The sequence below is a fragment of the Ruminiclostridium sufflavum DSM 19573 genome (genome assembly GCF_003208175.1).
Lineage (GTDB): Bacteria > Bacillota > Clostridia > Acetivibrionales > DSM-1351 > Ruminiclostridium > Ruminiclostridium sufflavum.
Map to the genome: position 1 here is coordinate 1 of NZ_QKMR01000015.1, position 57,671 is coordinate 57,671.

Sequence of the window (57,671 nt, forward strand, 5' to 3'; positions counted from 1 at the left end):
TGTAGACCCCCGACCTAACACCCACAGCCACCTCTGGCTTGCTTTTGCCATAACGATACATTTACATTTTACCGTTGTCGATATAGCGAGTGCATTCAGTCGACTTCACCGAGCTTTTGACCCTGCAATTACTATCTTGCAACGCCAATCGGAGTATCAGGGTAGGCGTTTCGGGGCGTTACTCCATCATTCCACCTATCGAAGTTACAGTTAGACAAATTACTTTGTCCAGCCATTTTAACACTACACGGTCTAACGCCTATAGGGCTTAATCCTATAGGATAGTGGTTGCTGACTAACAAGTCGCGCCGTAATTTTTATTGCAGATGAAAAAAGTGCGTATACACTTGCGGACACCGATACATATTTGTCCGTAAAGGATCAGCTTAAGTTGCAGGTCGTACTTGATACGGCAGAGGATTTAAACAGCAGATATACGGTTATAGAAGTGAATCCAGACAAGGTTAAAGGTGTTAATAAGGCTGCTGCGGACAGGCTAGCCGGATGGTTTACATCACAAAGAGCTCATAAATTGATTAACGAGTATGTTGGATAAAAGGGAAAAATTAAAACAATGAAAATTTTAAAATGTGATGAATTTTTTCGTGGACTCTATCATATTAATATGAGATATCTTTAACAATTTAAAAGGTGAGGTAAAACATGGCTGGTAATTCTATAAGTAATAAAACAACAGAAAAGCAATATATTAATAAAGAGCATGATGTTTTAAATATAAAGGATTCATTTAAAGCTTCCGAATACATAGACAATTATATGGGAGACATTAGTGATTTTGTGTCACAGGACTCCAAATTAAAAAATAAGTACAATAGGTATCTTGATAAGGCACGTTTTCAATGCGACAGTTTTTATAATAAATATAATAAAGCAAAGCAATTATGTTCCATATATACAAAAGTATCTATTGTAACCTCAGTCTTACTTTTAACGATGATAATGCCAAGTTCATTCAATTCGCTTCTAGGGAAAAGTGGAGATTTATTCTTTTTGGATTCGGTAATTTATAATATAATTAAAATAGCAGTTGTAATAATATTTTCTATAGTATCAAATCTAAATCTTTTTACCAGACCAGGAAATGTTAAGGATATTATGAGAAGAAAGCTGATACAGCTTAATTCACTAATGGAAAACACCAGTAATGAATTGATACTGTTATCTAGGGATGCTGATGAGGCAAAAATACTCCTGATAATTGACAATGCCTTTAAAAAACTCAATGACATTGGCTATGACGGAATAGATAATGATGTTGGATAATAAATAGTCAAGTACGGCATATCTGAAAGCCTTACCATGCCCTCTCGATGATATGTTTATATCCGCCGCGAAGGCATGGCAAGCTTTTAAGCTGATTTTGAACGCAGCAGGGTTACATGGCCTCGTGAAAGGTGCGGGAGATAACTTCCAGCTGCTGCTCGCGTGTCAGCTTGATAAAATGTACCGCATAGCCGGAAACTCTTACAGTGAGCGAATTATATTTTAACGGTTCGGCTATGGCAGCTTCAAGAGTAGCCTTATCAAGGACATTGACATTTATATGGTGGCCGTTGCTCATCATGTAGCCGTCAATTATGGCTGCCAGATTTTTTGTTTTTGTATCCTCATCCTTGCCGAGGGCAGCAGGTATAATTGAAGCTGTTAGTGAAATGCCGTCACGGCAGCTGCTATACGGTATTTTTGCCACTGAATTTAAAAGTGCCAATATACCGGACTTGTCCCTGTGATGCATGGGATTTGCTCCGGGAGCAAAAGGCTCGCCTTTTTTTCTGCCATCAGGGGTAGAGCCTGTCTTTTTACCGTATACGACATTTGAGGTAATAGTTAATACAGACAGGGTATGTGTAGCGTTACGGTATGTCGGGTGTATCTTTAAACTTTTGTAAAAGCTTTCAACAACCTCTTTTGCAATAATATCCACTCTGTCATCATTATTTCCGAACTGTGGGTATGGAAGCTCAGTCTCAAAATCAGTAATGATTCCTCTTCCGTCTCTGATTACCTTTACCCTTGAATATTTTATGGCACTGAGAGAATCGACCAGTACTGAAAGACCTGAGACACCAAAGGCCATAAGCCGGTTTACGTCAGTATCGTGCAAGGCCATCATGAGACGCTCGTATGCGTATTTGTCGTGCATGTAATGAATAACGTTCATTGTGTTTACATATAAGCCTGTGAGCCAATCCTGCATCTTTAGAAAACTGCTCATTACCTTGTCATATTCAAGGTATTTACCGGCGTAGGGCTCCGACTCGGGAGCTACCTGTATACCGGTAATTTCATCTTTCCCGCCGTTTAAGGAAATAAGAAGAAGCTTTGCAAGATTACATCTGGCACCGAAAAACTGCATGTCTTTTCCAAGCCGCATAGCAGATACACAGCATGCTATTCCGTAGTCATCACCATAAAGCGGCTGCATTAAATCATCATTTTCATACTGAATTGCACTTGTATTTATGGAAATTTTTGTGCAGAAATGCTTGAAGGCTTCCGGCAGCTTTATTGACCATAGTACAGTCAGATTTGGTTCGGGTGCGGCGCCAAGATTGTTGAGCGTCTGTAAAAATCTATAGGTAGTTTTTGTAACCATATGTCTTCCGTCAACGCTCATTCCTCCCAGTGATTCCGTCAGCCAGACAGGGTCGCCTGCAAAAAGCTCGTTATATGATTTTGTTCTCAGATGTCTGACTAATCTCAGCTTTATAACAAACTGGTCAATTAATTCCTGAGCCTCTATTTCAGTTAATTTATTATCGTGAAAATCTTTTTCCATATAAATATCAAAAAATATATTCAGCCTTCCAATAGAATTTGCGGCACCGTTAGTCTCCTTCATGGAGCCTAAAAAGGCGAGATAGGTCCATTGAACAGCTTCAAATGCATTGGAGGCAGGACGGCGCAAATTAAAGCCGTATGAGCTGCCAAGTGCTGCAAGGTCGTTCAGGGCTGATATCTGGTCGCTTACTTCTTCTCTTAATTTTATAATCTCTTCGGTCATTGCTGTCGAAATATCAGATAAGTCCTTTTTCTTTTCCTCAATGAGTATGTCAAGACCGTACAGAGCAACTCGTCTATAGTCTCCGATTATTCTGCCCCTGCCGTAGGCATCAGGCAGACCTGTAATAATACCGCATTTCCGTGCCTTGCGCATTTCCTCGGAATATGCGCTGAATACACCGTCATTGTGTGTTTTAATGTGCTTAAAGGCATTGTCGATTTCGGGAGCAGGTGAAATACCGAAATCTTCGCAGGCCTGCTTTGACATTCTGTACCCTGTATTGGGAAGAAAGGCTCTCTTTAACGGGGTATCGGTTTGAAGCCCCTTGATAACCTCGTAAGGCTCATCTATATATCCGGGCTTATGACTTGTAATACCTGATACGGTTGAAGCATCTATATCCAAAATTCCGCCCTTCAAGTGTTCTTCAACCAAAAGACTTTTACAGGTATCCCAAAGATATTTGGTTTTAATGCTTGAGCCGGCAAGAAAGCTTTCATCTCCGTCATACGGAGTATAGTTTTTTAAGATAAAGTCCTGAACATCTATTGCGTTTTGCCATTTGCCCGGTTTGAAGCCGGAAATATTCAGATTCATGTTTTGCCTCCCTAAAAGAATATTGTTTTCTTTGCCAAGGGATATTATTTTGTAACACATTAAATACAAAATAAAAGCCGCCTGAGCAATATAAGTGCCCAGGCGGCCGGCTTTTAAAAGTTATACTCCCATGTGGTAATCTCCACTTCCGCCAGTTGTATAACAGTTTTTTAAAATCATTATGCCATTAGTATAAAATAAAATAGAAATAAAGTCAATTACTATTGGTTCAATAAACTATAATGACCAACGATTGCATCGTCCCGGGATTTTATGCGCGGAGGCTTGAAGTGTAATTGACTTTGGTCAATTACGCCCTAGAAAAAGTATAAAAATGCCGGTAAAAAATGCTGCTTGACAAGCTAAAAAACTGTTATGTCAAATTGCTTTTTACCGGCTTTGTTGTATTAAATCATGTAAATAATTGGTATAATTTATTTGTGTACAGGATATGGCTTATTTTGAAACCAAAACCTTTTTTAATTTGGCAAATCTAGGCAAGCCATCTTCCTTTGGAGGAGTTGATTCACCCTGTATAAGAGGCAGAGCGTAATCAATAAAATGCTGATTCAAGCCGTTGCCTGCTTCATTAATCCATTCTCTCGGGATTTTCTTTTCGGTGTTGGCAACATCGGTAAGGTTGAGTAACTGAATTTCACACTTGTATTCTGAACCTTCGGCTCTCTTGAAACCTACCATTTTGTCAGTCATACCTTCAACGGCATATTTAACAGCCATTTGACCTGATAAATATGATTCGTTTACATCGTTTGCAGAACCGCAGTGAGCAGCGCATCTCTGAAGTAAGCTGAACTCAATTCCGCGAACCTTTGCACCGGTTTTTTCTTTAACGATTGCAGCTAAAGTAGCAGCAAGTCCGCCTAATTGAGAATGACCAAAGGAGTCCTTCTGCTGAGCAAGATCTGAACCGTATTCGGAAATATATTTGCCGTTTTTATCCTTGATGCCTTCTGAAACAGCAACGATACAGTTTCCGTTCTTCTTGTAGATAGCTGTGCAGTCTTCAAGGAACTTGTCCATATCAAAGTCGATTTCAGGCATATAAATGAGGTCTGGACCCTGTCCCTTGTATGAAGCCAAGGCTGTGGAAGCGGTAAGCCATCCTGCATTTCTTCCCATGACCTCCAGTATGGTAATCATACCTGTATTGTAAACTCTTGCATCGTGATAAACTTCCATGGTTGAAGTAGCGATGTATTTAGCGGCACTGGAATAACCGGGGCAATGATCTGTTCCGAACAGGTCATTATCTATTGTTTTTGGAACTCCCATTACTCTGCACTCATAGCCAACCTTCTGCATATACTTGCTGACCTTGTTGCAGGTGTCCATTGAATCATTTCCGCCGTTATAGAAGAAATATCTGATATTATACTTTTTGAATACTTCTACAATTCTCTTGTAATCTGTTTCATCCTCTTCTGCTGATTTCAGCTTGTAACGAACTGAACCAAGAGCAGAAGAAGGAGTAGTTTTCAATAGATCAAGCTCATAGGAATCTTCCTTGCTCATATCATAGAACTGCTCATCAAGGATACCCTTGATTCCGTGCGCTGCACCATATACAGCTGTTATTGCTTCCTGCTTTAATGCTTCCTGAAATACTCCGGCAGCACTAGAGTTAATTACTGAAGTTGGTCCACCTGACTGCCCGAAAATAGCAGCACCTTTTAAAACTGTCATTGTAATATGCCTCCTATATATATTAATTTTTTAACATATACGCTGTTTTATCAATCCTTAATTTGACGGATTGATATTATCATACGCAACCAAACTAAAATATATCATAAGAAGTTATAAAAATCAATTACGCTTTCTAATGTTTGACAAATAAATATCAAAATTTTCCTTGATTTTAAGAATAATATTGCATAAAATAGTAATAGCGATTTTGAATTACCTTATTACTGTTAAGAGCAAAAATTTTGACATGTGATAACTATTATAAAAGGTAAAATAATTTTAAAAGGAGCGCTTAAAAATGGCATTAGTTACTTCAACAGAAATGTTTAAAAAGGCTTATGAAGGCGGATACGCTATCGGAGCTTTCAATGTTAATAACATGGAGATCGTTCAAGGTATTACCGAGGCAGCAAAGGAAGTTAATGCACCTCTTATTCTTCAAGTTTCTTCAGGAGCAAGAAAGTATGCAAACCATACTTATTTGATGAAATTAGTAGAAGCTGCAATTATTGAAACAAATTTACCTATCTGTCTGCATTTGGATCACGGTGATACTTTTGAGCTTTGTAAGTCATGTATCGACGGTGGCTTTACTTCAGTTATGATAGATGGTTCACATCATTCTTTTCAGGACAATATAGAATTGACAAGAAAGGTTGTTGACTATGCTCACGAAAGAGGAGTAGTAGTTGAGGGCGAGCTGGGAAGACTTGCGGGTATTGAGGATGCAGTAAATGTGTCTGATGCTGACGCAGCATTTACAAATCCTGCTGAGGTTGAGGAGTTTGTTACAAAGACAGGTGTTGACTCATTGGCAATTGCAATCGGTACAAGCCACGGCGCGTACAAGTTTAAGCCGGGCACAAAGCCTCAGCTCAGATTTGATGTGTTGGAAGAAGTTGAAAAAAGACTTCCAAACTTCCCGATAGTTCTTCACGGTGCATCATCGGTTATTCCTGAATTTGTTGAAATGATAAACGGAAACGGCGGAAAAATGCCGGATGCTATAGGAATTCCTGAGGATATGCTCCGTCAGGCTGCTAAAATGGCAGTTTGTAAGATTAACATAGACTCAGACTTGAGACTTGCTATGACAGGATCTATCAGAAAGTACTTTAACGAGCACCCTGACCACTTTGACCCAAGACAGTATCTGTCACCTGCAAGAACAGCAATAAAGGGTCTTGTAAAGAACAAGCTTGTTAATGTTCTTGGCTGTGACGGCAAGGCTTAATATACAAGTAAAGGTTTTTTCATAAGATAGCACAGAGACGGCTTCTGAATACTAATATCGGAGGTCGTCTCTTATTTATTGCGTTGCTTTTTGCTTAGGACTTGCTTTAAGGCGGAACACGCAGGTTTTTCAAACAAGGATTGGTCTTTGAAAATTTTTTTGACTTTACTGATATATGTGATATAATTAATACAAACGTCCGAATTAATATTATAATTATAAATACATATTTATAGGAGGTTAAAAAAGTGAATGCATATCTGGATTTATTAATGTATTTTTCAATTTACTCATTTTTAGGATGGGTTATGGAAACTGTTTTTGCAAGCCTTAAAGAAAAGAAGCTTGTGAACAGGGGCTTCTTATCAGGCTTTTTCTGCCCTATATACGGCTTCGGTGCCATACTGATTATTCAATCGTCAAAATTAATCGGTGCTGCTGTTGAGGATTATTCTGCTTCTTTGATTACAAATATACTTTTATCTATTTTTTTGGTTACTTTACTGGAGTTTATTACAGGCGCTCTGCTGGAAAAAATATTTAACTGCAAATGGTGGGATTACAGCAGCAATGCGGCGAACATAAAGGGATATATCTGCATAAAGTATTCAATTTTATGGGGACTGCTGGCGTTCCTGCTGGTTCAGGTTGTACATCCTGCGGTTGTACAGGTTGTTGCTGTGATACCTTCTGTGACAAAAGGCTTTATGGCAGTACTGTTTCTTTCATACGTCATAATTGATACCGGAAAATCCGTAATAGACGCATTAAGCTTAAGAAAGGTTATTTTGAATTATTCCGGCTTATCAATTAATAAATATTATCAGAAGGTTATAAAATATAAAAGATTTTTCATTGCTTTTCCCAACCTGCTGATTTTAAATGCAGGTCTTGTAAACCATGATATAAGGAGTATCATTAATGATAGGATGGATAAAATTAAGACGGAGCTTAAAAGCAGATTCCAGCAGTTATGATGAGTATAAAAGCTGCATTGGCAGCTTGATACAGGATGACAGCATATTTTTGATGGATAATTATACACACCATAGCAATGTAACGTGCCTGGAGCATAGTATTTATGTGTCTTATCTAAGCTATCTGGCTTGCAGGCGGCTGGGGCTTGATTACTGTTCGGCAGCCAGGGGCGGCTTACTGCATGACTTTTTTTTGTATGATTGGCATATAACTAAACAGGAAAAGGGGCTGCATGGTTTTACACATCCATATACCGCCTTAAAAAATGCAAATGAGAAATTTATTCTGAATGATTTGGAAAGGGACATTATTGTCAAGCATATGTGGCCCTTGACCATATGGCTGCCTAAATACAAAGAAGCTTTGGTTGTGGCTTTTATTGATAAATATTGTGCGATTATGGAAATATTTAATATCGGGAGAAGGACAGTGCTTTTGAGATTGTTGGTAAAATAGCTTAATACAGAGTATAATGTTGATATAAACAAAGATATATTTGTTTTAATTTGTGAACGAGAAACATGGAGGTTAAAGTATGGGTACAGAAATTCAGAATATGAATGAAATGGAAAACATGAAGCAGTCCAAGAAGATTCTGACGGCAGCATTTAAATGTATATCTTCAAAGGGCTATGCAAATGTATCCTTACGAAATATCGCAGATGAAGCAGGTGTTGTATTAAGTCAGCTGAACTACTATTACAAAAATAAAGAGGGCTTGTTTATAGAAGTGGTGAAAATGCTTAAAAAGCAGTATATTAGCGAAATAGAGAATGTCTTGATGAAGGGTGAATCAGAAAAGGAAAGGATTGCTTTTTTGATAGAGTATTTTCAGAAGGTTATGAGAAAGGATTCCGAATTATTCAGGATACTTTTTGATTTAACCAGTATGTCCCTTTGGTCTGCACCGTTAAAAGAACTCTTAAACAGTCTTGTTAACAATATAACGGCTTTAATAGAAAAATATGTATTTAACAGCTTTCAAAGCAGGGAGAAAAGTAAGAGCTATTCTACCGCAACCTTGTCGAGAATTATATTCGGCGCCCTTTTTGGCACTTCGGCACAGGCCATACTTGCCAATGGAGATAAAGACGTAATAGATTCCTTATCTGCAATTGAAATGCTTCTTAACTGATACTTGCATTTTCACAAAATTAAACCAACAGCTTATAAATAAAATTTATGTATGGAAGTCAATTACTGTCGGCTAAAAGCCTGTTCCATCTGCCGATAGTAATTGACTTCCACATTTATATGCAAATATTGTGCAGGTCAGTCAAAAATAAATCATATAGAAGGTCTCCGCAAATTTCATTTACTAAAATCAGCTTCGGTTCAAAATTTTCGGTAATATCATTTTTGGGTGAATTTAATAAAAAATAATTTAGTTATAATGTTACAAAATATTATTTTTTACAGTATATTTATATGGAATTTATACAATAAATTGACTGAGTTTCCTTTTGGATTTATAATTAAAATGTATTTATTTGCAAGATAATAGATTTAATTGAAAATATATTATCTTGCAGGAGGTAATATTACATAATGAAAAGGAGATGCGCAAATGGTAAAGAACAGAAAGAGGATAGGGGCATTTATTGTCGGCTCGGCAATGATTTTGACAACAATGCTTCCTAGCGGTATCAGTTCCGCGGCTTCAGCCGGTCAGGTAAATGTAACTATTGATACCGGAGCAGAGAGAGCTTCAATCAGTCCATATATCTATGGAGGGAACTGGGAGTTCAACAATGCAAAATTAACGGCAAATAGGCTTGGCGGAAACAGAATGACGGGGTATAACTGGGAAAATAATTTTTCGAATGCGGGAAGTGATTGGCAGCATTCAAGTGATACCTTTGCTGTTTCAAATGCAAAAATACCGGAAGCTCAATGGGATGTTCCCGGTATAGTGGCAAGTGATTTCCATGAAAAAAATCAAGCTGCAGGAGAAGCTTACTCTTTGGTGACATTACAGGCAGCAGGGTATGTTTCGGCAGATGGAAACGGTACTGTGGCAGAGGAAGATGCTGCTCCGTCAGACAGGTGGAAAGAGGTTAAGTTCACAAAGGATGCCCCTTTGTCTACGACTCCGGATACAACTGATGATTATATTTATATGGATGAATATGTAAACTTTTTGGTAAATAAGTATGGAAATGCGTCCTCAGCAACAGGCGTAAAGGGGTATGCAATTGATAATGAGCCTGCCTTATGGGTTGGAACTCACCCCAGAATCCATCCTGAAAAGCCCGCATGTGCAGAAATAATTGACAAAAATATTGAGCTTGCTAAAGCCGTTAAAAAGGTTGACCCGTTTGCAGAAACCTTTGGTCTTGTAGCATACGGATTTTCAGAGTATAATACCTTTCAGGACGCACCGGACTGGGATTCACTCAAGGGTAATTATAACTGGTTTTTAGATTACTATCTTGACAGTATGAAGAAGGCTTCGGATGCAGAAGGCAAAAGACTTATCGATGTACTTGACCTGCATTGGTATCCTGAAGCAAGGGGCGGCGGTGAAAGAATAACCTTTGGCGGAGATATTTCAAATACTGAATGCAACAAGGCACGTCTTCAGGCTCCGAGAACCTTGTGGGATTCCACATACATGGAAGACAGCTGGATAGCTACATACTGCAGTGATAAGCTGCCATTATTGCCTAATATCAAAACCTCCATAGATACATATAATCCCGGAACAAAGCTTGGATTTACTGAATATTCCTTCGGCGGAGACGAACATATAACAGGCGGTATCGCTCAGGCAGATGCATTAGGCGTATTCGGCAAATACGGTGTATATTTTGCTTCGGTATGGGGCGGCGGAAGCTATACAGCTTCAGGCTTCAATATTTATACAAATTATGACGGAAATGGCTCGGCATATGGTGATACAAAGGTAAAAGCAGAGACCTCCGATGCTGAAAACAGTTCGGTATATGCTTCGGTTGATGAAAAGGATGCTTCAAAGCTGCATGTAATACTGATAAACAAAAACTATGACTCCCCAATGACCGTAAACTTTGATATAGCCGGAGACAAGAGCTATAAATCGGGCAGAGTATGGGCTTTTGACAGAGGAAGCTCAAATATTTATGAAAAGGCTCCGATAGAAAATATAAATAATAACAAATTGCTGTATACTGTACCTGCGTTGACAGTATGCCATATTGTTCTTGATACAAACGGAGGCACATATCAATACGGAGATTTTAACAAGGACGGAAATATTGACTCAATAGATATGGCAGGCTTCAAAATGGCTTTATTGACTCCCGGAACCGTTTTTGACAAAAAAATGGATTTAAATGGGGATGCTGCTGTAGATTCTATTGACTACGCAATATTGAAACAATACCTGCTGCGTATTATAACCTCTCTTGAACCCGAGCAGACAGAAAACAATGCCCCTACGGCTGCTTTTACAGTTTCGCCGAAGGAAGCATATACCGGTGATGATATAGCCTTTGACGCATCTGCATCCAGTGATCCTGACGGGAAGGTTTACATTTATTCATGGAATTTCGGTGATAAAACCGAAGGCAGCGGAAAGACTGTCACACATAAGTATAAAACTCCCGGAACATATACTGCCAAATTGACTGTTACCGATGAACTGGGGTTATCCGGAAGCGTTACGGATACAGTAACAATAACGACAGCTACCGGAGATAATTCGGATATTAACTTTGAGGACGGAACTACTCAGGGAGTGGGAACAAATGATGCTGCTGTATCTCAGGTGGCGGTCACAGCTGATAAGGCTTTTAAAGGAGCACATTCATTGGAATGGAATGTTACCTGCAACACCAAGGGGCTTGCTGATATAGTTGTAAACAGTGATGAGCCGGTTTTGACTCCGGGCAAGTCTATGACCTTCAGGGTTTGGATTCCTGAGGGTGCTCCTATAAAAACTATCCAGCCCTTTGTTATGCCGCATGATGCAACATGGGGCACTATTGAGTGGAACTCCTCATGGGCAAGCTACGAGCAGGTAAAAAAGGGTGACTGGAATGAATTCACAGTTACCTTGTCTCCTACGTCAAATACTGATTTAGTACAGCAGCAATTTGGCATTCAGATTCAAACTCTCGAAGAGGGCAATTTTACAGTGTATGTAGATTCTATTGATTGGTAGCTTATAAAAGCTGATTATTATCTTTAAAACCAAGCTATCGGCTGATATTATCAATTGATACCATCAGCCGATAGCAAATTGCTTAAAAGAAAATTCTGCTCAAACCTTCGCATGATAAATACCGGCATGAAGGACTTTGAGCTTGAAATATGCGGGATATCTCAGGGAGACTTGAAGCTCAGACCGAGGATATCCTTATAAAATGCCTGAGCTGCCTTTATGGGACTCGGCACCTTGATTCCTGAAGCTACAAGTGCTCCAAGAACAAATACAGAAACAAGTAGAACAGAATAGACCGTAAGGCTGTACCATTGCTTGTTTTTTACCATATAAGGCACCTCCAGTGCAGCGATACATATAAAAGCAATACACACCAGCAGCAGATTCATGATTGCACCTCCTTAGCTCTGCCGTTTCCGCGCAAGAAGGCCACCAAAAGTGAGACAACAGGAAGCAGGAATTCAAAGGTCAGTGCGAAGAAGGGAGCTGTTGTTGCACCCCAGTTTACGTTTTCCATTACGGATTCGAAGACAAAAAGTGAATAGAAATATATTAATGCCGCACAAATAAAAAGGAGGGGAGGATGGCTTTTCTGACTCTTGAAATATCCTGCTTTGCAGGACTGTCCTTCGGAATCAGCACTGTGGCGGGGATTTCTGCTGAGAATTTCTGTAAGTCCAAGAGCGAATGCATATAGCAGAATACTTACTTTAAATAAGAATAAAATTACCAGTACGACTGCATATACACTTTCCATTCTGGTGAGGATACCTGAAATACTCACATAACGTACCGATTCAAAAGACGGCAGTGATACGATTTCGGCAAGAGGTCCCAATGTCACGATATCTCTTAATATTACAATTCCTATAGTTACAGCCGAAAATAACAGACCAAGCACCATAGGCTTAACGATTTTTGTATCTTTTTCCAGTAACGGCATGAGCATTGTGAAGGCTAAAATTTCTCCCATCGGAACGGTTACAACTGAAACCGTGCCTTGAACATACCTCATCGGCTCAAGCTGGAAAAGCGGTTTTAAAAACCAGGGCTGAATATCTCTCAGTACAAGTATGAAATTAATAACTATTGCTCCTATTGATAGAATAGCTAAAATTGCGGACAGATGCATGAGATTCTCTATTCCCTTGCAGAGCGTATATACGCATCCAATCATGAATATAAGAATAATAACTGTAATTGGAGTCTCGGGCATCATATAGTCGGCAACAAAATTGCCGAGATCACGGGCATTGAGTGCTGCCAGTGATGCAAAAAAGAATAGATATAACACGGATATTATCTTTCCCAGAACCGGACCGAATATAATATCATCGATTTCAATCAGATTTTTTCCGGGATGCTTTTTAAGCAGTGCCGCATAAATAAATACAAGAGGAAGCGAAAATAAAAAGCCTGTGACGGCCATTGCCCAGGAATCCTGCCGGGTTATGCCGACTATATATCCTGAGCGCAGCACTGTTGCCTGTATAAAGCAAATTATTCCTATCATTAAGTCCTTTGTGGATATGCTTCCTTGTTCCAGCTTCATTGTTCACCTCCTGGTACAATTGGCTTTATCAAACCGCCTGTTGAACGCAGTTCTACATTTATATGTGTTTCAAGCTCAATTGAAGGAAAGAGGGTATCCCAATTGTCCTTCATTTTGTCCCACTCCTTGGGGTAATCGCGGCGGATTGCCTCACCGAACCCGAAAACATCGGCGGAAAGAGTTCTTGCCTGCATAAGGGAGTATTCAATGTCAGAGTTTATTGATTCCCTCATTTTTGCTTTTAACATTTCAACGTTTTTAATTTTTGACATGTCTTCGGTAGTCTCATTGCTTTGTATTGCACCGTCCTCGTATATTGTAAGCTCCATGTGTATTGTGCCGTCCTTTGCTTTAACAGGCTTTAATTTGCTGGTGGAATGGAGAAGCTCCAAAACTACCTGTCCCCACTGGGTGTCAACGGTTATATAGCCGCTGCCGGCTTTGTTTGTCACCCACAAAAGGCCTCTTGTTTCTGTTTTGCCAAAGGTTCCGATCATCATTCCATGCTTAAACACTGCGGTATCTTTAAGTATTACATGTTTTTTCCCGTCGGCTTCCTGCAGTTCTATCATCGGAGCCACAGCTGCCGTAGCTTTACTCAGGGTTGCGATGACAAAATCCCTCAGGGTCACAACCACAGTTTCAGAATTGGATTTCTGATTGTCCATCATACCGGCAATATGAAGTGCCGGCATTTTTTCAAGCTCCACATCTTCTGCCAATATTTCAGCTGCTTTGCCTTTTGAGATGAGAATATTAACATTCATACGTGCTTCGTAATCGCGTGTAAAGGCGTCCAGTCCCTCTGACAGGTCAAGCTTTGCAAGTTCACTGCTTAAAATAAGCACCTCATTATGAGTGAAATACAGCTTCCGGTTTTGCATATGAGTGATACCTCTGACAGCTGCCAATACGCTATTTTCAGTATAGCTTATGTTTACATAGGCTTTTCCCCCGTTTGTACTGCTCTTTGAGGAAGAACCTGAGTTTATCTCAGAAGTTTTAACTATCTGGGCTGTCAGCTTCAGGGTATCCGGCAGGTCGCCAACATCAAGTCCTGTACCCAGTACAATAGCCAGTTTATCAAGCTCACGCTGGCTCCAGCAGGAGCACAGACATAAAATATTCAGCATGCAAAGTAAAAATGCGGCGGAACGAAATGCTTTTTTATGAAAATTGCCCGAAAAGTATTTTAATAAGGGCAGAGCCTTTTTGTATTTTATGTTTAAATATTTTTTCATTATTTTCTGCTCCGGTTATATTTACTTGCATTAGAGGGCTGTGGAGGCTGTGCGCTTTCCCGTTTCAAATCCTGCGGCTTTGTTGCCTGCGGGCGGGTATTCATGGCCCGCAGCGGAACACGTACAGCGGTATCCTTCAAATCATATCTCTGGAACGGAGCTAACGGTGCCATATAATATGCTCCGAAGGACCTGAGAGAAGTGAGATGCATAAGTATCATAAATGCACCTACTGTTATACCGAAGCTTCCCATGGTAGATGCCATAATCAGAAGAAACCATCCAAGCAGGGACACGCCATCTGCCGCAAAAGGTATTGCGAAGCTTGACACAGCGGTGATTGCCACGACAATTACAACGGGTGCGCCGACTATTCCGGCGTTTACTGCTGCCTCTCCCATTACAAGGGCTCCAACAATGCTTATGGTTTGTCCGACCGGCCTCGGCATACGGATACCGGCTTCACGCAGTATTTCAAAGATAATCATCATCAGGCTCATTTCAACAGCGGCGGGAAACGGTACGCCTTCACTGGAGGCCGCCATGGTAAAAAGCAGTGTCGTGGGGATTAATTCCTGATGATAGGTGGTTAATGCTATATACAGGGCAGGAGCAAATAAGCTGATAAAAAAGGCTGTCAGTCTCAGTAAACGCATTGCGGTTGCAAAGTGGCTGCGGATGATGTAATCCTCCGCATTTTGAAAGTTTTCTATAAACAGCATGGGTACTGTCATTACAAATGGTGCGCCGTCCACAGCAATGGCTACACGGCCCTCCAAAAGCTTTCCCGCCACTGCGTCAGGCTTTTCGCTGCTCCAGATAGTAGAAAAAACCGTAAACGAGGAGTCTTCGATATACTGTTCTACATAGCCTGTAGCAAGTATTGAGTCAGTATCAATATTTTTAAGCCGTTGCTCCACCTCCCGTACAAGCTCGGGATCAGCTATTCCCTCGATATAAAGAATACTTATCTGAGTGTGTGTGCGCTTTCCGATTACGGTGTCAGTGATTTTTAGCGCAGGGTCTTTTATCTTCCGTCTGATCATGGTTGTATTTGTTCTCAGGCTTTCTGTAAAGCCTTCTCTGGGACCGCGTAGGGCGGTTTCACTTGTGGGCTCGGTAACGGCCCTTTTATCCCAGCCTTTTGCTCCGATGTCAAGGGCCTTGCAGGAGCCGTCAGCCATAAAAACAGCATTCCCTGACAGGCAGGCTTCTATTACTTCATTATATGTGTAAACTGTTTTTACATCTCCAACAGTAAGGAATTTGTCACGGATATCCTCTATATTAACGGCGCCGGAAATTTTTCCTGCCTGAATAATACTTTTGTCGTGCATTAGCGGTTTTATGATATTATCGTTTATTATAGGCATATTGACCATTCCATCCAGAAAAATCAGTACCGCATTAACCTCCCTGCCTTTTTTTTCTGAAAAAGAAAATTCACGTATTATAAGATCAGAGCTTCCTTCAAATCTTGCTTTTATTGAGTCGATATTTTTTTTTAGCTTTCCTGAAAGAATCTGAGGGCTTTCTTCTCCGAAACACATTTCATAATCCCTCTTAATTTTCCTTGCATGCTGCTCTTTGAACAGCCGTATTAGCTTTATAATAAAATGCATATAAGTTAACCTCTTGTCTATTGATATAGTACGGTCTGATTTGCTGAATAAACTATGCTTTAGTTTGGCTCATTTTTGGGAGATTTATACTGTGCTTGAAGAAAGCAGTATTTATTTTTTTGTAACAACGGAACATATCTGGTTATGGTATTTGTTTTTACTTTATGATAAAATTGCTAGGTAGACTGAGAAATTTCAGAGACTGTTTGTTTTCAGGAGAGTGAACCGGTGTGGATGCAAAAAAGATACTAAAATTGGCAGCATTGAATATTGCGATAGCTTTAATAAATATTGCACTTTTTTCTCCTGGATTTTTTAATTTGCGGATAGGCGGAACAAATCCGCTGCACAGTGCAATAGGCGGTACGGTAATATTCATGAGCTTTGTAATATTTATTTACGGCAATTGCAAATTGATTTTACATAAAAGCAGCAGCCTTCAAATAAAGCAAATAATGAGCCCGGAGGATTGTATACTTGCTCTCAGACAGGCAGACGGCAAAAAATTATTTTCCGGTGATATTTCTGTTATGCTGGAGCAGGCTGAGAGCTTCTGGAAAAAGGAGAATAAAATACGGGATGTCCTTCTGCAGAAGTTTAATGTCATTGACACTGTTTTTGAAAGATTTAGCGGAACTATCAATGATGTTGAGTACATTTTTTATACAAACATCAAAAGTATATTAAATAAGATATATGCTTTTGACGAAGAGGACTATGAGAGAATAGGCAGCGCTGCAAACAGGCAGAAATTTTCCTCGAAATATATTTCTTCAAAATTGAGCATATACAATGAATATATTACCTACATAAAAAAAGCCATGTCCGATAATGAGGAGATATTGCTCAAGCTGGATGCTCTTTTGCTTGAGATTTCAAATATTGATTGTCTGGAAATAGGTGAAATTGAAAATATGAATGAGATAAAGGAAATAGATGAGCTGATAAAAAGGTCCAAGTACTATATATAAAACAGGCTTTTTCAGCTGATTGTGATTGGTTGTCCATTATCCGACTGGATATAATTATGATAAGTGCATAAAAACGGAGCTTTGCCGTCAATTAATTATTTATAAGGAGAGAAATTTTTTATGGGAAACAGTAAAAAGACTTTAAAGATATTAGGAGCTTTAGCCGGAATATCTGTGATAGTGTTTTGCCTTATATATGGAGGAATTACGCTGACGAAAAATATGGGAAAGAGCGCAAAGGTGGTATCGGCTGAAAATGCGGCAGAAACCTTAAATGAGCTTTATCAGGATATAACAGTTAATACAGTTGCAGCAAGAAAAGCGCAGATAAGTCTTGAACCGGCAGATGTCAAGGATTCACTGCCTGATATTTCAAAGTTTCCTCCTCAGGTAGACAATACAACAGGCAAGTACATAGAAATTTTTTCTTCAACAGAAAAAGCGGGGGATGAAAAAGACGGCTGGCTGGTTGATGTTGCAAAGGAATTTAATGCTGCCGGCATTCAGATAAATGGGGAAAAGGTTTCGGTAAGGTTAAGGGGAATTGCATCCGGTCAGGGTATGGATTATATTGTTTCGGGAAAATATCTTCCTGATGCCTTTACTCCGTCAAATGAGCTTTGGGGAGAGATGATGAAGTCAAAGGGCACAAATGTATCTCTGGTTGAAAAAAGACTTGCTGGAAATGTGCCGGGGATACTTTTATCCAGAAGCAAAAATGATGAGCTTATTAAAAAATACGGGGCCATAAATTTAAAGACCATTACTGACGCAGTTGCAGCAAATGAAATTGCCATGGGATATACTAACCCTTTTGCAAGCTCCACAGGCTTAAATTTTCTGATTTCAACCTTGAGTACCTTTGACAGTAAGGATTTATTGAGCGGGAAAGCCATTCAGGGCTTTGAAAAATTCCAGACGAACATTCCCTTTGTCGCATATACTACATTGCAAATGAGAGAATCGGCAAAGTCAGGAGTACTTGACGGATTTATACTTGAATATCAGACCTTTGTAAACACACCCGGCTTGAGCTCCGAGTACATATTTACTCCATTCGGGCTGAGGCATGACAGTCCTATGTATTCTATCGGCAAGCTGTCTGACGAGAAAAAGGAAATTCTCAATAGGTTTATTGAGTTTTGCAAGTCTGAGAAAGCACAAAAGCTTGCAGATGATTATGGCTTTAATAAGCTGGATGATTATATTCCTGAAATGACTGCAGTGGCAGGAGAGGTTGTTTCACAGGCACAGAGCCTGTGGAAGGAAAAGAAGGATGCCAATAACGATATAACGGCTGTTTTTGTTGCAGATGTGTCAGGCAGCATGAACGGAGTTCCATTGAACAACTTAAAAAAATCTCTGCTGAATGGGTCCCAGTACATACTAAAGGATACATCAATAGGGCTTGTTTCTTTTTCCACGGATGTAAACATCAATCTTCCGATAGCCAAATTTGATATAAACCAGCGGTCTTTATTTACCGGTGCGGTGACAGATTTAACGGCAAACGGAAGTACAGCCATGTTTGATGCTATTGTTGTGGCAACGAAAATGCTTGTCGAGGAAAAGGCAAAGACTCCGAATGCCAAGCTGATGCTGTTCGTTTTAAGTGACGGTGAGACCAATTACGGACACTCACTGGACGATGTTGGAGATATGCTCAAAGCCTTTAAAATCCCTATTTATACTATAGGCTACAATGCAGATATAAAAGCCTTGGAAACACTTTCACAGATAAATGAAGCAGCAAGTATAAATGCAGACTCAGAGGATGTTGTTTACAAGCTGGGAAGCCTGTTTAACGCACAGATGTGATTCTATAAAAATCAAAATAAATAAGTGCATTAGCCAAAAGCCATGTATAAGCGGAAGCAGATTCCCTTGTATACATGGCTTTTATAAATTTTAAAAGCTATGCAATTTATTATGCAATATTAAAAAAATATTAAATTATACTGACATATATTGTTATGATTGGTCGAATGCATTATAGTATAAGTTATACAATGCCATAAAATGAGCTTTTTTGGAGTGTTAGCCTGAAAGAAGCTGTTATCATGCAGTAATAATCCTTTATATCAGCGGAATGGAGATACATATGAATAAGAAAATAGGTACAATAGGTATTTTGATTTTAATCTTGATGCTTTTCCCTATAATGGGATATAAAATATTCAATGACAGGCAGTATGAGGGTAATACTACAAATGCTCAGGATACGCCGGCAGTAGAGGATTTAAGAGGTGTGTGGATTGCTTCCGTAAATAACATTAATTTTCCGTCTAAACCGGGGCTTACTGCTGAAGAACAAATGAAGGAACTGGATAAGATTATAGAGAACACAAAGTATATGGGGCTTAATGCCATATTTTTTCAGGTCAGACCGACAGGGGACGCCTTATACAAATCATCGATTTTCCCATGGTCTGCATATTTGACCGGGGAGCAGGGCAAAGCAAATGACAGGAATTTTGATCCTCTGGAATATATTATTGAGCAGGGACATAAAAACGGCATACAGATTCATGCATGGATAAATCCTTTGAGACTTTCCATGGGAACAACGAAAAAACCGGATAAGGATGTAAAAGTATTGTCAGAAAATCATCCCGCAAGGAAAATATCTAATGCGGTGGTTTCTGCGAATACGGGACAGCTTTATCTTGACCCCGGATGCCCTGAAGCAGTTAAGCTTATAACGGAGGGCGTTGCTGAAATAGTCAGAAATTATGACATAGACGGTATTCATTTTGATGATTATTTTTATCCTTCAAAGACAGAGGCTGCGAATAAACAGGATTTTAACGATGACGAGACATATAAAAAGTACAAGGGCGGTTTCAAAAACAAGGATGACTGGCGTAGAAATAACATAGACACACTTATAAGGAGTACATATGATACAGTCAAAGGAATAAAACCGGAGGTTCAGTTCGGGGTAAGCCCTTTTGCAATATGGTCGAACAAGGACAGAAACAAAGACGGATCGGATACACAGGGCGGAATTTCTACATATTATGATTATTTTGCAGATTCAAGAAAGTGGGTAAAGGAAGAATATCTTGACTATATAGCACCTCAGATATACTGGAATATAGGGTTTAAGATTGCAGACTACTCTGTACTGCTGGATTGGTGGAAAAATGTATGTGCAGGTACAAATGTAAAGCTGTATGTGGGACATGCCGCATATAAAATAAATGATACATCACAGGCAAACGAATGGCTTGACCCTCTTCAGATACCGAAGCAGATTGCCTTGAACAGGGAAAGTAAGGCTGTCAGCGGAAGCATTTATTACGGATATGCAAAACTGGAAAGCAATGCCTTGGGAATTAAGGAAAAGCTGCATGGTATTTACTCGGCGGGAAGAGATCCCGGCAGCAGTGTTCCTGAGGACAGACAGCTTATAATTTCTTCGCCTGCAAACGGCTATGAAACCTCCTCCTCCAAGATAAGCCTTCTTGGAAGCTGTGATCCTGACCAGCCTGTATATTTGGAGGATACCTTGGTGGAAACTTCAGATAACGGTTACTTTACAGTATATGCAGATTTAAAGGACGGTGAGAACAGCTTTGTTTTTAAGCATAAAGGAAATCAGACAATAATAAAAATTAAAAAGAAGGCTGCGGCTGTTTCAACTGCTTATACAATGAATAAGCCGGAATTTAAGCCCGGTTCCTTTTTGCCCGTGCAATCCATGACCATGAGAACCGGCAGAAAGGTAACCTTTTCATGTCAGGCACCAAAGGGGGCGAAGGTATGGGTTGAAATCGGAAAATATAAGGTGGATTTAACCGGTACTGAAGGCTCAAGCAGCAGCGAAGGTACACTGACACCTGTTAAATATACCGGAACCTTCACTTTTCCGGCAGTCAGCGGAAATCAAAGGGTTATGAGCCTTGGAAACCCTGTGTTTGTTCTTGACTACAACGGTAAAAAGGTCACGTCAAAGCAGAGCAATACAATAAGTGTCCAGTCATCAAAATATAATAAATATGCGGTGGTAAGCACGTCAGAAGCTGAAGCGCCTGCCCGTTCGGGTCCGTCAACCTCGTATTCAAGGGTTACTCCTTTAATAAATGGAGCCTCAGATTATGTCGAAGGACAGCAAAATAATTTCTATCTGCTGAAAAGCGGTATGTGGGTATCTGCAAGTGATGTAAAAATTGTAAATGATAAGGCAATAAAAACAAATAATATATCTTCAATAAAAGTGACTGCCAACGCCGGCTATACAGATTTAACATTTAAAATGCCTGTAAATGCTGTGTTTGATGTGTCGGCGGCATCGGATAGGGTTACGTTAACGCTATATAATACAAAGGGTATCAAAATCGGTTCACCCGCTCCCGGCAGCTCAATATATTCGTCTGCTGTCTGCAGGAATGCTTCGGGAAATGCTGAGTATACATTTAAGCTGAAAAAACCTGACAGCTTCTATGGATATTATGTGCAGTATAAAAACGGCTCGCTGGTATTTTCGCTGAAAAACGGTCCGAAGATTGCGAAAACCGGAACAAAGCCGCTTTCAGGCTTGAAGGTTCTTCTTGACGCAGGACACGGAGGAAAGGAAACAGGTGCAATTGGTCCGGCAGGCAAGAATGGACTGTATGAAAAGGATATAAACCTGTCAATTGCATTAAATACAAGAAAATATTTAAAGGCTCTGGGAGCCGAGGTTATTATGACCAGAACGAGTGATACTACGGTCAGCCTTTCAGAAAGAGCTGATATGATTAGAAATAAAAAGCCTGATATTGCAGTCTCTATACATAACAATTCAATGGATGTGACTGCGGACTATACTAAACATACAGGCTTGCTGACTTTATATTCGAGAGACAGCTCAAAAGCGGCTGCAGGCTTTATCCAAAAAGCACTGACAGCAGATTTGCAGAGAAAGGACGGAGGCTATAGATGGCAAAGCCTTTCGGTATGCATACCTGTTCAAGCTCCGGCAATTCTTATAGAATGCGGTTTTATGTCAAATCCGGCAGAATATGAATGGCTTGTGAATTATGAGAATCAGGTTAAAATTGCAGATTCCATCGGTAAGGCTGTTGAAAGCTGGGCATATAACAACGCAAGGTAAGGATTATTTTTAAAGTCTATGTAAAAAAGGCTGAATAACCAATATAAACCACGTCAATAATTTCATTGAGGTGGTTTTTTATTTTGCTTTTAAGTTTTTATAGAAGGAGGCTTTATACATGTCAGCACATTTGTTGAAGCATATGGCAGAGGCATGGAGGTATTTATGATAAAAGTTGGCATACCAAGAGGTCTTTATTATTATAAGTATTCTGTACTTTGGGAAACCTTTTTCAGGGAATTGGGAGCAGAGGTGGTTTTATCTGATAAAACCAACAAGAATATATTGACAAGCGGTGCGAATGCATGTGTATCAGAAGCATGTCTTCCAATTAAAATATACTTCGGACATGTTATGAATCTTGCAGGCAAGGTGGATTATATATTTATGCCAAGGTTTACCAGCATTTCGAAAAATCAATATATTTGTCCTGAAATATGCGGAGTGCCTGATATGATTAAAAATTCCGTAAAAATATTACCTAAAATTATTGATACTGAAATTAACCTGAGAAAAACAAATAAGAATTCCTTGCTGGCAGCACTTCGTGTAGGCGGGTTTATAACCAATGACAGGGAAAAAATTAAAAATGCATATAAAGCTGCGGTAAAAGCGTATCAGGAGGAAAGACAGATATTGAAATCAGGTGTTCTGACAGATGAATTCAAGCAGGACAGTTTCTCTCTCAGGCTGATACAGAAACGAAGCACACAATTAACAGTAGCAGTTATCGGACACAGCTACACAGTATACGACAGCTATATAAATATGGAGCTTATAAAAAAACTAAAGGCTTACGGTGTCGGAGTAGTAACGCTGGATATGCTTGATTACCTTGAGTCAAAGAAAAAATGCAAGGAATTGAATAAGATGCTGTTTTGGGATTATGGTACAAGGGCGTACGGAGGAGTAAAGCAATTGATTGAAAGCGGTCAAATTGATGGCATATTGGCGCTTACGTCGTTTGGATGCGGTGTGGACAGCTTCGTTGATGAACTGGCAGAAAAAAAAGTGAGGAGTGAAAGTGATATCCCATTTATGAAGATAGTGCTGGATGAGCATTCTGCTGAGGCGGGATTTTGCACAAGGCTTGAGGCTTTTATTGATATGATTGTAAGGAGGAAGGCATATGATTTTTACATTTCCACATCTGGGTAATACTTATATAGTTGCTAAAGCTTTTCTGGATGATTTTGATGCACAATATGTCATTCCGCCCTTTAATACAAATAAAACCATGGAAATCGGCTCCAAATACTGCTCGGAAGCCAATTGCCTGCCGTTTAAGCTGTTTGTGGGCAATATGCTTCAGGCAAAGGAGCTTGGTGCGGACACCATGCTTATCACAGGCGGATGCGGGCCGTGCAAGCTGGGATATTTTTGTGAAATGCTGAAAAAAACAGCTGATGATATTGGAATTGATATGGAAATAATAACATTGGAGGTTCCTGAGCAGGGACTCGGAGAGCTGGTGTCAAGGATAAAAAAAATAAGCGGAAAAGCCAATCCTGTTGATATTGCAAGAGCAGCTAATTCGGCTAAAAATGTTGCGGTTAAAGTTGATAAGCTGGAGAGGACGGCAAGAGTTAAAAGGTCCAGAGAACAGGAGGCAGGAAGTGTTGATAAAATTTGCAGGGCTTTTAAAAGTGATGTTATAAAGGTTAAGGGCTCAAAAAGGATAATTCAGCTTGTAAATGAAACCGAGAAAAGTTTAAATGAGGTCTCGCTGAATAATGCTGCAAATCCTTTAAAAATAGCAATAGTGGGGGAGATATATACTACTGTGGAGCCTTATGCAAATTTTGAAATAGAAAGAATTCTTGGGAACATGGGTATTGAGGTTGAAAGAAGGGTAACAGTAAGCGACTGGATTATAAATGATATGATACGAAAGGGGCTGCATCTTCCCAGGGATTCAAGATATGTAAAGGCATCAAAAGCATATCTGGGCAGAATGGTGGGAGGACATAGCCAGCATACTATAGGAAACAGTGTTATTCATGCAAAGGAAGGCTATGATGGTATAATTCATCTCTATCCGCTTGGCTGCATGCCGGAAATAGTATCGCAGGCAATACTGCCGGCTATAGAGGAAGATTATCAGGTGCCTGTTATGACTGTTATAAGAGATGAAATGACAGGCGAAGCAGGGTTTGTAACAAGATTGGAAGCATTTGCTGATTTACTTAAAAAGAGAAGGGAAGAGCATATAAATGGACAAAGTAAACTGCTATATGGGCATTGATGTGGGATCGGTAAGTACAAATATAACGCTTATTGATGAGCGGGATAATGTATTGGATAAGCTGTATTTGCGTACGGAAGGCCAGCCTATTGAATCAATACGTGCAGGGCTTAATGATATTAACAATAGAATCGGAACAAGCATTTCCATATGCGGAGTCGGGACAACAGGCAGCGGAAGACAGCTGGCAGCAGCTATTGTGGGAGCTGATGTTATAAAAAATGAAATTACCGCGCATGCAATAGCGTCACAGAAGGTTATATCCGATGTCAGAACCATTATTGAAATAGGAGGGCAGGATTCTAAAATAATTTTATTAAAAAATAAAGTTGTGTATGACTTCGCCATGAACACTGTTTGCGCTGCGGGGACAGGCTCTTTTCTCGACAGGCAGGCATCGCGGATAGGAATTTCAATTAAGGATTTCGGTAAATATGCTTTAAAGTCTCGCATTCCGGTTAGAATTGCCGGCAGATGTGCTGTTTTTGCGGAAAGTGATATGATACATAAACAGCAGATGGGATATTCAAGAGAGGATATAATAGGAGGCTTATGCGATGCTCTGGTAAGAAACTATCTGACTAATCTTGCCAAGGGTAAGAAGCTGGAGGCACCTATAGTTTTTCAGGGAGGAGTGGCAGCAAATATAGGGATAGTAAAATCGTTCGAAAGAGCATTGGAGCAGGAGATAATTATTCCAGAGCATTATGATGTTATGGGTGCTTATGGCGTGGCACTGCTTGCAAGGGAGCATATGCAGGAAAGCTCAGCTAAAACAAGGTTTAACGGCTTTGATAAATTAAACGGTGATTATACGGCGGTAAGCAAAGAATGCTCGGGATGTTCAAACTGCTGTGAAATAGTTCAAATTGTTTTAAATAACAGCCCGGTTGTGTGCTGGGGGGATAAATGCGGGAAGTGGAGCGGAACAGCAGGCTAGACAATAGAAGTAGCGGCGTGTCTTATAAGCATAAGGATATATATGGCAATAAATAAATTTAAACCTTGATAACGAAAAATAAAAATTTGGGTTGTTATTTAAAAAACAAAAATGAAGTTTTGTATAAAAACTCTTATAGCATAAAAATTTAAAATAAGTAAAAATGAAGCTGAAAGCAAAAATGCAATATATAAAACCATTAAAACCCAGAAAAAAATAGAAGGAAATATTTTAAAATTGTAGAAATATAAATATATGTGTTAAATGTATTAAAAATATAAATAAATAATTATTTACCATTCAAATTTCATACTATAATCATTACGACAATAGTGTTCATAAAGAAAAATCATATAGTTAATTGCGGTATAGCCCTTGTGCTCCGCACTTTTAAGCGTTTTGCCCTCTGAGCCTTTTTCCGGATTATTTATATAATTCAGGCAGCCGGCTCAGGGACAAAAGCTTATATTGCTGTAATTGACTGTTTTCATATACTTCTGCCAAGACAAAATTTCATTAAAACTTAAAAAGCATTACTAAATCAAAGCAGGTACAGCTTGGTTCTTTTTGGAAAGGTCTGCCTTTCTTTTATTTGTATTTATTAAGACAAATGTAATGGCACATTATAAAGTTAATTTTTTAAAAGAGTTTCTTTCTGACATATGCTTGAAAGCATTGCCAGAAGGTATCCAAGGTTTTGGTTTTGAAGTGTCGCAGCATAGTTTTTCAGCATAAAAACCAAAATTTTGCCTTTTAACGATAATTAATTTGATAAGGTTCCTTACAATAAATTAACAAAATTTTTAAAGGGGGAAAAGTCTATGTTCATGAAGTACGTAAGCTTTAAAAGAAGTATCTCGTTTTTGCTGTGTTTTTCAATTTTGGCCTGTGTTATCTCTTTAACCGGTGCTATTGCTGTTCCTGAAGAGTCTCAGGCAGCAACCGTGGTCTATGGAGACCTGAATTCCGATGGGGCTGTGGATGCCCTTGACATCGCACTGGTTAAACAAAACCTGCTGGGCAACACAACGCTTACAAGTGCCCAAAAAACTGCAGGTGATGTTGATGCCAGCGGCTCAATAGATGCAATTGATTTTGCACTTATGAAGCAGTACTTACTAAAAATTATCGAAAAGTTCCCTGCAGATACAGGTGTGGTTAATCCTCCGGTAAGACCGATACCTGATCCATCCTACAGTGAATTAAAAACAAACTCTAAGCTTCCCGATCCATTCAAATTCTATAATGGTGACGAAGTGACAACAAAAGCCGATTGGATAAACCGTCAGAAGGAAATAAGCTATTTGGCACAGAAATTTGAGTATGGCTTTAAGCCGGAAGCTCCTGACAGTGTCAAGGGTTCCTTCAGCAGCAATAAGATAACTGTAACGGTTACTGATAATGGCAAGAGCATTTCCTTCAGCTGTTCTATTTCATACCCAAGTACAGGTAAGGCGCCTTATCCTGCAGTAATAGGCATAGGCATGAATACGCTGAATACCTCAACATTGACTAAATTGGGATGTGCGCTTATAACCTTCCCCTGTGACGAGTTAGGAGCTCAGTCAGGAGCAAGCTCAAGAGGGACTGGCAAATTCTATGACCTCTATGGTAAAAATCATTCTGCAGGCTCCTTAATGGCTTGGGCATGGGGTGTTGACAGATTAATTGATGCACTTGAATCAACTCCTGCTGCTAACATTGATGCAAAGCACTTGGGAGTGACAGGCGGATCACGTTATGGTAAGGGCGCACTTGCATGCGGTGCATTCAATGAGAGAATAGCATTGACTATTCCTCAGGAATCAGGTGCAGGAGGTGCTGCAAGCTGGAGAGTATCTGACTGGCAGAAATCAAAGGGACAGAATGTACAAACTGCAGGGCAGATTGTTACTGAAAATCCATGGCAGGGAAGTGCGTTTTCTCAATTCGGAAGTTCGGTTACAAAGCTTCCTTTTGACCATCATATGATTGAAGGGCTTTGTGCACCACGAGGACTTTTGGTAATAGAAAATTCCCAGATGGAGTGGTTGGGAAATGTCAGCTGTTTCACTACGGGGAAAACAGCGCATATGATATACGAGGCACTTGGTGTTCCTGACAGCATGGGCTATTCATCAGTGGGTCACCCTGACCATTGCGGATATCCGGCTTCACAGATACCGGAATTAGAAGCCTTTGTGAAGAAATTCCTGCTTGATGACAGCTCTGCCAGTACCGCATATATGAAGCAAGATGGCGGAGTAACTTTCGATAAGGCTACATGGGTTGACTGGGATATTCCTGCATTGAAATAACAGGAAAAGAGCAACTGGAAATAAAAAATCCCGGCGAAAGCCGGGGTTTTTATTTCCAAATTTATATTGTCAGTTGTTCTGCTTATTGCAGCCGCAGCCGGTTATTCCACCCAACGGATTAATCCTGTGTCAAAGCTATTGATAAAATTAGGATTCCTTGGGATGACCCGGAAGGTATATGCATATTCTCCGCCATCTTCAATCTTCAGGTTGATAGAATATTTATATGAGCCATCGTCAGCCCTGTTTTCCAGCTTCATTTCCATAGCCTGAGCATTTACAATACTTCCATTGGACAAAGAGCCATAATATACCTCAACCAATATATTCGAAGGCTCAATAGCTCCAAGCTTTGCATAAGCTGTCAGGTAAATATCATGTCCTGAATCTGATTTGTAGTCCTTCAGGCTGCTTGCTGATTTTTCAGCGTAAATCTGAACTTGTGACCAATTGGCCTTCATTTGCTGTTCAAATGCCGAAAGCTGCTTTGCAAGACTAAAGTTGTCTGCACTTACAATAGCTGAGCCTTTTATTGCAGGAAGATACATTCTCTCGGTGTATTCCTTTACCATCCTGTCAGTGCTGTAATTCCAAGTCAGAGACTTAATGGTGTTTTTCATTATACGGATCCATTCCTCAGGAATGCCCTTTTCGTTAACATTGTAGTATAAAGGTACTATTATATTCTCCAGAGTGTCATAAATTGATTCGCTGTCAATATTATCCTGTGAGTTTTCATTGTCAAATTCGGTTTCATCTCCGATTACCCAACCGTTTTCGCCATTGTAGCCCTCACACCACCAACCGTCAAGAATACTGAAATTTATGATGCCGTTTATACAAACCTTTTGTCCGCTTGTTCCGCTTGCCTCCAAAGGCCTTCTGGGGTTGTTCATCCATACGTCCACGCCTTGGACCAGATTTCTTGCTACAGTCATATTGTAATTTTCGAGTAAGATGACCTTGCCGTAGAAGCCTTCCTGTCTGGCAATATCATTAATATTTTTAATAACCTCGTGTGCAGGGCCGTCGGCAGGATGTGCCTTTCCGGCAAAGATTATCTGCATCGGTTTTTCCGGGTCGTTTAAAATCTTTTGAATTCTTGCCAGGTTTCTGAATATCAGATTAGCACGTTTGTATGTTGCAAATCTCCTTGCAAAACCAATTGTAAGAGCATCAGGGTCAAGAAAGGAATCGATCTGTCTGACGGCTTCCATAGATTCTCCGTTTGCAAGCTTTTGCTGCTTGAGCCTTGCTCTGACAAATTCTATAAGCTTAATTTTCAATTCCCTGTGAGTTTCCCACAGCTCTTCATCCGGTATGTTATCAATATTCTCAAAGGTGGAGCTTTCATATATTTTTGACTTCCAATCCTTATCCAGATATTTATCATATAGAGCCTTTATTTTAGGTGAAAGCCATGTAAGAGTGTGAATACCGTTAGTTACATGTGTAATCGGGATATCATTTTTGGGTACCTCAGGCCAGACATCGCTGAAAATATCTCTTGAAACAGCGCCGTGAAGCTCACTGACTCCATTTTTTCTGCCTGCAAGAGTAAGTGCGAGGACAGTCATATTGAAGTTCTGATCCTCTGCCTTTTTGAGGCCCAGATCCAGAAAATCATGACGGCTTAATCCCAGCTGTCCCCAAAAGTCTCCGAAGTATTTGTCCATCATATACAGAGGGAATACATCATTACCGGCAGGAACTGGAGTGTGGGTCGTAAATATTGCCGAATTTTCAACGACCTTTTTAGCTTCCTGAAAGTTAATATTTTTCTCGGTGATAAGCTTTCTTATTAGCTCAAGGCCCATAAACGAGGAATGCCCTTCATTCATGTGGTATACCGATGCATGAATACCCAATGCATCAAGAACTCTGATACCTCCTATTCCAAGGAATATTTCCTGCTGGATTCTGGTCTCCTGATCACCTCCGTACAGTCTTGAGGTAAGAGCTCTGTCTCCGGGGCTGTTTTGCTGAACATCAGTGTCTATCAGGTATAAATTTATTCTGCCGACCTGTACTTTCCAAACCTGTGCATATACTGTGCGTCCTGCAAAGGTTATATTAATCTGAACCTGCTTGCCGTTAGAATCCTGTGCGGGAAGAATCGGCAGCTGTGATACGTTGAGGTCATTAAAGCAAGTTTGCTGCCAGCCTTCGGCATTTATTCTCTGGCTGAAATATCCCTGCTTATAGAAGAGGCCTATTGCTGTGAAAGGCAGGCCTAAATCACTTGCCGCCTTGCAATGATCGCCTGAAAGTACACCTAGGCCGCCTGAGTAAATAGGTAATACTTCGTTCAGGCCATATTCTGCTGAAAAGTATGCGATTGCCTTATGGGTACTTTCCGGGTAAGTTCTGGAAAACCATGTGTTCTTCTCGGTCATATAGCTGTCAAAAGCACTTACAACATCATCCAGCCTTTTCATAAATTCTGCATCATTAAGCTTCGAATGAAGCTTTTTTTGACTTACCTCCTGCAAGAAGCGTACAGGATTCTTACCTAGCTTTTCCCATAAGTCCAGATCAATTTCTCTATAAAGATCAATAGCTTCAGGATTCCATGACCACCACAGATTGCAGGCAATATCATTAAGTCTTTTGAATTTTTCCGGTAATGCTGATATAACATTAATTTTGCCGACTAAATACATATGCATTCTCCTATCTTTCATTTGATTTTTTTATAAAGCATTATAATAATAAAGTATATGTGTCAAATAAAATATACGATTTAATAGATATAATAACATAAAGGACTGGTTATTGGTAGTATTTACATTGAATTTAATTATAAGTAATTTTAATAAAAGCTTTAATATTTGGTAAAAAATACTTTTTTTAAGTTATGCTTTTTATAAATAAAAAATGCGGTTTTGTGATAAAAATAATAGTACTATGATTAAACGATTTTTTCTGTATGGTATTATCGGCTGGAGCATGGAAATAGTCTGGACAGGGTTTTATTCACTGCTCAGCGGTCATATGGCCTTAGAGGCATATACCAGCCTATGGATGTTTTTTATATATGGAAGTGCCGTATTCTTAGAACCCCTTCATGATATAATCCGTAATTGGAATCTTGTTCTGAGAGGTATTATTTGGGTTGTAATAATCTGGGGTATAGAATATTCCACAGGAAAGCTGCTGCTTGAATTGCTGCATGTCTATCCATGGCAATACTTTGGCAAATTTGCGGTTGAAGGCATTGTCAGACTTGATTATGCACCGGCTTGGTTTGTTGCGGGCTTATTGTTTGAGAGGATGCATGGTATTCTGGACAGGCTGAGAATTAATTGATTTGGCTAAAGGTCAATTGCTATCGGCCGGCAAACTTGGGTTCAAGCCTTCGGGACGATATTTATGTTGCTTGGGATTTTAGGATTATAATAATTTGTGGGAATAAATACATGTAATATATTTGCATAAATCATTGAAAAAAGAGTTTTTGAAGAATATAATATAATTAAATTTCACTTAGTTAGTTAAGTATACACAAAAAATGTGTATACTTTTTGTTTTGTTATGGTTCAAGGGATTTAATGCACTTTAGGGGGATTAATGAGTAATAATACACTGGTAAATAAAAAAGCGGCGGCTGATGAGAAAAGAAAGGCGGTTAGGGGAAAAAAGAAAAAGACAAGGCTAAAAAGTTTCATTGGTTTTTTGGTTTTTGAATTATTCTTTTTATCAATTACAACACCCTTGATGATTTTTTACGGACCTTTTAATAATGTGAAATGCACGATAACAGGTGTCCTCTGGAATTCATATACCCTCAAGGAGGTTGCAAGAACCTTCCTGTCGGATAAAGCGATAGCAAGTATACTGGGAGACGGTTATGCAATTTCAAATGTAAATACCGAAGATATAAAGCTTCTTAAATTCGGCGTAAATCATACAAATAAAACAGAGCTTTATGATATAGAAAGTAATAATTTTAACGGTAAAATGCTGGTTATTGAAGATCCCACCAGAATTAAGGTTGGATACTCAAATCAGATACCGAGGGCAGGACAGACCACAAGCAGTATAGCAAAAAGAAATGGAGCCATAGCCGCAATTAACGGCGGAGGCTTTATAGATACAAAATGGGCGGGAACAGGCGGTGCACCGCTGGGCTTTATAATCAGTGACGGTAAATATATAAGCGGAGAATCAAAGGACAAGGATACAAAGAGAGACACGATTGCATTTACCGAAGAGGGGATGCTTATTGTAGGCAAGCATTCACAAAATGATTTAAAGAAATATAATGTTAAAGAAGCTATTAGCTTTGGGCCTCCTCTGGTTGTAAACGGAAAACCGACCATAAAAAGCGGTGACGGAGGATGGGGAATATCACCTAGAACCGTAATAGGTCAAAAGGCTGACGGTTCGGTGCTGTTTCTGGTTATAGACGGAAGAAGCATTAAATCCTACGGAGCCACATTAAAGGAGGTTCAGGATATTATGCTTGAGAAAGGCGCTGTAAATGCGGCAAATCTTGATGGCGGTTCGTCTGCAACCATGTATTACAACGGCAAGGTAATAAATACTCCTTCGGATGCCTTGGGAGAAAGATCAGTGCCGTCAGTATTTATGGTAATGCCATAAGAAGGAGAAAATTTGTGAAAACTTTAGCTAAATGGTATAAATGGATTTTACTGGCGGTAATTTTTCAGTTTTGTGGATTATTGTATGTTAACAATGTTTTCCTGAATACAAATGTAACTGTCAGCATTAAGGATGCAAATGTAAGCAAAGAGGTAATGACGGGAGATTTGAAAGTTCCCGGTGCTGCAATGAATGTCAGTATGTCTTATAATGCAGAGTTTAGTGCATATCTATTGGACGGTGTCCTGCATATAATAAATGTGGATAGTAATGATGATAAAGGGGTTTCCGGTTCGGGCAAAGACAAAATAACTTATTTCAGGTGGCTTCCTGACAGAAATATGGTTATATTTTCATCAAATACAAGGGATGGCAAAAAGGGTACAGTTCAGATATCCACATATGAACCTGATTCGGATACTCTGAGAGATTATCCGCAAATAGACGGATTGACTGCTGAGAGCCAGATAATGGATATAGAGCTGTCTCAGTATACAAATGTTGTATACGCAAAAATAAAAACTTCAGATTCAAAATCAAAGATTATCAGATTTAATGTTATGAGCCAGTATGCTCATGTAATGAATTTAGGTGCGGAAGCGCTAATAAAGGAATGCTCTTTTGTTAATAAGCTGGTATACCAGAATGAAGGTGAGGCAGTTTATATTTATGACGGTATAAATAAGACTAAAAATAAAGTCCCTATTGATTCTGATAATGTCAGGGTTTTGGATATTGATCTGAATGATGTTTTGTATGTGGGAATACTCGATTCCTCCGGGAATATTACAAAAATTTATCATCAAAAAATCGGTGATGAAAAATTAACTGATGAATGGACGAAAGTTGATTTAAAAACAGCTATTTCTCCAAAGAATATTATAATTTCAGGAAATGGAAATATATATTCAAATGATACTGAGGAAAATAAGATAATTAATCTTGCAAATAATCTCAAGGCTTCATATAGAGGAGACTTTGTTGAGGTTTTGGATGGAGCTCTGGTTTCAAAGGACGAAAATAAGGTGATAATAACATCTTTGAAGGAATATTAGTAAAAAATGTTGATATTGTGTTTTAATTCTTTCTTTATTGGGTATTATTAAATTAACTTTTATTATTTATGTTTATGGAGGAAAAATATATGTCAGATAAAATTATAAATTTAACAAATGAATCCTTTGATCAAGTTGTATCGAAATCGGATAAGCCTGTTATTGTTGACTTTTGGGCTACATGGTGCGGACCTTGCAGAATGGTGGCTCCTATAATGGAAGAGCTGGCGGATGATTTTGACGGCAAGGTCCAGATAGCAAAGGTAAATGTTGACGATCAGGGTGAGTTGGCTGCAAAATTTAAAATTATGAGTATTCCGACTATTCTGGCTTTTAAAAATGGAGAGGTTTTTGAAAAGATTGTTGGAGCAAGGTCTAAGGAAGAGTTTTCCCAAGTGCTCAGCAAATTACTGTAAAAGTCAATTACTATCGGCTGAAAGCCTTTTGAAGTACAAACACTAAAATCCAAACCGTTGAAACCTTCAAATAAATGCTTGAAAGCATATGTTTGCTTGGAAGGCGAAGGTTTCAACCGTAATTGACTTTATGATAAACAGTTAAATTATCTTGAAGGGTAATATACTCACATCTGTTTTTGAAGTGGTAAATGCGCTCATAATTTTATGGGCGTTTTTTGCGTGAAAATTTGTTTTTATAAAAAATTACTATTTTATTATAAAAATGGAAAATAAATGCTATAATATAATAAAGCAGCTTATTCAACTTTCCAAGTTGAATAAGTGAAGTATGAATCGTGAAAAAGTTGGTGTACCGCCGCAAAAGCCTTACTAAATTTTTGCCGATACTCGGCGTGGAGGTTAGTATGTCAGGGGAAAAAATGTTTTCTGCATCTTTTTTTGGATTTAAAAAGAAGGATGTTAATTCTTATTTGGAAAAAATGAATAAAGAGTACGAGGAAAAGATACGGAGCAAGGAAAAGGATATTGCCGATATTAAGGCACAGTACCGTGATATTAAAGGTAAATATGACGAGCTTAATTCAAGTATAGCCCAATTGCAGGAGGACAGGGAAAAAATAGCGAATGCCATTATAACAGCCCAGGAAAAGGCGGAAGCAATACTAAATGAGGCGAGAAAACAGGCGACTGATGAGAAAAAGAAGCTTGAAAGGCAGGTTGAGGAGGAAAAAGAAAAGCTGGTAGATATCAAGCAGGAAATTAAATTAATAAAAGGTGAAATTGTACATACGCTTAACAAGTATGAAGGTGAGCTGTCTAAAATTATTCAAGAATAGTACTTGAATAATTGCGTAAACTAAATTATAATTTATCTAATAGTTTTTGTAATTGTTTTAAACCAAGGGAATATTATGATACTGAATGGATTTTGCTTAGGCTGTTTTAAAAGAACCATGTAAAATTGCCTTGTGTTATATATGTCAGCAATTGAAAAATGCAGTGAATGGGAAGAGTAAATATTGTTATCAGTTTTAGAGAGCCGGCCGCAAGGTCAATTACGGTCAAAGCCTTTGTGCGGCAACATATCCGGAGTATATGTTGCGGTTGGTAATTGACACAGCTTGCTGATGGTGGAAAGCCGGTACTGATTTTTATTGAATGCAGCCCGGGAGCAGCTTTTTTGAAAATCGAAATTATTTCGTCAGTAAAAAGAGACGTGACGCCACGTTACAGGCGGGTAATGTAAGCATTGGATATTATTTAATGCCGCATTATTATTAAGAGAATGCTTTTTGCATTAATTAGGGTGGTACCGCGGAAACCTTCGTCCCTTTTTAGGAGGACTAAGGTTTTTTTGTTATTTATTTTATTATTAAGCTTATGCAGTAAAAATTTATTTAAAGGAGAGATGTGTAATGGAAGAAATACTCGAGATATTGGAGAAAAACAGCAAGGCGACAGCCGGGCAGATTGCTGTTATGCTGGGCAAGCCTTTGGAGGAGATTGAGGCCGCCATAAAAAAATATGAGACTGAGAGTGTAATTGTCGGTTACAGTACTCTTATAAATTGGGATAAAACAGAAAAGGAAAAGGTTACAGCTCTCATTGAGGTGAAGGTTACTCCGCAAAGAGGACTTGGATTTGATAAGATTGCAGACAGAATATACAAATATCCCGAGGTTACCGCCTGTTACCTTATGTCAGGAGGTTTTGATCTTACGGTTATTATCGAAGGAAAGACAATGAAAGAGGTGGCGCTGTTTGTTTCTGAAAAGCTGGCACCGCTGGAATCAGTTTTGAGCACTTCAACCCATTTTGTCCTTAAAAAATATAAGGATAAAGGGATTATTTTCGAGGAGAAGCCGTCGGACAGAAGGGAGCCGATATTTATATGATAATAAAGGATATGATTCTGGATAGAATAAAGGATGTCCCGCCGTCAGGAATCAGGAAGTATTTTGATCTGATAAATGAAATGAAGGATGCCATCTCCCTTGGCGTGGGAGAGCCTGACTTTATAACACCATGGAATATAAGAGAAGCCGGTATATATTCCTTGGAAAACGGGCATACGAATTATTCCTCAAATGCTGGCTTTATTGAACTCAGAGAGGAAATAAGCAAGTATCTGAGAAAGTTCTCACTGGAATACAATGCGGTTGATGAAATTTTAGTTACAGTGGGGGGCAGTGAAGGTATAGATGCTGCTTTAAGAGCTCTTGCCGGGCCCGGTGATGAGGTTATAATTCCAGAACCGAGCTTTGTTGCATATCAGGGCTGTACACGTTTTACCGGAGCGACGCCGGTTACTGTTTCTCTTAAAGAGGAGAATAATTTTAAGCTTACCGCAGGTGAGCTTGAGGCAGCAATTACAGAAAAAACAAAGGTCGTAATTATTCCTTTTCCCAATAACCCCACAGGTGCGATAATGACAAGGGAAGAGCTTTATGAGCTTGTGAAGGTGCTGAGAGATAAGAACATTATAGTGATATCGGATGAGATTTATTGTGAACTTACCTATGAGGGACAGCATACATCTATTGCAAGTTTCCCTGAAATGAAGGACAGAACCATAGTTATTAATGGTTTTTCCAAGTCCTTTGCCATGACGGGATGGCGTTTGGGATATGCCTGCGGTCATAAGGATATAATAAACGAGATGAAAAAGATTCATCAGTATGCTATAATGTGTGCGCCGACAGTAGCGCAGGATGCAGCAATAGAGGCTTTAAGGAACAGCGGTGAAGATGTGGTTATGATGGGGAAGGAATATAACAGAAGAAGAAGGGTTATGCTGGACGGGTTCAGAAAGGCAGGCTTTTCGTGCTTCGAGCCTAAGGGGGCCTTCTATATATTCCCATGTATAAAAGCTTCAGGCTTAAGCTCGGAAGAATTTTGCGAGAGACTTCTCATAGAGAAGAAGGTGCTTGTGGTTCCGGGGACAGCATTCGGAAAATGCGGAGAAGGATATATACGTGCATGTTATGCGGCATCAATGGAAAATATTAATGAGGCCATGCACAGAATTAAATTGTTTGCAGACAGCTTACAGGAGGCTTGACTAAAGTCAATTACGGTTCAAGCCTTTGCGACGATATACTTCTAAGGGATATTGGAGGAACAGATGTATAAATTAGTGGCAATTGATTTAGACGGAACCTTGCTTGATTCGGACAAGGAAATTTCAGCAAGAAATAAGGAGGCAATTGCTTCCGCTATCAAAAAGGGAGTTAAGGCGGTGATATGCTCAGGCAGAGTATATTCCGGCGCAAGACTTTATGCCGGGCAAATTGGCTCAAGGGATCCGATAATAGCATGTAATGGAGCGGTTATTACCGAAAATACCGATGGCAGAATTATATATTCGGATTGCTTACATACCGAAGACTGTATGAGGATAATTGATATATTTCACAGGCATAAGCTGTATTTCCATGTTTATGCGGGGAATACCATGTTTACCGAAAAGCTGGGATACACCTCGCTTAAATATTTCGAAAAAAACAAGTCCCTTCCTCCTGAAGACAGAGTTGAAATAGAAGTGGTCGGGGATATGACAGCAAAGCTTGAGAGCATACCCGGAAAGGTTTTGAAATTTGTAGGCGTGGAGGATAGTATAGAGCAGCTCAGAAGGGCAAGGCATGAAATAGAGCAAATACCGGGTGTGGATGTTATGAGCTCAAACTATGATAATTTTGAAGTCTTAAATAAAGGTGTCAGCAAGGGAGAGGCATTAAAAAAGTTATCCCGACTTTTAAATATTCAAGCTTCTGAAATGATTGCAATCGGAGATAATGAAAATGACATATCAATGTTTGAATATGCAGGCCTTAGTGTTGCAATGGAAAATGGAGAGGCTTTTGCCAAGGAAGCTGCGCAGTATGTTACGGCATCAAATAATAGTGATGGGGTTGCACTTGCTATTGAGAAATTTATTCTGGGTTGTAATGAAATCAAATTATAAATTTGGTGCAAAAATACGTAATGTTGGCTATAATAAGAATATATTAAATAAAAATTGAAGCATGTATATAAATCAATTTTAGTTTAAACGGTAATTTACAAAGTTTTAAGTATTTATCTGCAATATAAAAAAATATGAGAGGGATGATAGAGTGCTTGAGTTAGAACAATACAGACTGGAACTGCAAGGCCTGAAAAGCAATTTAGATGAAATGAGGGCTTCACTTTGACATCGCCAGATTGAACGACGAGATAGCAGAGCTTGAACACAAAGCTTCTGAGCCTGAGTTTTGGAATGATATGGAGAAATCCCAAAGGATTCTGCAAAAAATAAAGACATTAAAATCAAAGCTTGATAATTTTGAGGCCATAAGCACTCAATGGGAGGATTTAATAACCCTATCTGATTTAGGGCTGGAGGAGCAGGACGAAAGCGTTATACCGGAAGTCGGCGAGGGACTTGAAAAAATAAAAAACAGTCTTGAGGCTCTTAGATTGGAAACGCTTCTTACAGGACCCTATGACAAAAACAATGCTATTCTTACGCTTCATGCCGGCGCAGGAGGAACAGAAGCTCAGGACTGGGTGCAGATGCTGCTGCGAATGTTTACAAGATGGGCAGAAAATAAAGGCTATCAGGTTGAAATTCTGGATTACCTGGATGGGGATGAAGCAGGAGTGAAGAGCGTAACAATTCAGATTATCGGTGAAAACGCCTACGGATATATGAAATCTGAAAAGGGAGTTCACAGGTTGGTCAGAATATCTCCTTTTGATGCGTCGGGAAGAAGGCATACCTCCTTTGCATCTCTTGATGTTATGCCGGAGCTTGATGAATCAATTGAAATTGATATCAATCCCGAGGATATAAAAATGGATGTCTACAGAGCCAGCGGGGCAGGCGGACAGCATATAAACAAGACCAGCTCTGCGGTAAGGCTCACACATATACCGACAGGTGTTGTGGTTGCATGTCAGACGCAGCGCTCGCAGTTTCAGAATAAGGATACCGCAATGAAAATGCTCAAAGCAAAGCTTTTTGATATAAAAGAACGTGAGCAGAAGGAAAAAATAGAGGACTTAAAGGGTCTCCAGATGGATATTGCATGGGGAAGCCAGATCAGGTCCTATGTCTTTTGCCCTTATACTCTTGTAAAGGATCACCGTACCAATTATGAAAACGGAAATGTTAATGCTGTTATGGACGGAGAGCTTGACGGCTTTATAAATGCATATCTTTCTATGGACAAAAAAGCTGTAAAGACAGATTAGAGGGAAATATGAATTCAAAGGAGCTAAAGAAGTTACTTGAAGATGTGAAAACCGGTTCTGTTGAGGTTGAGCAGGCATATAAGGAAATAAAAGCCCTTCCTTATGAGGACTTGGGCTTTGCCAAGCTTGATCATCACAGAACTATCAGAAATGGTTATCCCGAAGTTATTTATTGCGAAGGAAAGACAAATAGCCAGATTGTCGAAATAGTACAGAGATTAATGCAGAAAAATAATAATATCCTTGCCACAAGAGCGTCACAGGAGGTGTATGATGCCGTATGCGGAGTGATCTCCGAGGCGGAATACCATTCTGAGGCGAGGATAATTGTTGTCAGAAGAAGAACTGTTGTTTTAGCAGACAGGCAAATTGCTGTTATTACGGCCGGTACTTCTGATATACCGGTGGCGGAGGAAGCAGCCGTAACGGCGGAAGTGCTGGGGAACAGGGTTACAAGAATCTATGATGTGGGCGTTGCAGGCATTCACAGGCTGCTGTCAAAGATGGATATCATATCTGAGGCCAATGTAGTAATTGTAGTCGCGGGAATGGAGGGTGCTCTTGCAAGCGTTGTGGGAGGATTGGTTGATAAGCCTGTAATTGCGGTTCCCACAAGTGTTGGATATGGAGCGAGCTTCGGGGGATTATCAGCGCTTTTGACTATGCTGAACAGCTGTGCCAGCGGAATTGGGGTAGTGAATATTGATAATGGCTTTGGGGCAGGATATTTGGCGAGTAATATTAACAAGCTTTAAATGGCACGGTCAGACCGGAGATAAAAGGGCCTGCATGGAAAAAGGCTTGATTGGAGGACACAATGAGGGTTTTATATTTTGACTGCTTTTCCGGAATTAGCGGTGATATGGCATTAGGAGCTTTACTTGATTTGGGCTTGGAGCAGAAAGCCTTTTTAAACGAGCTAAAAAAGCTTAATATATCCGGCTATTCTGTGGACATTCAAAAGGTTGTCAGAAACGGAATTTCAGGTACGGACGTAAATATAATACTTGAAGAAGGCGTTCAGGAAAACGAAAGCCGGCACTTTCACCGGAATAATGGGGAAAAGGAATGTCACGGGCATTCACATAATACACAACCGGAAAGAAACCTTACAGATATAGAAAATATAATTGCTATGAGTGATTTGAAGCCCGCGGTTAAGGCTATGAGTACAAAGGTATTCAGAGAAATAGCCAGAGCGGAGGCAAAGGTTCATGGAAAGGATATAGATGAAATACACTTTCATGAGGTTGGCGCGATAGACTCTATTGTGGATATTGCAGGTGTCTGTATATGCATTGATATGCTTGGAATAGAAAGGATATATGCTTCCGAGCTGCATGACGGAAAAGGCTTTGTGAAATGTGCTCATGGTCTGCTTCCTGTACCTGTGCCTGCAGTCATGGAAATGCTTTGTGACAGCAATATACCCTTGATTTCTGAAAATGTACCCTTTGAGCTGGTGACACCGACAGGAATGGCTATCTTGAAGATGACCTGTGCAGGTTTCGGCAAGATGCCTCCGTTATCAATAGAACGGACAGGGTATGGCATGGGCAAGCGTGAAACCGGAAGGTTTAATGCTTTAAGAACAGTTGTGGGCACACTGTATGAGCAGGATATGATTCCTAATGAGGAAATTTCAATACTGGAAACAAATATTGACAATATGTCTCCGGAGATATTAGGCTACACGATGGAAAAGCTGTTTGACAACGGGGCGCTGGATGTTTACTATACGCCCATTTATATGAAAAAAAGCAGACCGTCTGTCATGCTTACGGTTTTGTCAAAATACGGAGATGAAAAGAAGTTTTCAGATATTATTTTTAAAGAAACCTCAACTCTTGGTATAAGGCTTAGCTATTCTCTTAGATATTGTATGAACAGGGAATTGGTCAAGGTAGATACCCAGTATGGATCTGTCAGGGTCAAGGTGGCCAGCAGTGAGCATTTTATGAAATTTGCGCCTGAATATGAGGACTGCAAAAATATTGCTGTTAAAACAGGAATGCCTATCAACAAGGTTTATGAGCTGGTGAATGAAAAGTACAGGCAGGAAGGTAACTCAGTTGCTATACAATAAATTTTCCGTTTATCTGAAAAATAAATATGGCTCAAAGGTATACAAGCTTCCGCTGAATCTTCCGGTAACCTGCCCAAACAGGGATGGAAATATAGGAACAGGCGGCTGCACTTTTTGCGGAGAGGAAGGAGCCGGATTTGAAAACCTTTCATGTGAAATGTCTGTTGCTGATCAGCTTAAGCAGAATGCGAAATACATAGGAAAAAACTATTCAAGTGAAAAATTTATTGCTTATTTTCAAAATTACTCCAATACCTATTTATCCTTTGATTTGTTTGCTGAAAATATTGCCGAGGCATGTGCCGATGGCATTGCCGCTGTCTATATTTCAACCAGACCTGACTGTATCTCGGACAGATACATGGAATATCTGGCACAGCTTAAAAGTGAGAAGGCAATAGACATTGTTATTGAGCTTGGGTTACAGACGGTAAACTATCATACCTTGAAGAGGCTGAACAGGGGACATACCTTGGCCGAGTTTATTGATGCCGTAATAAGGATAAAAAAATACCGCCTTGAGGTATGTGCACATTACATTACCGATTTGCCATATGATAATTTGGAGGATGTGGTTGAAGGAGCCAAAATCATTTCAGCGCTGGGAGTTTCACAGGTAAAATGCCACTCCTTGTATATTTTGAAGGACACAGAGCTTGAAAAGCAGTATTTGCGCGGAGAGGTCACTCCGATTTCTTTAGATGAGTTTATTGACAGAACAATAGCTTTTCTGGAGCATCTTAATCCCGATATTGTTATTCAGAGATTAATCGGACGGGCTCCGGCTGACAGAACAGTTTTTTGCAACTGGAGCACCAGCTGGTGGAAAATTCGGGATTTAATAGAAATGAAGATGGCCGGACAGGGAAGCTTTCAGGGAAGATGCTTTAATTATCTTAATGGAGAGTCCGGAATGACAGGAGTGCAAAAAAACAAATCTTAATGCTATGCATTGTAAATAAAATTGGATATAATATAGAGAAGATTCATAAAAATGCAGTTAAATTGTAAAAGAGTGCCGGTTTATCAGATATTCTTTTAAGATTCATAAAGAATACTTAGCTTGCAAGGTTTTCTTAAATTATTATTTATAAAGAGGAGCTGTGAAGGTTGAACAATGAAATGGTTTTAGTAATTGATTTCGGCGGTCAATATAATCAATTGATTGCACGCCGTGTCAGAGAAGCAAATGTATACTGTGAGGTCATTCCATACAGTGCTTCAATAGAACGTATTAAGTCCTGCAATCCCAAAGGAATTATATTTACCGGAGGTCCGGCATCTGTATTGGATGAAGGCGCACCTAAATGTGATCCCGGTGTTTTTGAATTGGGAATTCCGGTTCTGGGAATATGCTATGGTATGCAATTAATGGGTGTCATGCTGGGTGGAAGCGTTGCGGCGGCAAAGCAGCGTGAATATGGAAAAGTAGAAATTAATGTTGATAAATCACAGCCGTTTTTCGAAAATGTTGGTGAGAATACCACCTGCTGGATGAGCCACACATATTATGTTGACAAAGCACCGGAAGGCTTCAAGGTTACGGCAGCATCGTCAAACTGTCCGACTGCGGCAATGCAGTGTACTGATAAGAAATTTTATGCAGTTCAATTCCATCCTGAAGTAATGCATACGCCAAAGGGAAAAGAAATGCTGAAAAATTTCCTGTACGGCATATGCGGCTGCAAGGGGGACTGGAAGATGTCCGCTTTTGTTGAAAGCTCTATTAAGGCTATCAGAGAAAAGGTTGGAGACAAAAAGGTACTTTGCGGCTTGTCAGGCGGTGTAGATTCTTCTGTGGCAGCCGTACTTATAAGCAAGGCAGTGGGAAGGCAGCTGACATGTATATTTGTTGATCACGGTCTTCTGAGGAAAAATGAAGGTGATGAGGTTGAAGAAATATTCAGAAAGCAATTCGATATAAATCTTGTTCGTGTGAATTGTGAAGACAGGTTTTTGGGAAAGCTTGCCGGTGTGTCCGATCCAGAAAGAAAGAGGAAGATAATCGGTGAGGAATTTATCCGGGTTTTTGAAGATGAGGCAAAGAAGATAGGCACTGTGGATTTTCTGGTTCAGGGAACAATTTACCCTGACGTTATCGAAAGCGGCCACGGTGATGCGGCTGTAATAAAGAGCCATCACAATGTGGGAGGACTTCCTGATTACGTTGATTTCAAGGAAATAATAGAGCCTTTAAGAAACTTGTTTAAGGATGAGGTCAGAAAGGCAGGAGAGGAGCTGGGAATTCCTGAGGATTTAGTCTGGAGGCAGCCATTTCCGGGACCTGGGCTTGCTATCAGAGTTATTGGCGATTTGACAAAGGAAAAGCTTGATACTCTAAGAGATACGGACTATATTTTCCGTGAGGAAATTAAAGCAGCCGGCTTATCAAGGGATATAAACCAGTACTTTACAGTACTGACGAATATGAGAAGCGTAGGTGTTATGGGTGATGAGAGAACCTATGACTACACTTTGGCACTTCGTGCTGTGACAACTACCGACTTCATGACTGCTGACTGGGCAAGGATTCCTTACGACTTACTGGAGAAAATCTCAAACCGCATTGTCAACGAATGCAAAAACATCAACAGAGTCGTGTATGACATAACCTCGAAGCCGCCTTCAACAATAGAGTGGGAGTAAGCGGATATGTGCATGTTACTTTCTTGATACCGTAATTATCAAAATAATAATTAAGAATTTGTTCATAAAAAGAGCATTAATAATTTTTAAATGCTCTTTTTATGGTTGCCAAGAATACCTATGATTTTTTCTATATAGTACACTTTTAAAGTTAGGGTTATTTCACTCTTATCGGTGCATAAATGTGAAGTTCACCTAACCCATGAGGATACATGTTTTGTTCCGCTTCAGCGGTATAGTTAACCTTTGTGACATAAGCGGCAGGAATATTGTCAGACAGCATTGGGCCGCAGCTGCTGTCATAGCTATAGGTTTTAAGCTGTGAATGACAGCAGTCTCCGTTTTGGGCATCACCTTCGAGCACATATTCACCGTCACAATTAAATAGAATACCGCCTTGTCTGGTTGCAGCCGAATCTTTCATTAACTGCATTCCGCAGGATATAACTATTTGTATGTCAAGCTGCTGCTGTATGCTCCCTTCTGATAAATAACCAAGTAATCTCTTTCTCTTATGATCAAGGCAAATTTCTATTCCTATATTCAGCCCTCCGCAGTTAAAGGCAGAGTAAGTCAAGGTATCAACAGGATTGCCGGCAGCTGACACAGAGGGATAATTTACCATTGTCTGTAAATAGTGTTTAACTGTACCCTCTGAAACAGCCGGATTATTGAGAATAAAATCTTCCTTTGATTTAAATTCCTTCTGAATGGCTTTCGGATTTTGACTGTAATATACAAAACATCTATTGTAGATATTTTTATCGGCCAAGCCGTCACTCATATTTAAAATATCGCATAATAAATTTGAAAGCTCCTGATCATAGTCATTTTCTGCATTTATTTTTTTGTCAGCAATTTTTAATAATTTTGATATCGCAGGAATGCTGTTTGCTTTTGCGTTATTCTTTAAAATACTATATACACGCAGATAATCATCGCCAACCTTGGATAGAATATCATCCATGCTGGTTTGGCAAGCGGCTTCATCTGAAGTTGTCAAAATAGAGCCGAACAGGAAAAGCCAATTGCTGAAATCATATTGTTTTCCGATGTCGTTAATAATATTTATAAGACTGTCACTTATTTTTTTGTACATTTCATCATTTTCTTTTTGAGAATAAAAATATGCTCCCTTAATTCCTCTCCAAAAAAATTCAGGCAATGCAAATACCTTCAAGGTACTGCTGTCATTGCTTATATTGCTGGTACTGACAGCTTGCCTTAATACATCAGATACGATTTTTAACCGGGCGTTAATATCGTCATTATCATTTTGCAGACCAAGATAGATACCCCAGTCGCTTGTCCCTTCAACTGATTCTTTCAGCAGCGGGGTGGTACTCAATACATGACCGATAAATTGTACATTTGTGTAAGTAAATTCCTTCATAAAGTATATCCATGCACCAAACCCTGTGAAATATTCTGCAAAAGCATCGGCATGGATTTAGCCTCCTTTTTATTGTTTAGAAATTTTTGTTTGACATTATTGTCTAAATTATATATAGCATTAAATTCTGTTATTTGAAATAATACCATAAATTTTAATAAAATGCCAAATTTTTTATTATTCATAATAAGCTTTTTGCAAACAATAATATAGTCTGCGGCCTCAAATTAAAATGTCAGATGAAACCCTAATATAAGCATTTCTAAGATATAAAAATATAAAGATGAAAAAAGTGGCTGCATTATCACATATATTGTAGAAAGATAAAACCTTTTCTGGTATAATATAGAATAAAAAGTGATGGCTTTCTGAATTGAAATTTTTAGTCAATTGCTTATGTACCGGTTGCTATTATTAAAGCACATTAATACAAAACTTAGGGCTGAGAGCGAGCTTTTGCGGGAAGTCAGATATCTTGCTTTTCAATGCTTCCGACGTTATCAGGGAAAGGAAATATAATGGGGTTTCTGACATTAAAGGGAGACTTGCGTAAGGATTACCTTCAGACAAAATACGAATACTATTCTAAATTTAACATGTGGGTTATAATATGCGGGGCATTGGCAGACGTATGCAGCCTTGTATCTGATGGTGTCATTATTGGGGCTTTTCCCTATGAGACATTGTTTAACAGGCTGTCGGTCTTTATTCCTCTTGCCATTTTTCTGATAATAGCCCGCAGGAATAATAATTATATAGTTATGTCTTGGGTATCTTACGGGTTTCTTTACTTGCTTGTTATAAATAATATTTTGCTGCTTACGATTCTTACTGATATATCACATGCCGGAGAAGGCTATATAGAATGGATGATGGTTTTTTTTCTGGTCACGTATGCGACACCCTTTTGGGGCAGCGTCTTTGCATGCAGCGGGATGATGCTGCTTATATACCTTTCAAGCTTTTTTATCGGATATGTAGACTTTGGCGGAATGATGGCATTGATGTTTCCAATGAATGTCGCAAGTGTTGCTGTAAATTATGCAATGAATGTTGTCTACTATGACCATTACAAAACAAAAAAACAGTTGGAGAGGGCAAGTGAATGTGATCCGCTTACCGGACTATACAATAGGAATAAAATGAAAAATATTACTTCTCTTGACGGAAATTTCTGTATTGCAAAAGGTATTAATGAAATCAGCTGTCTTTTGGTTGATATTGACTATTTTAAAAGGGTTAATGATGAATTTGGACATGAAAAGGGAGATGTCATTCTCAAGCAGGTAGCCGATATTCTTATTGCATGTGTCAGAGAGAGCGACATTGTAATACGCTGGGGAGGAGAGGAATTTTTTATCCTTCTGTATGAATGTGATAAGAAGCAAGCAGAAAGTGTTGCCGAACGAATCAGAAAATCGGTGGAAAGCATGTGCAACAAAATTGCCAGTATAACTGTATCCATAGGGGTGGCTGTTCATGAGGGACATAGCTGGGAGGAATCTGTAAATCATGCGGATTTGGCCTTGTACAGGGCAAAAGATAAGGGGAGAAACAATATAGTGCTATACAGTGAGTCAGAATTTTCTCCAAAGACGAGCTGTACATAAATAAATGCATAATTTAACTGGTGTTATGCGACCTGCTTTAATTCCAATAAACAGAAATACTGATATTGCTGTATAAAATAGAACCTTTATATAGGATAGTTGAGTAACCAAGCTTAGCTGTCATTTTAAATGTTCTTATTTATTTTGCTCGGAAAATGATTGCAGAGCTCAATATGTGATAAAATGTTAATGCGCACAAATTAATCAAAAATAGTCAGCGTATGATAAAATAGTATATAATATCAGTAGTTTTAAATTTTAATTTAGGTAAATTCGTACATTAAATACCTTTAAAATATTTATTTTGAGATAAACTGTTTGGTACCAGAATAGTAATTGACTTATAAATTATATTAATTACAGTATTTATATGAATTAGCGGGAGGACTAAAATGAATATTAAAAAGCGGCTTGATGTTGCGCCATTTCATGACAATTTTGCTCATTGTCTTGATGAGTGTATGATTTCTGTCACACAATTTTTTGGACGTAAATTTATCCTTATGTATTCACAAGCATGGGGATTTTCTTTGAAGGAGGAATTATTTGATAATACCGGGACAGTAATATCACCTGATGTAGACAGAGGGGAAGTTTATGAGCTTTTGGCCTTATATCACGGAATACATGTAACCTTTGTTAATAACACGGAAGCTGCCGGAGTAAAGGAGATTATACTTAAAGAATTGTATTATGACAAGCCTGTAGGGGTATTAATGGATACATATTACTATTCATGGGATCCAAATAAAAATCAGCATGGTAAGCATTGGTTTTTGATAACAGGTGTTGACACTGAAAAAGAGATACTTTACTGTACAGATCCATATTTTCAGCAAAAGGATGCAGTACTTGATTTTAATGATTTTATTGAAGGATATTTAGGAGTATATTTTACCTTTCATACTACCGGGGAAGAAGCCTTGGAGTATGACTGGAAAAGAATTGCAGGCAGCTCAATCAATAAAATAAAGGGAAAAGAAAGCCCCTGTATTTTTGATAATATGATTAAGTATGCTGATTTCTTAGAAAAAAACTTCTGCTTAAAGGATGAAACCTGCAAGGGCAATAGAATTATTGATATGCCTTTTTATATAAATTTACAGGCATTAAGCAGAGGCAGAATGCAATTTGCTTTGTTCTTAGAGGATATGGCTTCCAGATATCGTATTAAAGCCTTATTTTATGTTGCAGGAAAATTAAGGGAAGCTGGCGGTAAATGGGATGCTGTCAGGGGTATAATGGCAAAGTGTATAGTAAAGTCTGATGAAGCCGGTATTAAATCTAGGATTCCACAAAAAATAAGAGACATATCCAGCTATGAAAGTGAAGTTTTTGATTTGCTTATGGATATCTTTGGAGCTTCCTCCTGCTTTTCTTCAGACAAATTAAGCACCGATAGCTTTAAAGACCTCCGCTGCAGCTTTGAAAATACCGGAGAAGCTCAGAAGAATAAACACCGGCTTGTGTCAAAGCCGGATGCGGAGGCTGATATCAATAAAAATACTGAAATATCTGGACATACCGAAAATTCTGATAATTATTTTTATCTTAATTTGACGGGATATTTTAATAATAATGGCTTTGGCAGTATGTTAAATTCAAATACTAAAGCAAATTTAAGCGGTACAGGATTGTTTTTTGTAAGAGAAGACCTTCCGGAGAAAGATGTATGGTGTATAAATAATATGAGGTTTGTGTTTCCAAAGCCTGCTGAGGATTCAAATGATAATATTACATGTCTGGAGCAATTGATAGAGGTGCCCTGTCTCAGCTGCAGAAGCTTGATGATACTTGCCACGGCAGATTTCGGAAGCTTTAGCGAGCTTGTAACTATTCATTATAATGATGGCGGTACAGAAAAAATAAAAATAGGCTTTACCGAGTATATATTCGAGCCTTCGTACGGCGAATTAATTGCATGGGAGGGCAGAGCCTGTGAAAAAACAAATAATGCAATACAAATACATAACTCCCCGGTCAAAATATTTGCAAACAATTACAAACTTGAAAAGTCCGGAAGAATAACGGGAATAAGTCTTCCGTATCTGCCGAATATACATATATTTTCAATAACATTGGATACAGTTAATTATGCTTGAAGCTTCGTAGGATAAATTGACATGTATTTCTCAGGATGAGAAAGCTTAAAAAAGACCTTTATGAAGTGCGAAGCTAAGAGCATAATTCGGCGTGCAGGCTTACATAAAAGGCTTGCACTGTTGTACACAAGTCTGCAAGCCTTTTATACCGGCGATGCGGTTTTTATTTGACGTTTATTACATAAACGATGTCCTTCCCTATGGGCTTTGGAGTAAATACAATTTCATATTTTCCTGAATTAAGTGCTTTAAATGTATATACTCTCGAATATAGCCAGTCGGAAATTTGAGGATTAGGATTATTGACAGCTTGTGATATTATTTTTATACCGGTTTCATCCGATATACGGCAGGTTGAGGTAAAGCCTGCAAGGCCGCCTTCTTGCATGGATATTTTAAATAATTCGTTTGTACTGACATTTATAATATTTTCATTTGGATTGCTTATATTAATTGTACATTGAACAGTAGCAACAGGCTCTGCAGCTTCTTCCCAAGGACGGCTGTACTCGTATGTAAGGGTATAGGTTCCGGGCTTCAAGGCTTCAAAGGACCAAATCTTATGTATAGATGTTCCCGCTGTATTAGGACTGAAAAGGAAGCTGCTCTCTGAAATAAGGCTTGCGGCTTGATCCTCGGAAAAGCTGTATGACCATTCGTAACCTGTAGAAGGGTTTTCTTCCAAGGATATCTCAAAAGTACTGTTCTGAGCTATATTTATAGTACTGCCGGTTTCAGTACTTTTAAATGCATTTGCGACGGGAAAGGTTGCTAGGCTTCCCAGAAGAAATTGCTTAAGGATTGACAAATCCAAGGCATTGACAGCATTGTCTCCATTTAAATCTGCGGCTTTTTCAAAGGTGCTGCCGGAGGCGGACAATAATTTTTTTAAAAGTACGAAATCCAAAGAGTCAACAAGCAAGTCCTTATTTAAGTCACCATACAAAATGGAATTGTAAATACCACTGCCTGAGATATCATCCGCATACGTCTCTGTGCTGGAATTTACTGCCGGAAGTGCCATACAGGAAAGCATTATGACAGATAGCAGGAATGCAGTGCTTTTCCTTGCAAAAATTGAAAAGTTACTTGTCATTTCATTTCCTCCTTTAAAAATTTTAATCATCAATTAAATATATTTAATTTAAAATTGAACCTGAAAAGTGTAACAGACATATTTTATAATGAAAATTTATGCCTTTATTATATCAAATTATGGTATTAATGTAAAATAATATATAATAAAGAATTATTAATATGGTTAAATAATAGCTTATTTATCAAAAATATATGTGAAAAGCAGCAAAATTATAGTATCATAACCCTTGACATGAAAAATTTTATGCAAGATGAGATAAATTAATTTGTAAAGGCGGATGAATAATATATGGCAACAGCACTACTTATTATAATTTATATTGCTTTTATCAGTCTGGGTCTGCCGGATTCCATGCTGGGAGCTGCCTGGCCTGCTATACGGGTTGATTTTTCAATTCCGATGGCAGGAGCGGGCTTAATATCAATGATTATATCAGGAGGAACTATTGTTTCAAGCATATTTAGCGGAAGGCTGCTTAATAAGCTGGGAACTGCCAAGGTTGTATTGATTAGTGTTTTTATGACCGCAATAGCTTTGCTTGGATTTTCTTTCGGCAGAAACTATGTTTGGCTGTGTATTGCTGGAATACCGCTAGGCTTGGGAGGAGGTGCCATTGATGTCGCACTGAACAACTTTGTTGCCTTGCATTTTTCAGCAAGACATATGAGCTGGCTTCACTGCTTTTGGGGAATAGGGGCAACAGCCGGGCCTATAATAATGTCGGCGGCTATTTCAAGGTATGGGCTGTGGCAAAGAGGATACTTGGCAGTTTCATCTATACAAATATGTCTGGTGCTTATACTGATGGTATCATTGCCTCTCTGGAGAATTTTCGGAGACACTGAGGCAGAAAAGGCTATATCGCAAGAGGCCAGTGAAAATGTTTTGAGATTGAAGGGGCTGCGTCCGGCGCTTCTGAGCTTCTTTTGCTATTGCGCGCTGGAGACTACAGCCGGTTTATGGGGCGCAAGCTATCTTGTGAATACGAAGGGGGTTTCGTCAGATGTGGCAGCGAGATGGATATCCATATATTATTTTGGAATAACAATAGGAAGACTGGTAAACGGATTTGTCACCGCTAAACTGAGTAATACTGCATTAATACGGTACGGGCAGATTATCATTGGCGGCGGAGCTGCTATTTTGATGATATTCAATTGGGAATATGCTGTTTTGGCAGGTTTTGTTCTGGTGGGAATAGGATGTGCTCCTGTTTTCCCTTCCATGCTCCATGAAACGCCGGTGCGCTTCGGTAAAAATAATTCGGGAAAATTGATAGGGCTTCAAATGGCATTTGCATATATGGGGACAACCTTCGTACCTCCTGTTATCGGATTGCTTTCAGGCTTTGCAGGTATTCGCTTCTACCCTGTATTTATAATGGCAATACTTATCGTAATGTTTGCAAGTAATGAAATGGTTAACAGAGTTTTAAAGCATTGAGCAAAATAAAACAAAATAAAATAAAATAATACAATGTTCGACAAAATAAAAAGCTTGTGATATAATAAAAAAAGAAACAGTAAGAGAGCAATCTCCCCCAAAATTTACATAGAGCCAACATACCGGATTCTCCCCTTCCGATAGTTGGCAGAATACTAAAAAACCAGTTGAGAACTAATCATGACTCAGCTGGTTTTTTGCATCAAAGCCCAAGCTATCTGCCGAAGGCATCAAGATGATATCATCGGCAGATAGCTTGACTTATATTTAGAATATTCTGAAAGCACATTTGAAATTTCTAGTCCAATAAGAAGAAGTAATATTTGTAATCCTGACCTTACCGGAGCCTGAGGAAGCATCAATCATCATATTATCTCCCAAGGCTATTCCAACATGTCCGTTAAAAGTAATAATATCACCTTTTCGTATGTTGCTCATACCGGTAATTTTTTTATATTTGGTATTTTTGCTCCAGCCGTAGGAGGTCATATAACTTTGTCTGAGGCCTGCCTGATTGAGAACCCAGTATACAAAACCCGAACAGTCGAAGGTGGAAGGACCTTTTGCACCGTATACATATCTTGCTCCAAGCTTGGATTTGGCTATTGATATCAGTGCAGATACACTTGGGCTGCCGGAGTTATCAGTATAATTCTGACCTGAGGAGCTGCTGCCTGAGCTGCCGTTACTGGAGCTGCCGTTACTGGAACTGCCGTTACCGGACCCGCTGCTTCCGCTGCCTCCGTTCCAAGCTTTTGCATTTGATGACAAAAGCTTGGATATAGTATTGGCACCTGCTTTTCCGTCTGCTGAAAGACCGTTGCGCTTCTGGAAGTTGACAACCGCATCATGAGTATCAGAGCCGAAATAACCTGTTATACTGCTTAGATATCCAAGCTTTTTTAAATATTTTTGTATATTGGACACATCATCTCCGCTGTCGCCTATTGTAAGAGCATTTTCGGCAACATCGCCGGACATCAGCAAATCCTTGGTTGCAGGTCCTATGTAACCGTCTGCGATTAGTCCGTTATTTTCCTGCAAATGCTTGACAGCAATAACAGTGTCGTTTCCGTATTTTCCATCCGGTTTCGTGGTCAGGTAGCCAAGATCATATAGCTTTTCCTGATATTTCTTTATTTCATCATTTTCATCACCTAAATAGAAAGAGAGGGGAACAGCTTCGGAAGAATATAAGATTTCTCTGGTTTGAGACCCTACATTTCCGTCATCATAAAGGCCGTTTCTCTTTTGAAATTCCTTGACTGCTGCTTCCGTATCGGTTCCAAAGTATCCGGTTACGCTTGATATATAACCTAATTCGTACAGCCTTGTTTGGAGCTGCTCAACGTCCGTTCCTTCGGCACCTATGAATACAGTGTATTTTTTTGCCTTGTCTGAAAAAAGCAGTTCATATGTTTTAGCGTCAACCTCACCGGTAATTTCCAATTCATTTTTACGCTGAAATATTTGAACCGCGGATTTGATTGTTTCTCCGTACTCCTCCGTTGGTTCGTCAAGCTCGATGTAATCAAGCTCCATAAGTCTGTTCTGTATAGCTGTGACAATGCTGTTTTTAACGCCAAGCTTGATAATATCGCCTTTTGAAGGATCAAGAAGGGGAGCTGCACCACGAGAGGTTATTGATTTCTCAGAACTGCTTGTATCATTTGAAGGAAGGGAGGAAGCTTCTGCTTTTTCGCTGTATGTGGAAATATCCGCGGAGCTGCTGTCAGTATTTGCTTCGGTTGAAGCACTGATATCCGCGGTATCGGCTGTGTAATCCTTTAATAACGGTGACGCGGTTGAAACCATAAGAATTGCAGCAGTCAGTGCAGCGGCACTTGAGCAAGAAATTACAATGTGTTTAAGCTTTATTGGGTGTTCAGATATAAACTTTTTCAGTTTTTGTTTAAAATTACCTGCCAGATTTTTGATTTTTTTTATGTTCATAATATCTCCCAAATTAAATTAAATTTTTAGGATAAAATTAATAAACATACAAGCAGGTTTTTGTATAAACCGTGTTTTAAAGTTTGATGACCTTCACACAGATTTCGGTACAGAAATTGGTAAACACTTGAGGGAAATCCTTACAGGGGCGATTTTCTATAAATCCGAATTCTATGGAGGAGTATTAACTATATGTAACGTTTATTTTGTTTTATCCAATATTTGCCAATAAATTTATAAAATTTAAATTAACATTGAAATTATATCATATAAATATTAAAAATTATATGAATAAATAATTAACAATTGAAAAAAATGTGTCGTTAATTATCTAAAATAAGATTAATTGCTCGAAAAATATTTAAAATGTATGCGGCAATATTTTCTGAAGCTGAGTAATTTGTACATAATATTTGTTAAAACTTTATTATTTTTTGCTAAATCACTTATGGACAAGTTTTACATATAATTATATGATAGAAAATACCTATAAAAATTATATTTTAAGCAGAAAGCAGCCTGACAACTTGCATTTTTGGAGGCAATAAAATGAATGAGATTACTATAGTAGTTAAACAAATAATAATACTTGCTTTACTTGGGATAACGGGTTTTATGGCAGCGAGGAAGAAGCTGCTGCCGGAAGAGTCTCAAAGGCATATGTCCTCACTTATTATAAAAATAACCACACCCTGCCTTATTTTTACCACAATGGGCAATTATTCCTTTACAAGCGAGACAATAAAGAACGGCATTTATATATTTATTATTGGCATTGTGTTTATTCTTCTGGCGGGAGTAATATCCTTGGGGCCCTGCAAAATTATGGGCATAAGGGATAAGACAAAAAATATTTATATATCTCAGTCAATGTTCGGAAATGTTATTTTTATGGCATATCCTCTTCTTGAAGCAATGTACGGGAAAACAGGCATTCTGTATGCAATTTTTTATAATATAGCCAATGACGCTATACTGTGGACTTTAGGCGTTTATCTTTTCAATAGGCACAATAAAAACAGCTGGAAGAAAAACCTTGCACATCTTATCAATCCGAATACACTGGCTTTTGCGGGCGGAATAGCCTTGATTGCCGTAAAGTCTCTGTTCAGGATAAATGAGGCATATGCATATAATCTGGTTTGGGATATTTTTTATGAGGCATTTAACGGCTTGGGAAAAACTACAATATATATATCTATGGTATTTATTGGAATGCTTCTTGCAAATACTAAAATAAGCGGAATAAGGGATGTCTTGTCAAGAGCTGCGTATTTGGTGCTTTCGCTGTTTAAATTACTTGTTGTTCCCATAATGGCTGTTTTGTTTTTTAGGCTTGCAAACAATTATTTTGATCCCTTTGTGAAAAAAATTGTAGTGCTTCAGCTGGCTATGCCTGCGTCAACTGTAGTCTCGGCACTTGCACTGCAGTATGATTCGGATTATAATGCCGCCACGGAAAGTGTATTTGTCTCGACGCTGTTATCGATAATAACACTTCCCGTTATGGTTTACCTGCTTATGTAAGCTGGTGCCAAGACTAAAATATCCGAATATTAAAATCGAACATTAAAATAATGTTCGATTTTTTTGCCTGTTTAATTGACAATATAGTTCAGTATTTGATAATATAATTATGTTAAAAGCGAATGATTTTGAGGAAATTATTAAAAATGTTCACAAATTAATTTATGCATGGAGGATAAACCGATGTGTGTTTCAAAGGATGCTAAGGTAGCTGTTGTTATGGGTAGTGATTCTGATCTTTCAGTAATGAAAAGCTGTATAAGGATTCTGAGGGATTTTGAGATTGATTGTGAAGTAATGGTTTGTTCAGCGCACAGAACACCGGAAAAGGCAGCGGATTTTGCGAAGAATGCGCATATTGACGGTGTGGATGTTATTATAGCTGCTGCCGGCAAGGCGGCACATTTAGCGGGTGTATTGGCGGCACACACGCCTGTTCCCGTAATAGGAGTTCCAATTAAATCATCGACAATGGATGGTCTGGATTCATTGCTTTCTACCGTTCAAATGCCTTCCGGCATACCTGTTGCAACTGTTGCCATTGACGGAGCGGAAAATGCGGCTCTTTTGGCAGTTCAGATGCTTTCTATAGCTTACCATGATTTAAGACATAAAATGCTTGCTTATAAAAGGTCGCTGGCAGAAAAGGTTGAGAAGAAAAATGAGGATTTGCAAAAAAAGTTAGCCGAAATTTAGCCTAATCATAACATTTTATATTCAATAATGAAATAATAAATTTAATTACTAAATAACAAAGGTAGAGGGAGTAACTCATGTGTGAATTTGGTCAGTGCTTTCAGTGTGACAATTTAGACTGCTTTGATGAACGAATGGATAAAATGCACGAAGAGTGCGGTGTTTTCGGAATATATTCATTAGATAATAATGATTTGGATGTGGCAGGCATGACATATTACGGACTTTACTCTCTTCAGCACAGAGGACAGGAAAGTGCCGGTATTGCCGTGAGTGACAAGGAAACGATTATTTATCACAAGGACATGGGCTTGGTGCCGGAGATATTTGACAAGGTTGTACTGAGCCATCTAAAGGGTACAATGGCTTTAGGCCATGTCCGCTACTCCACCACCGGCGCAAGCAGACGGGAGAACGCACAGCCGATAGTTGTCAGGTCAAGGAACGGACAAATCGCGCTTGCCCATAACGGAAATATTGTCAATGCCTCCGCTCTTAGAGAGCAAATGGAGCAATGCGGAACTATATTTCAAACTACAAATGATACAGAGGTTCTTATAAATTTAATAACAAAGCATAGTATAACTGCAGATGTACTGGAAGAAGCTGTTGAAAAAATGATGAAGGATGTAGAAGGGTCTTACGGACTGATACTGATGACAGCTAATAAAATGCTGGGAGTAAGGGATCCGTATGGAATAAGGCCGTTGTGCATCGGGAGAACCTCAACAGCTTATGTTATTGCTTCCGAATCATGTGCCTTGGATGCTGTAAATGCAGAATTTATCAGAGATATAGAGCCGGGAGAAATTGTTATAATAGAGAATAATGAAATACGTTCAATCAGACCTTTCACAAATAAAAACACAAGACTTTGCATATTTGAATTTGTTTATTTTGCAAGACCTGACAGCATAATAGACGGTGCCAGTGTTCAGCAATCCAGATATGAAGCGGGAAAACGGCTTGCCATTGAGCATCCGGTGGATGCAGACGTAGTAATTGGAGTGCCCGATTCAGGTTTATCAGCCGCAATTGGCTTTTCAAGGCAGTCCGGTATACCGTACGGAGAGGGAATTGTAAAGAACAGATATGTCGGGAGAACCTTTATCCAGCCAAGTCAGGGAATGAGGGAAATGGCTGTCAGAATAAAGCACAATGCTATAAAACAGACGATACAGGGAAAAAGAGTTGTTATTATAGATGATTCTATTGTCAGAGGAACCACCACAAGGCGAATTGTTCAGATATTGAAAAAAGCAGGCGCAAAAGAGGTTCATATGAGGGTCAGTTCACCGCCTCTCAAATACCCGTGCTATTTTGGAATAGATATTTCATCAAGAAAGGAGCTTGTTGCCAACAAGCTTTCGGTGGATGAAATCAGGGAAATGATTTGTGCGGATACATTGGGATATTTGAGTCTGGATGGGCTGCTGAAAACGCCTATAGGTTCAAAATGCGGGTTTTGTGCTGCATGCCTGACCGGGGAATATCCCATAGAGGTTCCGGAAGAGGGAGATAAGTTCAGCTGTGGCTGTTAAAAGCGAGTATTTAATGATTAACCCTATTTAAAAATATTGGAGGATAAGATAATGACCACTTACAGAGATGCGGGTGTTGATGTTGAAGCAGGTTACGAATCGGTTAAGCTGATGAAGGAGCATGTCAAGCGAACCTTCAGACCGGAGGTAATGACAGAATTAGGCGGATTTGGCGGCCTTTTCGGCTTGGATAAAGCAAAATATGAACAGCCGGTTTTGGTTTCGGGAACCGACGGAGTCGGTACTAAGCTTAAAATGGCTTTTTTATTGGACAAGCACGATTCGGTGGGAATAGACTGTGTTGCAATGTGTGTGAATGATGTTGTATGCAGTGGAGCAGAGCCCTTATTCTTTTTGGATTACATTGCTGTAGGGAAAAATTATCCTGAAAAGGTTGCGCAGATTGTAAAGGGTGTTGCCGAAGGCTGTGTCATGGCGGGCTGTTCGCTGATAGGCGGAGAAACTGCCGAAATGCCGGGCTTTTATCCTGTTGATGAGTATGATTTGGCAGGCTTTACCGTAGGAATTGTTGACAGAAATAAAATAATAGACGGGAAGAAAATAAAAGCCGGTGACAAGCTGATAGGGCTTGCATCATCAGGAATTCACA

Annotated in this window: 44 protein-coding genes, 1 riboswitch and 1 other annotated feature (1 of these 46 running past the window's edge); of the genes, 34 read left to right on the forward strand and 10 right to left on the reverse strand. The window is 39.2% G+C overall.

The window, feature by feature from the left end; genetic code table 11:
- The first annotated feature begins 391 nt into the window (after positions 1–391).
- Entirely contained in the window at positions 392–556 is a 165-nt protein-coding gene (locus tag LY28_RS19140) for a hypothetical protein (protein ID WP_165835560.1), read from the forward strand.
- Between the two features lie 107 nt (positions 557–663).
- A complete protein-coding gene (locus tag LY28_RS12470) occupies positions 664–1,284 on the forward strand; it encodes a hypothetical protein (RefSeq protein ID WP_110462528.1) in 621 nt (206 codons plus the stop codon).
- Positions 1,285–1,396: 112 nt separating this feature from the next.
- Here LY28_RS12470 and pflB read toward each other — a convergent pair whose 3' ends face one another.
- Both pflB and LY28_RS12480 read right to left on the reverse strand, forming a co-directional pair.
- Positions 1,397–3,622, reverse strand: coding sequence for a formate C-acetyltransferase (gene pflB / locus LY28_RS12475; protein WP_110462529.1), 2,226 nt, complete (start codon positions 3,620–3,622; stop codon positions 1,397–1,399).
- Positions 3,623–3,711: 89 nt separating this feature from the next.
- Positions 3,712–3,791: riboswitch (ZMP/ZTP riboswitch) on the reverse strand.
- A gap of 287 nt (positions 3,792–4,078) precedes the next feature.
- The gene (locus LY28_RS12480) at positions 4,079–5,326 is read right to left on the reverse strand and encodes a 6-phosphofructokinase (protein ID WP_110462530.1); all 1,248 of its coding nucleotides are present in this window, start codon (positions 5,324–5,326) and stop codon (positions 4,079–4,081) included.
- A 301-nt stretch (positions 5,327–5,627) separates the two neighbouring features.
- Here LY28_RS12480 and fba point away from each other — a divergent pair, with 301 nt between their 5' ends.
- From fba to LY28_RS12505, 5 genes are all read left to right on the forward strand, one after another.
- Positions 5,628–6,563 carry a class II fructose-1,6-bisphosphate aldolase gene (gene fba, locus LY28_RS12485; RefSeq protein ID WP_110462531.1) on the forward strand — a complete coding sequence of 312 codons (936 nt, stop codon included), beginning with the start codon at positions 5,628–5,630 and terminating at the stop codon, positions 6,561–6,563.
- 248 nt (positions 6,564–6,811) lie between these two features.
- Positions 6,812–7,540, forward strand: a complete 729-nt coding sequence (locus tag LY28_RS12490) for a putative ABC transporter permease (RefSeq protein ID WP_110462532.1) — start codon at positions 6,812–6,814, stop codon at positions 7,538–7,540.
- On the forward strand, positions 7,485–7,997 hold the full coding sequence (locus LY28_RS12495) for an HD domain-containing protein (RefSeq protein WP_110462533.1): 513 nt from the start codon (positions 7,485–7,487) through the stop codon (positions 7,995–7,997). Before LY28_RS12490 ends, LY28_RS12495 begins: the two co-directional genes overlap by 56 nt.
- A 79-nt stretch (positions 7,998–8,076) precedes the next feature.
- On the forward strand, positions 8,077–8,676 hold the full coding sequence (locus LY28_RS12500) for a TetR/AcrR family transcriptional regulator (RefSeq protein WP_242981265.1): 600 nt from the start codon (positions 8,077–8,079) through the stop codon (positions 8,674–8,676).
- Positions 8,677–9,108: 432 nt separating this feature from the next.
- On the forward strand, positions 9,109–11,685 hold the full coding sequence (locus LY28_RS12505) for a glycoside hydrolase family 44 protein (RefSeq protein ID WP_110462534.1): 2,577 nt from the start codon (positions 9,109–9,111) through the stop codon (positions 11,683–11,685).
- A gap of 161 nt (positions 11,686–11,846) precedes the next feature.
- Here the strand turns inward: LY28_RS12505 and LY28_RS12510 are convergent, their stop codons facing one another.
- Genes LY28_RS12510 through LY28_RS12525 form a run of 4 tightly spaced genes read right to left on the reverse strand, consistent with a single transcriptional unit; the run spans position 11,847 to position 16,100 of the window.
- Positions 11,847–12,074: a hypothetical protein gene (locus tag LY28_RS12510; protein ID WP_110462535.1), complete on the reverse strand. Its 228-nt coding sequence runs from the start codon at positions 12,072–12,074 to the stop codon at positions 11,847–11,849.
- Positions 12,071–13,237 carry a GerAB/ArcD/ProY family transporter gene (locus LY28_RS12515; protein WP_110462536.1) on the reverse strand — a complete coding sequence of 389 codons (1,167 nt, stop codon included), beginning with the start codon at positions 13,235–13,237 and terminating at the stop codon, positions 12,071–12,073. Before LY28_RS12515 ends, LY28_RS12510 begins: the two co-directional genes overlap by 4 nt.
- On the reverse strand, positions 13,234–14,478 hold the full coding sequence (locus LY28_RS12520) for a Ger(x)C family spore germination protein (protein ID WP_110462537.1): 1,245 nt from the start codon (positions 14,476–14,478) through the stop codon (positions 13,234–13,236). The genes LY28_RS12515 and LY28_RS12520 overlap by 4 nt, the downstream gene beginning before the upstream one ends.
- Positions 14,478–16,100, reverse strand: a complete 1,623-nt coding sequence (locus LY28_RS12525; RefSeq protein WP_110462538.1) for a spore germination protein — start codon at positions 16,098–16,100, stop codon at positions 14,478–14,480. The genes LY28_RS12520 and LY28_RS12525 overlap by 1 nt, the downstream gene beginning before the upstream one ends.
- A gap of 230 nt (positions 16,101–16,330) precedes the next feature.
- Here LY28_RS12525 and LY28_RS12530 point away from each other — a divergent pair, with 230 nt between their 5' ends.
- From LY28_RS12530 to LY28_RS12560, 7 genes are all read left to right on the forward strand, one after another.
- A complete protein-coding gene (locus LY28_RS12530; RefSeq protein ID WP_110462539.1) occupies positions 16,331–17,071 on the forward strand; it encodes a hypothetical protein in 741 nt (246 codons plus the stop codon).
- Positions 17,072–17,191: 120 nt separating this feature from the next.
- Positions 17,192–18,889, forward strand: a complete 1,698-nt coding sequence (locus tag LY28_RS12535) for a vWA domain-containing protein (RefSeq protein ID WP_110462540.1) — start codon at positions 17,192–17,194, stop codon at positions 18,887–18,889.
- A 283-nt stretch (positions 18,890–19,172) separates the two neighbouring features.
- Entirely contained in the window at positions 19,173–22,169 is a 2,997-nt protein-coding gene (locus tag LY28_RS12540; protein WP_110462541.1) for an N-acetylmuramoyl-L-alanine amidase, read from the forward strand.
- A gap of 165 nt (positions 22,170–22,334) precedes the next feature.
- Positions 22,335–23,327: an acyl-CoA dehydratase activase-related protein gene (locus LY28_RS12545; RefSeq protein ID WP_110462542.1), complete on the forward strand. Its 993-nt coding sequence runs from the start codon at positions 22,335–22,337 to the stop codon at positions 23,325–23,327.
- A complete protein-coding gene (locus LY28_RS12550; protein WP_110462543.1) occupies positions 23,299–24,414 on the forward strand; it encodes a CoA protein activase in 1,116 nt (371 codons plus the stop codon). The genes LY28_RS12545 and LY28_RS12550 overlap by 29 nt, the downstream gene beginning before the upstream one ends.
- Complete coding sequence (locus tag LY28_RS12555) at positions 24,383–25,354, forward strand: acyl-CoA dehydratase activase (protein ID WP_110462544.1); 972 nt, start codon at positions 24,383–24,385, stop codon at positions 25,352–25,354. Before LY28_RS12550 ends, LY28_RS12555 begins: the two co-directional genes overlap by 32 nt.
- An 821-nt stretch (positions 25,355–26,175) precedes the next feature.
- A complete protein-coding gene (locus tag LY28_RS12560; RefSeq protein WP_110462545.1) occupies positions 26,176–27,651 on the forward strand; it encodes a glucuronyl esterase domain-containing protein in 1,476 nt (491 codons plus the stop codon).
- A 101-nt stretch (positions 27,652–27,752) separates the two neighbouring features.
- On the opposite strand, the gene glgP is transcribed toward LY28_RS12560, so the two are convergent.
- Positions 27,753–30,314 carry an alpha-glucan family phosphorylase gene (gene glgP, locus LY28_RS12565; RefSeq protein WP_110462546.1) on the reverse strand — a complete coding sequence of 854 codons (2,562 nt, stop codon included), beginning with the start codon at positions 30,312–30,314 and terminating at the stop codon, positions 27,753–27,755.
- A 244-nt stretch (positions 30,315–30,558) separates the two neighbouring features.
- On the opposite strand from glgP, the gene LY28_RS12570 reads away from it, so the two are divergent.
- From LY28_RS12570 to guaA, 13 genes are all read left to right on the forward strand, one after another.
- Entirely contained in the window at positions 30,559–30,960 is a 402-nt protein-coding gene (locus tag LY28_RS12570) for a putative ABC transporter permease (protein ID WP_110462547.1), read from the forward strand.
- A gap of 261 nt (positions 30,961–31,221) precedes the next feature.
- Complete coding sequence (locus LY28_RS12575; RefSeq protein WP_110462548.1) at positions 31,222–32,256, forward strand: phosphodiester glycosidase family protein; 1,035 nt, start codon at positions 31,222–31,224, stop codon at positions 32,254–32,256.
- A gap of 14 nt (positions 32,257–32,270) precedes the next feature.
- Positions 32,271–33,311: a hypothetical protein gene (locus tag LY28_RS12580; protein WP_110462549.1), complete on the forward strand. Its 1,041-nt coding sequence runs from the start codon at positions 32,271–32,273 to the stop codon at positions 33,309–33,311.
- Between the two features lie 89 nt (positions 33,312–33,400).
- A complete protein-coding gene (trxA, locus tag LY28_RS12585; protein WP_110462550.1) occupies positions 33,401–33,727 on the forward strand; it encodes a thioredoxin in 327 nt (108 codons plus the stop codon).
- A gap of 407 nt (positions 33,728–34,134) precedes the next feature.
- Positions 34,135–34,566, forward strand: coding sequence for a DivIVA domain-containing protein (locus LY28_RS12590; protein ID WP_110462551.1), 432 nt, complete (start codon positions 34,135–34,137; stop codon positions 34,564–34,566).
- 154 nt (positions 34,567–34,720) lie between these two features.
- Positions 34,721–35,065: a binding site (T-box leader), on the forward strand.
- 80 nt (positions 35,066–35,145) lie between these two features.
- The gene (locus LY28_RS12595; protein ID WP_110462552.1) at positions 35,146–35,625 is read left to right on the forward strand and encodes an Lrp/AsnC family transcriptional regulator; all 480 of its coding nucleotides are present in this window, start codon (positions 35,146–35,148) and stop codon (positions 35,623–35,625) included.
- On the forward strand, positions 35,622–36,791 hold the full coding sequence (locus LY28_RS12600; RefSeq protein WP_110462553.1) for a pyridoxal phosphate-dependent aminotransferase: 1,170 nt from the start codon (positions 35,622–35,624) through the stop codon (positions 36,789–36,791). Before LY28_RS12595 ends, LY28_RS12600 begins: the two co-directional genes overlap by 4 nt.
- 63 nt (positions 36,792–36,854) lie before the next feature.
- The gene (locus tag LY28_RS12605; RefSeq protein WP_110462554.1) at positions 36,855–37,694 is read left to right on the forward strand and encodes a Cof-type HAD-IIB family hydrolase; all 840 of its coding nucleotides are present in this window, start codon (positions 36,855–36,857) and stop codon (positions 37,692–37,694) included.
- 151 nt (positions 37,695–37,845) lie between these two features.
- A protein-coding gene (gene prfB / locus LY28_RS12610) for a peptide chain release factor 2 (protein ID WP_207658090.1) occupies positions 37,846–38,965 on the forward strand; the annotation gives its coding sequence in 2 pieces (ribosomal slippage) (positions 37,846–37,920 and positions 37,922–38,965; 1,119 coding nt in all).
- An 8-nt stretch (positions 38,966–38,973) separates the two neighbouring features.
- Positions 38,974–39,720, forward strand: a complete 747-nt coding sequence (gene larB / locus LY28_RS12615) for a nickel pincer cofactor biosynthesis protein LarB (RefSeq protein WP_110462555.1) — start codon at positions 38,974–38,976, stop codon at positions 39,718–39,720.
- Between the two features lie 62 nt (positions 39,721–39,782).
- The gene (larC, locus tag LY28_RS12620; protein WP_110462556.1) at positions 39,783–41,051 is read left to right on the forward strand and encodes a nickel pincer cofactor biosynthesis protein LarC; all 1,269 of its coding nucleotides are present in this window, start codon (positions 39,783–39,785) and stop codon (positions 41,049–41,051) included.
- Entirely contained in the window at positions 41,038–41,994 is a 957-nt protein-coding gene (gene mnmL, locus LY28_RS12625) for a tRNA modification radical SAM protein MnmL/YtqA (protein WP_110462636.1), read from the forward strand. Before larC ends, mnmL begins: the two co-directional genes overlap by 14 nt.
- Positions 41,995–42,161: 167 nt before the next feature.
- Entirely contained in the window at positions 42,162–43,697 is a 1,536-nt protein-coding gene (gene guaA, locus LY28_RS12630) for a glutamine-hydrolyzing GMP synthase (protein WP_110462557.1), read from the forward strand.
- Between the two features lie 157 nt (positions 43,698–43,854).
- Here the strand turns inward: guaA and LY28_RS12635 are convergent, their stop codons facing one another.
- Positions 43,855–45,090 (reverse strand): hypothetical protein, encoded by a 1,236-nt coding sequence (locus LY28_RS12635; protein WP_110462558.1) that lies wholly within the window; start codon positions 45,088–45,090, stop codon positions 43,855–43,857.
- A gap of 518 nt (positions 45,091–45,608) precedes the next feature.
- Here LY28_RS12635 and LY28_RS12645 point away from each other — a divergent pair.
- The gene (locus LY28_RS12645; RefSeq protein WP_165835561.1) at positions 45,609–46,700 is read left to right on the forward strand and encodes a GGDEF domain-containing protein; all 1,092 of its coding nucleotides are present in this window, start codon (positions 45,609–45,611) and stop codon (positions 46,698–46,700) included.
- A 392-nt stretch (positions 46,701–47,092) separates the two neighbouring features.
- Complete coding sequence (locus LY28_RS12650; RefSeq protein ID WP_110462561.1) at positions 47,093–48,802, forward strand: BtrH N-terminal domain-containing protein; 1,710 nt, start codon at positions 47,093–47,095, stop codon at positions 48,800–48,802.
- Between the two features lie 163 nt (positions 48,803–48,965).
- On the opposite strand, the gene LY28_RS12655 is transcribed toward LY28_RS12650, so the two are convergent.
- On the reverse strand, positions 48,966–49,898 hold the full coding sequence (locus tag LY28_RS12655) for a protease inhibitor I42 family protein (RefSeq protein WP_165835562.1): 933 nt from the start codon (positions 49,896–49,898) through the stop codon (positions 48,966–48,968).
- Positions 49,899–50,189: 291 nt separating this feature from the next.
- On the opposite strand from LY28_RS12655, the gene LY28_RS12660 reads away from it, so the two are divergent.
- On the forward strand, positions 50,190–51,344 hold the full coding sequence (locus LY28_RS12660) for an MFS transporter (RefSeq protein ID WP_110462563.1): 1,155 nt from the start codon (positions 50,190–50,192) through the stop codon (positions 51,342–51,344).
- Between the two features lie 267 nt (positions 51,345–51,611).
- On the opposite strand, the gene LY28_RS12665 is transcribed toward LY28_RS12660, so the two are convergent.
- Complete coding sequence (locus LY28_RS12665) at positions 51,612–53,297, reverse strand: C40 family peptidase (RefSeq protein ID WP_110462564.1); 1,686 nt, start codon at positions 53,295–53,297, stop codon at positions 51,612–51,614.
- A 549-nt stretch (positions 53,298–53,846) separates the two neighbouring features.
- Here LY28_RS12665 and LY28_RS12670 point away from each other — a divergent pair.
- The 4 genes from LY28_RS12670 to purM form a co-directional block, all read left to right on the forward strand.
- Positions 53,847–54,824: an AEC family transporter gene (locus tag LY28_RS12670; RefSeq protein WP_110462565.1), complete on the forward strand. Its 978-nt coding sequence runs from the start codon at positions 53,847–53,849 to the stop codon at positions 54,822–54,824.
- Positions 54,825–55,007: 183 nt separating this feature from the next.
- Positions 55,008–55,520 carry a 5-(carboxyamino)imidazole ribonucleotide mutase gene (gene purE / locus LY28_RS12675; protein WP_110462566.1) on the forward strand — a complete coding sequence of 171 codons (513 nt, stop codon included), beginning with the start codon at positions 55,008–55,010 and terminating at the stop codon, positions 55,518–55,520.
- 77 nt (positions 55,521–55,597) lie between these two features.
- Positions 55,598–57,061, forward strand: a complete 1,464-nt coding sequence (gene purF, locus LY28_RS12680) for an amidophosphoribosyltransferase (RefSeq protein WP_110462567.1) — start codon at positions 55,598–55,600, stop codon at positions 57,059–57,061.
- A 51-nt stretch (positions 57,062–57,112) separates the two neighbouring features.
- Positions 57,113–57,671 carry the 5' portion of a phosphoribosylformylglycinamidine cyclo-ligase gene (purM, locus tag LY28_RS12685; protein ID WP_110462568.1) on the forward strand. Its footprint extends 464 nt past the window's final position, so the window shows 559 of its 1,023 coding nt (coding positions 1–559); it begins with the start codon at positions 57,113–57,115; its stop codon lies off the right edge, out of view.

Excerpts from the sequence above, each read along its gene's own strand:
- LY28_RS12660 (WP_110462563.1), top strand. The coding sequence starts at position 50,190 with ATGGCAACAGCACTACTTATTATAATTTATATTGCTTTTATCAGTCTG.
- LY28_RS12605 (WP_110462554.1), top strand. The coding sequence starts at position 36,855 with ATGTATAAATTAGTGGCAATTGATTTAGACGGAACCTTGCTTGATTCG.
- LY28_RS12670 (WP_110462565.1), top strand. The coding sequence starts at position 53,847 with ATGAATGAGATTACTATAGTAGTTAAACAAATAATAATACTTGCTTTA.
- LY28_RS12525 (WP_110462538.1), bottom strand. The coding sequence starts at position 16,100 with ATGCATTTTATTATAAAGCTAATACGGCTGTTCAAAGAGCAGCATGCA.
- purF (WP_110462567.1), top strand. The coding sequence starts at position 55,598 with ATGTGTGAATTTGGTCAGTGCTTTCAGTGTGACAATTTAGACTGCTTT.
- LY28_RS12540 (WP_110462541.1), top strand. The coding sequence starts at position 19,173 with ATGAATAAGAAAATAGGTACAATAGGTATTTTGATTTTAATCTTGATG.
- LY28_RS12650 (WP_110462561.1), top strand. The coding sequence starts at position 47,093 with ATGAATATTAAAAAGCGGCTTGATGTTGCGCCATTTCATGACAATTTT.
- LY28_RS12600 (WP_110462553.1), top strand. The coding sequence starts at position 35,622 with ATGATAATAAAGGATATGATTCTGGATAGAATAAAGGATGTCCCGCCG.
- trxA (WP_110462550.1), top strand. The coding sequence starts at position 33,401 with ATGTCAGATAAAATTATAAATTTAACAAATGAATCCTTTGATCAAGTT.
- LY28_RS12545 (WP_110462542.1), top strand. The coding sequence starts at position 22,335 with ATGATAAAAGTTGGCATACCAAGAGGTCTTTATTATTATAAGTATTCT.
- LY28_RS12550 (WP_110462543.1), top strand. The coding sequence starts at position 23,299 with ATGATTTTTACATTTCCACATCTGGGTAATACTTATATAGTTGCTAAA.
- fba (WP_110462531.1), top strand. The coding sequence starts at position 5,628 with ATGGCATTAGTTACTTCAACAGAAATGTTTAAAAAGGCTTATGAAGGC.
- LY28_RS12665 (WP_110462564.1), bottom strand. The coding sequence starts at position 53,297 with ATGAACATAAAAAAAATCAAAAATCTGGCAGGTAATTTTAAACAAAAA.
- LY28_RS12575 (WP_110462548.1), top strand. The coding sequence starts at position 31,222 with ATGAGTAATAATACACTGGTAAATAAAAAAGCGGCGGCTGATGAGAAA.
- LY28_RS12470 (WP_110462528.1), top strand. The coding sequence starts at position 664 with ATGGCTGGTAATTCTATAAGTAATAAAACAACAGAAAAGCAATATATT.
- LY28_RS12520 (WP_110462537.1), bottom strand. The coding sequence starts at position 14,478 with ATGAAAAAATATTTAAACATAAAATACAAAAAGGCTCTGCCCTTATTA.
- LY28_RS12655 (WP_165835562.1), bottom strand. The coding sequence starts at position 49,898 with ATGACAAGTAACTTTTCAATTTTTGCAAGGAAAAGCACTGCATTCCTG.
- LY28_RS12535 (WP_110462540.1), top strand. The coding sequence starts at position 17,192 with ATGGGAAACAGTAAAAAGACTTTAAAGATATTAGGAGCTTTAGCCGGA.
- larC (WP_110462556.1), top strand. The coding sequence starts at position 39,783 with ATGAGGGTTTTATATTTTGACTGCTTTTCCGGAATTAGCGGTGATATG.
- LY28_RS12555 (WP_110462544.1), top strand. The coding sequence starts at position 24,383 with ATGGACAAAGTAAACTGCTATATGGGCATTGATGTGGGATCGGTAAGT.
- LY28_RS12595 (WP_110462552.1), top strand. The coding sequence starts at position 35,146 with ATGGAAGAAATACTCGAGATATTGGAGAAAAACAGCAAGGCGACAGCC.
- larB (WP_110462555.1), top strand. The coding sequence starts at position 38,974 with ATGAATTCAAAGGAGCTAAAGAAGTTACTTGAAGATGTGAAAACCGGT.
- purE (WP_110462566.1), top strand. The coding sequence starts at position 55,008 with ATGTGTGTTTCAAAGGATGCTAAGGTAGCTGTTGTTATGGGTAGTGAT.
- LY28_RS12570 (WP_110462547.1), top strand. The coding sequence starts at position 30,559 with ATGATTAAACGATTTTTTCTGTATGGTATTATCGGCTGGAGCATGGAA.
- LY28_RS12645 (WP_165835561.1), top strand. The coding sequence starts at position 45,609 with ATGGGGTTTCTGACATTAAAGGGAGACTTGCGTAAGGATTACCTTCAG.
- LY28_RS12635 (WP_110462558.1), bottom strand. The coding sequence starts at position 45,090 with ATGAAGGAATTTACTTACACAAATGTACAATTTATCGGTCATGTATTG.
- LY28_RS12500 (WP_242981265.1), top strand. The coding sequence starts at position 8,077 with ATGGGTACAGAAATTCAGAATATGAATGAAATGGAAAACATGAAGCAG.
- LY28_RS12505 (WP_110462534.1), top strand. The coding sequence starts at position 9,109 with ATGGTAAAGAACAGAAAGAGGATAGGGGCATTTATTGTCGGCTCGGCA.
- LY28_RS12480 (WP_110462530.1), bottom strand. The coding sequence starts at position 5,326 with ATGACAGTTTTAAAAGGTGCTGCTATTTTCGGGCAGTCAGGTGGACCA.
- glgP (WP_110462546.1), bottom strand. The coding sequence starts at position 30,314 with ATGTATTTAGTCGGCAAAATTAATGTTATATCAGCATTACCGGAAAAA.
- LY28_RS12510 (WP_110462535.1), bottom strand. The coding sequence starts at position 12,074 with ATGAATCTGCTGCTGGTGTGTATTGCTTTTATATGTATCGCTGCACTG.
- LY28_RS12590 (WP_110462551.1), top strand. The coding sequence starts at position 34,135 with ATGTCAGGGGAAAAAATGTTTTCTGCATCTTTTTTTGGATTTAAAAAG.
- LY28_RS12560 (WP_110462545.1), top strand. The coding sequence starts at position 26,176 with ATGTTCATGAAGTACGTAAGCTTTAAAAGAAGTATCTCGTTTTTGCTG.
- LY28_RS12495 (WP_110462533.1), top strand. The coding sequence starts at position 7,485 with ATGATAGGATGGATAAAATTAAGACGGAGCTTAAAAGCAGATTCCAGC.
- pflB (WP_110462529.1), bottom strand. The coding sequence starts at position 3,622 with ATGAATCTGAATATTTCCGGCTTCAAACCGGGCAAATGGCAAAACGCA.
- LY28_RS12515 (WP_110462536.1), bottom strand. The coding sequence starts at position 13,237 with ATGAAGCTGGAACAAGGAAGCATATCCACAAAGGACTTAATGATAGGA.